Here is a 57,671-nt window from a genome sequence, read left to right as displayed (position 1 = left end):
AGCGGTAGAAACCTACAAGTACACGATATATTCAAAGACAAGTGATCAGGAATATATCAATGTCATGACGGATACCCAGAGAGGTGGTGCGGTATACGGTGTACAGATCTTTGATAAGAGTCTGGGATCGATGGACACGCTTCTTTATCCGAAGAACTGCAAATATTCCGATGACATTAACAAGTATCAGGCGCGTCTTACGGCACTGTATCTGAATGCATACCGTGCATACCACGGTGCAGGGCTGATGCAGATCACAGACAATGGTGTGGCACAGGCTCACAGCGAATATATGGCAAGCAAGAACAGTGATGTGATGGACGAAGGTTCCGTAAGTTGGAAGACGCGGTTTGATCAGAATTACAACGATGGAGAGAAGCTCTTCCTGAAGACCGAGTATGTTTCATACGGCAGTCCGGATGCGTTTTCTGCAGTAACCTATGCGATTGCCGAGCGGGATTCCACCACCAATTTCTATAAGTATATATTGATGGAAGAATATGAGGATGAAGCGGTTGATTTCTGCATCGAGTGTGGATTCGCCAATACGGCAAGCGGAAGTAAGCTGACATTTTCGGCATTTGATTTTTATGCATATTAGGCTTCAAGACAGTATCGCGAAAAGTAGAAGTCGTGCTGCTTTGAACGGGGTAAGAAAGGAACAGATTATGAGAAAAATAAAATGGAAACAGGGCGTTGCAGTGTTGGCAGCAATCTCGCTGCTCATTACAGGAACGATGGTTCCGGGAGGTGCCAGCGCCAAAGGCAAAATTAAACTTAATAAGAAAAAGGTGACTATTAAGGTCGGGCAGAAGGTAAAGCTGAAGCTCAAAAACACAAAAAAGAAGAAAGTAACCTGGAAGTCCTCTAAGAAGAAAGTGGCTTCCGTGACGAAAAAGGGTGTCGTAAAAGGTAAGAAAAAGGGAACGGCAAAGATCACGGCAAAGTGCGGTAAGAAGAGATATGTCTGCAAGGTGACGGTCAAAGCGCGTGGTGAGTATCAGGAAAGTATTTATGAAACTGCCAGACCGGGCAGCACACAGGCACCGGGAGCGTCCGCAAAGCCAAGCAGCAAGCCGTCCGTTTCCCCGAGTGCAAAGCCGGGACAGAACGCAACCACCACATCGAACCATGTAAAGCCGACAACGGCAGCCGAGAATACGCTTGCTATTGGCAAATTCAACATTACACTCGGAATGACGAGTGCAGAGGTTGAAAAGGTAATGGGCGCAGCACCGGATAAGACAGGAAAGTCCCCGCAGGGAAACAGCACCTATATTTATAACCCGTCCGGCGATTATACCAACTATGTGGAAATACAGTTCCGGTCCGATAAGGTTGTGGGAATGACTACGATCTCCGCATATTTCTGCTATGCAGATCTTGTTTCTTCGCAGGACAGTGCTGATGTTCTGAAGGGACGCGGCTTCAGCGATATGTCCCGTTTCGATTACGAAGCCGGCTATCAGTATGATAAAGGCAGTGCTTACGTCAATGCATTTGTCGACCATCAGGGAAAGGGCGGTGTTTACGGCGTTCAGATCTTCGACAAGACGCTCAACTCCAAGCTCGATAACCTGATCATACCGAAGAACTGCAGCTATGATGACGCGGTCATGACAGCCATGCAGTTTGAAATGCGTGATTTTGTCAACGCCTTCCGTGTTTTCAAAGGCAAGGAGGCAATGACGGACAGTACCTCCGGCAGTGCACAGCGCCATGCGCTGGAAATGGCATCCACAGGTAAAACCCAGCAGAGCAGCTCTGACGGAACAACCTGGAAGGATCGTTTCAAACAGGATTACGGTGATTATTATATGGCAACGGAATTTGTGGCAGACAGCTGTGTCGATGCATTCAGCTTTGCGGTATATGCTGCGGATACCACAAAGAATATCTCATCCGGTTCCACCTCTACAATCTATCAGTATATGATCAAGGATCAGGATGCCAACGGAGAGGCAGTCTCCTTTAATATTGACTGCGGCTTTGCTTACAACACCGGCAATAAGCTGATCACATTCGGTGTGATCAATCTGTATTGCATGTAATCGCTATGGCGTGGTTCAAGAAAGCTTAAGAGAAAGGAAAGTAAGATCACCATGGGAAAAGCACATGCGGAAGGGCTGAAACGCCAGACAGACAATAAATTTCTCAATATGTACGAGATCGATGCGGTCCGCAGGGACGGGGTTCATTTTCCGTATTATATTGCCACCAGGCGGGAGTCCGGAGATCTGATGTATGAGACCGGAACGCTTCGGGCGGACGGTGTCGTTATTTATCCGGTATACCGTCCGGATCCGGGCAAGCTGGTGGTGATCCGTCAGTTCCGCTACCCGGTCAACGGCTATATATATGAAGTTCCGGCGGGGCTTGTGGATGCGGGAGAGGATCCTGCGGAGGCGGCTGTCCGTGAGATGAAGGAAGAGACCGGACTGGACTTTACGCTTTACCGGGAGGGAAGCGATGTTCTGATGCGTCCGTTTGTACAGAGCCAGGGAATGTCTGACGAGTGTGATGTGACGGTGTTTGGATATGCGGATGGTGTTCTGAACCCGGGAGCGCAGGAGGCGACTGAGGATATTGAGGTCTTTCTGGCAGACAAAGATGAGATAAGGCGGATTCTCAGGGAGGAGTTGGTGTCTCTGCGTGCCGCGTACCTGTTTATGATGTTTTTAAACAGCAGCCCGGAGGATCCGTTCGCGTTTTTACATATATAATATAGAAACGTATCGTGGATTTGCTGTACGAAAATGTTTACTAAAACCGGGATTTTATGATATTTTACTGATTTCATGCCGAAAATAAACAACAGCGGCAAAGTGACGTCGGGATTTTGTAGGAAAAGACGAGAAAAAAATATTTTTTTCGTCTTTTCCTATTCTTTTTTTACAAAAAATGTCCATATAATGTGGTGTTGGACATACTTCCATCACAAAATGTAGTCAAATATGACAAACAAAATAAAAAAATCAAAAAAATACTTGTATAATTTGCCAACATGTGTTATATTGGTCTTACGGAAAAAAGTTGAAGGAACGTTCCTAAACAACGTAATCATTTTCGTAAAGATGGTTACATTTCAAAATGGTGATACCATGATATTTCTGCTGTGGGTGCAGCATAAATATAAAGCAAACAATTTAATTTAGAGGAGGCTTTTTATGAGAAAGAAAGTATTGAGTGTACTTCTGTGTACAGCAATGGCTGCAACAATGTTAACAGGTTGTGGCGGATCATCAGATGACACAACAAAGGACAAAGCAACAAGTGGTGCAACAAGCGGAGCAACATCTGAGAAGGCTTCTAAGGCTGAAGTTTCTGACGGTGGTAAGGTTCTTAACATCCGTGTTTGGAACGAGGAGTTCAGAGATCGTGTCATTGCTCACTATCCGGGATACAAGAAGACTGGTAAGTGGACAGGTCAGATCGGCGATGTTAAGGTTAAATGGACTCAGGTAGCTAACGATGACAACGCTTATCAGCAGGCACTGGATCAGGCACTTCTGAACCAGGCAGATGCTAAGGCAGATGACAAGGTTGATATGTTCCTCGTTGAGGCTGATTACGCACTGAAGTATGTTAACTCTGATTACACTGTAGACGTTGTTAATGATCTTGGTGTTTCTGAGGATTCACTTTCAAATCAGTACAAGTACACACAGGATATCGTAAGAGATTCTAAGGGAGCTCTTAAGGGATCTTCATGGCAGGCTTGCCCGGCTGGTATGATCTACCGTCGTGACATCGCTAAGAAGGTATTCGGTACAGACGATCCTGATAAGATTCAGGAGATCTTCTCTGACTGGGATGCATTCAAGGATGCAGCAGCTAAGCTGAAAGACAAAGGATATCTTGCAACAGCATCTGTAAACGATGCATACCGTGTATTCTCTAACAACGTAACATCTAAGTGGGTAGAGGATGGCAAGATCAACATCGATGAGAACATCAAGACATGGGTTGACATGTCTAAGGAAATGGTTGATAACAAAGAGACATCTACATATGAGCTGTGGTCTTCTGACTGGAGCAAGGGCTTCATGAAGAACGGTAACGTATTCGCTTACTTCGGACCAGCTTGGTTCTTCAACTTCTCTATGAACGCTGCTAAGGACGGTTCCGTTGGTAAGGACGGCGGCTGGGCTCTCTGCAAGGGACCTCAGAGCTTCTATTGGGGTGGTACATGGATCTGTGGTGCTAATGGCACAGATAATTCATCACTTGTTAAGGACATCATTGAGAAGATGACAACAGATGAGTCTATCATGACTGATATCGTTAAGAAGGATAATGATTTCGCTAACAACAAGGCTGCAATGGATAAGCTTTCTAAGGATAAGAGCTTCAAGAATTCTATCCTTGGCGGACAGAATCCACTTCCAATCTTCTGTGATGGTATTGAGAGCATCGACCTCAGCAACCTGTCATCTTATGATCAGGGATGTAACGAGGAGTTCCAGAACGCTATGAAGGATTACTTCGATGGCAATGCTGACTACGATTCAGCTCTGGAGCAGTTCTATCAGGCAGTTGAGACTAAGTACCCTGAGTTGACACACTAATCACACAGGCGTACATAGTGTAACATGAATCTGGATGTGCCTGCTTACGGATGTAGGCAGGCACATTTTATACCTAAAAAAGGGGAGAAAAAGAAATGAGCACATCTCCAAAGAGACGAGGAAAAGTTGAAAAACACAATAAATGGGGATATATTTTCTTAATTCCATTCGTTGTTGTTTATGTTATTTTCCAGTTGATTCCTTTGATCAGTACCATCTATAACAGTTTTTATGAGAACTACCGTTCCGGACTGATTCAGGTCGGACCGAACTTCGTGGGATTGGATAACTACAAGGAATTATTTGCTGGAGGATACTTCTGGTTGTATTTAAGAAATACCCTGATCATGTGGGTACTCGGATTTGTTCCACAGATCATCGTATCATTGATTCTGGGTGCATGGTTCTCCGATATGCGATTGAACCTGAAATGCTCCCGCTTCTTTAAGACAGTTATCTATCTGCCAAACCTGATCATGGCATCCGCATTCTCAATGCTGTTCTTCGCATTGTTTGCAGATACCGGTCCGGTAAATGCAATGCTTACACATGTCGGTGTGATCAGCGAAGCATACAGCTTCTTATCACACAAATGGAGCGCAAGAGGACTTGTTGCATTAATGAACTTCCTGATGTGGTTTGGTAATACAACAATCCTGTTGATGGCAGGTATGATGGGTATCGATCCATCACTGTTTGAGGCTGCCGAGGTGGATGGAGCAACATCTACCCAGGTATTCTGGCAGATTACCATGCCACTGTTAAGACCGATTATGGTTTACGTTTTAGTTACTTCCTTGATTGGTGGTTTGCAGATGTTCGATGTTCCGCAGATCTTGACAAACGGAACCGGTCAGCCAACACAGACCACAATGACACTGATCATGTACTTGAATAAACACCTGTTCAGTAAGAACTACGGTATGGGTGGTGCGTTGTCCGTTGTAATGTTTATTATCACGGGTATCCTGAGCTTGATCGTGTTTAAGGCATTTGCACAGAAAAAGGAGGCGTAACGATGGCGAATTCAAGAACACCAAGTGATGAGATTACAAAAGAGGGATTTGGCATTCATGCGCGTCGTGCGATCGCATACATCTTTCTGATTCTTATTACGATCCTTTGTTTATTTTGGTTCTATGTACTTTTTGTAAATGCGACCAGAACACATAGTGAGATTCAGTTAGGATTCCATGCTTTGCCGGGAACAAACTTCCTGAAGAACTTTGATAACACGATTATTCATGGTTCCCAGCCGGTTTGGAACGGTTTGATCAACAGTGTGGTTATCGCTGCATTCAGTGCCTTATTGACTACATATTTTTCGACAATGACAGCGTATGCACTTCATGTGTATACCTTTAAGTTAAAGAAGTTTATGCATACCTTCATCCTGATGATCATGATGATCCCTACTCAGGTTACCGCTCTTGGTTTCCTGCAGTTAGTGACAAAGATGGGGTTGATGAACAGCTTTATTCCATTGATCGTACCGGCTGTGGCTTCACCGGTAACTTATTTCTACATGAAGCAGTATATGGAATCTTCACTGCCGATTGAGATCATTGAGGCATCCCGTATTGATGGTGCCGGAGAGTTCCGTACCTTCAATCAGATGATCCTTCCTATTATGAAGCCGGCAATTGCAGTACAGGCAATCTTCGCATTTGTAACAAGCTGGAATAACTACTTCATTCCGTCATTGATCTTGACGGATGACAAGAAAAAGACACTTCCGGTTTTGATCGCGAACTTGCGTAGTGCAGACTTTTTGAAGTTTGATATGGGTCAGGTTTACATGATGATCGCGTTTTCTATATTCCCGGTTATCATCGTATATCTGATACTTTCAAAACATATTGTACAGGGTGTTGCATTGGGAAGCGTAAAGGGCTGATGCCCTCTTTGCCTCGGGTAGCGATACCCGGCAGGACCTAATAGTACAATGATCCTCTCTTTCTCATTGTATATGGGGCTGTCTGACAGGGAAACCTGCCGGGCAGCCCTTTTGGGTTGCTCAAAAATAAGTTGTGTGGTATTCTAAACAAGAGTATGTGGCTGGCACAAAAGGGGAAGCCGGTCATTGGAGAAGACATGATAACAGTAATTGGAGGTAATTATGAGACATATTTGGAGAAAGGGACTGGCACTGGCTCTGATTTTATGCGTATCGGTTAGTGGTGTTGGATGCTCCGGGAATAAAAAGGATCAAAAGGACAAGCCGGCAGCGACGGAGGATGCAACTTCGGAGAAGGCAACGCCGGTGCCAAAGGTGGAAGCGGGAGGCAAGGGAAAGGACAAGTCGGATGTTCCTCTTGTGGTTGCCTGCAATAAGCTTGATAAGAAATTTAATCCATTTACCGCGGAGACAGATGACGACAGGACAGCCGTTGATATGACACAGCTTCGTCTGCTGACATTTGACCGGGAGGGTGCTGTTGTAAAGCATGCGATCAAGGGAGAGAAACGTCGCTTCAATGGCGAGACCTTCAGTTATGAGGGACCTGCTAATCTTAAGGTGAAGCGGGATCGAGAGAAGGATACAACCTCTTATATTATAAAGCTGCGAAAGGATCTGACCTTCAGCGATGAAACACCGGTTACAATTGATGATGTCATCTTTTCTATGTACGCTTTTGCGGACAGCAGCTATCAGGGAGAGGAGACCTTTGGAAGCCTGCCGATCCTCGGTTTACAGAAGTATCGCAAGTCGGCTTCTGCACTTGATATTTCCGGTATTGAGAAGATGACCGATTACAAAGTAAAGGTGACGGTCAGGGGCTACGACAGAGACGCATATCAGGCGTTGAATATCCCGATATGCTCCCTGAATTTCTATGGAGACAGACACATTTTTAATGTTCTGGCAGGCAGTTTTGGGTTTAAGAAGGGTGATCTGTCCGGTCTGACCAAGAAGAAAAATGCACCGTTTGGAGCCGGTGCTTATCGGTTTATCAAGTACGAGAAGGGAATCGTGTATTACGAAGCCAACGAGAAATATTACCGTGGATGTCCGCAGACTGCATTTATCCAGCTTAAGGAGATTGGGAACATGTCCGATGTGCGTAAGCTGGAAGCATTGGAGAACGGGGATTTTGACGTCGTGACCATGCAGGCAACGAATCAGGCGATGGATCTGATCACTGACGCAAACTCCAGCGGGAAGCTGACAGGGCGTATTTATGGAGGCAAGTTGTTGGACGGCGATTATTATCATTATATTGGCATGAATGCGGATCAGGTTTGTGTGGATGACAAGCCGGACAGCACCCGTTCCAAGAATATGAGAAAAGCCTTTTCTATTTTGTTTAGCTGTAACAGAAGCAATATGATCGAGCTGAGTCAGAAGGGAGCAGCACAGATTGATTATCCTGCCTCTCAGATCTCCTGGTCCGTGCCGCAGCCGGAGGATGAGGAATATAAACAGGCATACAGTGAGGATGTGGATGGCAATGGCATCTACAACAGTAATATGAGCGTGGAAGAGCGGGAAGCTGCAGCTTGCAAAGCGGCACTCGGCTATCTCAGGAAAGCCGGGTTTAAGACGAAAAGCGGAAAGATTACTGCATTTCCGGAGAACACAGGAAAGAAATATACGATCTATATTCCGGATGACACGCAGGAACAGGGCATGCTCACGATTGCAAGAAATGCACAGAAGCTGTTCAAACAGATCGGCATTAAGCTGGTATTAAAGGAACACTGCAGTCTTGCAAGGCTGACAAAGCATCTGAAGCAGGGGAAAGCGCAGATATGGTGCGGAAAGGAGGAGACATCTGTTTCCGGAGACATGTACCGCATGTATCACAGTCGTCAAAAGAAGAATAAAACGGCAGGAAGCCGCAATTATTTCCATATTAAGGACAGTGATCTGGATGAGTATATTGAGGAAGGGATGGATACTGTTCCGCTGAAGAAAAGCATTGATCTATATGCGCAGAGCTATAATAAGATTTTGGATTGGGCAGTGGTTGTTCCGGTATATCAGGAGCGCAATCTGACGGTGTTTAGCACAGCCAGAGTGAATCTGGAAACGGTCGATCAGAACATCACACCATATTATGACTGGACGCAGGATATTCAGATTGTGGAGATGAAATAATCATTTTAATACAAAAGCAAAATTAAAATCGCCAGTTTCGGTATTTACCGGAGCCGGCGATTTTGCAGTTCTAAGAAAATATAATTTTGCGGCTTATGAAAGCAGATAGCCGTAAACCGTAATTTTGCAGTCTACGAAAGCAGATAGCCGTAAGCCACAATTTTGCGGCTTATGAAAGCAGATAGCCGTAAACCATAATGAAGTGGCACAGACTTCCGCCCATCACGAACAGATGGAAGATCTCATGTCCGCCGAAGCCCGGATGAAGCTTATTGAATACCGGGAGCTTCAGGGCGTAGATCACGCCGCCGATCGTGTAGATGACACCACCGGCAAAAAGCCAGGTAAATGCCTGCGGACTCATGAAATGATAAATGCTGCGGATCGCGAAGATGCAGAGCCAGCCCATGGCAATGTAGATGGTGGAATTGAGCCATTTCGGGGAATCTACCCAGCAGATCGTCAGAAACAGTCCGGCAAATGCAAGACACCAGACGACAGCACACAGAGGAGTGCCGGTTCGTGCAGGAAGCACAAGCATGCAGACCGGAGTATAGCTTCCGGCAATCAGAAAATAGATCATGATGTGATCCAGCTTCTTGAGCAGAAGAGTTGCCTTGTCATTTGTGATGATCGCATGGTAAAAGGTGCTGGCACCGTACAAAAGGATCATGCTCAAAATAAAAAGCGAGCTGGCAATCATTGCTTTGGCGTTACCGGTGAAAACCGCCTTTTCTAATAAGAAAGGAGCCGCAGAGATTGCAGCGATCATTCCGATAAAATGCGTGATCGCACTTGCCGGATCCTTCAAACGGAAAGCGGTGTGCGTAACTGCCGTGGAATGTGAAATTACCGGTTTCCCGGAGTATGTTTGTGAATTTGTCATGGTTGTCATAGAAATCTCTCCTTTCCAGGCTGGTTTATACCGGTACAACAAGTCGGCTTCTGACGATTGTATTTGCCTGACGAGCATTGTACAGGAGTATCATACAGCGGATATTTCATAATATGTGGTAACGAAAATAAATACATGTAGTATTGATAACTATGTTGTGTAGTATAATATACATCTTTTTACGATTTTATGCAAGTATCTATTTAAAATAAATTGGAAATAAAAAGAAATAGGAAAGGCAATTAACCGTCTGTCAAACAGGCTGCGACACAGGTCATAGAACATCCGGGCTTCTATCGGTCTGAGCGGAGCATTGGGCGGGATTCTGAATTATATTCTGGTAGAATCCGGGCAGCACCATGCGTGATCAGTGGACTTGTTACGGTTGTGTATACTTTGGCGTTATGCTAAGAAAAAGAATACAAGTAATTGCAACGAAGCCAAGGAAATGGTATGATGAGTAAAATGCAGACTGGAAAGGCAGGAGATGGAGATGGAACTTCAGGTAGGCGACGTGATTAAAATGAAGAAGCAGCATCCCTGCGGAGAGAACCGCTGGAAGCTGGTGCGTGTCGGAATGGATATTAAGATGGAATGTCTCGGGTGCGGTCATCGTGTGATGCTGCCGAGAAAGCAGGTAGAAAAGGGTTTTCGCGGCTTTCTCGAAAGAAATAAAGAAAAAAATTAAAAAATTTGAAAAAAAGTGTTGACAATTCTGTTAAACTATAATATACTCTTACTTGCGTCACGGAAATGACTTAAAACTTTTCGGGGTGTGGCACAGTTTGGCTAGTGTACCTGATTTGGGATCAGGGGGTCGCAGGTTCGAATCCTGTCACCCCGATTGTGACGCAATTATAAATTTTATATAGGGAAGTTGATTTTGAGCTTTCCAATTTATGCGGGTGTAGTTCAATGGTAGAACACCAGCCTTCCAAGCTGGATACGTGGGTTCGATTCCCATCACCCGCTCTTTGTGCTAGTAGCTCAGTTGGATAGAGCAACGGCCTTCTAAGCCGTTTGTCGGGGGTTCGAATCCCTTCTGGCACGTTTATCAAAGCATTGCTTTGATTATATAAAGTCAGCAGTTTTTCGTATCAGCGGAGAACTCGCCACATTATATTTATGGTGGGTATAGCGCAGCTGGTTAGCGCGCCAGATTGTGGCTCTGGAGGCCCTGGGTTCGAATCCCAGTATCCACCTTAGAATCCTTGTTATAGTACTATAGCAGGGATTTTTGTTACTGTATAGGAAACTTTTGACTTACGATACAGCGACAATGGTGCTTTTCTTACTTATTATGACGGGAAGCACAATATAGTAGTGGGCTATCGCCAAGCGGTAAGGCACAGGACTTTGACTCCTGCATTCACCAGTTCGAATCTGGTTAGCCCAGTAGAGACAATCCCCTGTAGACAGCGGTCTGCAGGGGATTTTTATATGCAGCAGAAAGAAATTAAAAAAATGTATCGTTTCAAATGAATCAACAGAATTTCCACGACAATATATAAGTGAAGATCAAAACACGGACAAATCGGACGGGAGGTGAAAGCGGATGTCATCACAGGAAATGGAACAGATCATACAGGAATATGGGGATGACATTTACCGCTTTTGCTTTCATCTGACCGGGAGTCGTGAAGAGGCGGATGATCTTTATCAGGATACTTTTGTGAAAGCGATTCAGATCGGCCACAGACTGGATCGCGGTGGCAATATCAGGAGCTTCCTGATGGGTATTTCTGTGAATCTATGGAAGAACCGGAGGAAAAAGGACAAGCGGCGAAGAGAATTGGTACCGGAGGTTAGTTATGAGAGCGCAGAATGGGTGATCACAGCGCAGAACGATCCGCTTGGCAATATTTTGGAGCAGGAAGTGGGGCGTGATGTGATGACAGCCGTTAAGCAGTTACCGGACAAACAGAGAGTGGTCGTTCTTCTTCATTATACGCAGGACTATTCCACCGGGGAGATTGCAGGAATACTACACATACCAAGGGGAACAGTGCTGAGCCGCCTGGCCAAAGCAAGACAAAATATCAGATCATATTTGGAGGGAAGAGGTTATGAAATATGAAATGGATCAGTTGTTAAAAGATGTTTATCAACAGGAGGTTAAACCGGATAAAATTCTTAATCAGAAAACCCTTCGAAGAATGCAGATGAAGGAGACGAATGATATGAGAAAATTCTGGAATTATAAAAGGATTGCCGTGGCGGCAGTATTGTCATGTTTGGTAGTAACACAGGGCGTGGGAGCAGCGTATGCAGCAATCAATCACACCAGTATCTTATCTCTTTTTTCGGGGGAAACAAAGGAGATTAAAGATCAGGCGAAAAATCTCAGGGAGATCAATGTAAAGCAGGAGGCAGGCAGTAATGTAAAGCAGTCGGCATATGCGGACTTTTCTGTGAGAGAGGCTCTTTGTGACAAGAATCAGGTTTATGTAGAGGCGGTTGCAAAGCCTGCCAGCGATAAGTATTTGCTGGTACCTTCTGAGTGCTGGTCAGAAAGAGATAAATTCTGGGCAACGGAGCTTAAAATTGCCGGAGAGGATACCGGCAAGGAAACGATCGCGCAGTATGCAAAGCGCAAGAATAAGACCTGTGTTGAGGTCAGTGCCTGGGTTGGTGCAGATGTAGCCACACAATCTATGGATTATCAGACAGAGGCGGATGGTACGCTTGTTTATACGATCACCTTTGAAAACAACGCCAAGACACAGAAGTTAGATTACACTTGTGATACGATTGTTTATGTACCGGGACAGGAGGATCAGGAACTTAAAAGTTCCATTGCATTTACCTTAAATGACCAGTCCGGAAAATCAGAAATAGTTCGCTACGAGCCGGAGAAGATACAGACTATAAAGGGAACAAAGCTGGTTCTTGACGAGGTTGAGTTTGAGAAGAGTGCACTCAATATGAATTGTACGATCAAGTATCATACAACCGATCCGAATGCACAGAACTGGAATAAATGGATCAAAACAGATGACTCTGACGTTAATTTTTATCTTCTCGATGAGAAGGGCAATGAAATGGACAGTGAGGGTGGTTATGGAGACGATTCCATGGGCAAAGGCGGTGCGCTGACAGAACATGATCAGTACAGAACAGCCGAGCTTTCCGATACACTGACCTTCCTGGTTCGTAACTGCATGACGAAGAAAGTGTTAGGAACCGTAACCGTGAAAATGGTAAGTAAATAAAAGTAATCAATTATCTGAGAAGGATACGTTATTATCAGGGGGAATAAATCACGATATCCTTATAGAATAAAAGGGAAATGGAAGAATCGAAAAGAGACTTTCATTTCTCTTTTTGACATTATAGGAAAATGCTTGTGCTGGCGCAAAAATCCCGCTATAATGGGGATACTAATGATTTGTATGGAAACGTACATTGCTATCTGCTTTTACCCTTTGCATCATTGAATGAGGAGATTTAAATGGCGACATATGTAATTTCAGATATTCATGGACAATATGATATGTTTATGGAACTGCTTGAAAAGATTCCGCTAAAGGATTCGGATACCCTTTATATTTTAGGAGATGTGGTCGACAGAGGCCCGCATCCGATCAAAACGCTTCAGAAGCTAAAGGAAATGCCAAATGTAATTTGTATGGTCGGCAACCATGAGCTGATGGCATTGCGATGCCTGAAATTGCTTATGACAGCAGATGCACAATCTGTTTTTGGACTCGATGAAGAAGATAGGAAGGATCTTTGGATGTGGCAATACAACGGAGGGCTGTCAACGTTTGAAGAGTTTAGAGAACTGGATGCAGAAGAACAGCAGGAAATCATTGAGTTCATGAGTGATTTTTTGGTGTACGAAGAAGTGTCCGCAGGCGGCAGGGATTATCTGCTTGTTCATGCGGGTCTTGGAAATTATTCTCCGGAGAAGGAGATAGAAGATTATTCTCTGGAAGAGCTGATGTGGATGAGAGCGGATTATAATGTCAGATATTTTGATGATGTTATTGTGGTGACGGGGCACACACCGACACAGCAGATCAAGGATAATCCGAATCCGGGGGTTATCTATAAGAAGAACAATCATATCGTCATTGACTGCGGTGCACATTATCCGGGTGGCAGACTTGCCGCGATATGCCTGGATACAGGGGAAGAGTATTATTCTTCCCCGCAGTCTTAACAATATTAAGCAGATTCGATTTCATAGGTAAATCCGGCGTCTGTAATGGTCCGGAGGGTACCCTGAATGCTCTGTCCGCCCTCTGTCAGATAGCCGGAAGCAAAAATGGAATCGACAACACTTAAAAGCTTCTTCTCCTGTCCTTTAAAGTATACCTCGCGTCCGGCAGCACAGCGGATATCGGATTGCGGCACCAGAAGTCGGGCAAGACAGAGAACCTTCAGGCAATATTCCGTGGTCAGACCGGAGGTGTCAGCGTCGCCGAGGGGAGTTCCCTTGATCGGCAGCAGGAAGTTGATCGGAAGTGCCTCCGGCTGGATCTCCCGCAATTCCAAAAGCATATCAACAATATCTTCTTTACTTTCTCCCATACCGACAATGCCGCCGCTACAGATCTCAAAGCCAAGCCGCTGCAGCATACGAATGTTGTCGACACGCTGCTCGAAGGTATGTGTGGAGCAAATATTATGATAAAAAGAGCGGCTGCTGTTCAGATTGTGGTTGATGCGGTCCAGACCGGCATCCTTCAGCATTTTCGCCTGCTTTTCAGTCAGAAATCCGATGGAGCAGCAGAGGTGTGTTCCGTGTTCCTTCATCTTGCGGATGCGGCGTGCGAGCTCTTCAATCTCCTGATCGGTAAATTTCATACCGCTTAATCCGATGCAATGTCTTGACAGGTGATGCTCATTGACGAAGTCATTGTTGTGATATAACTTATCTTCATCGACCCATTTGTATTTCTCAATATCTGCGGTGGAACGGCAGGACTGGGCGCAGTAAGCGCAATCCTGAGAGCAGTTTCCGCTTCGTGCATTGGTCAGAATGTGGATGCTGACACGGTTGCCTTTGTATTTATAACGTAACGCAGCGGCACGGTCAACCAGATCCTGAAGCTGATCATCGGGTGTGTTTAAAATTGCAATGGCATCCTCTCTGGAAAGAACGGGATCCGTTTCTTTATCATATGTTGTAGTCATAAGTAATTGATATTCCTTTCTCATGTTATTCTGATTTCTACTGTAGCACAGGAAAAAATGAATTGTCAACCTGTAGAACGGAAAGGTTGACGAATAAAGATGGAGTGTTTCAGAAAGGGCTGTAAAATGGAGGATTGTAAATGGTGATAGGGCAAAAACAAAGAAATTGTTTTGAATTATACCCGATAAGGTATAATATCTATTGAACATGGTACGATTATACCTTTTCGGGTATAATTAAGCCGTTGCATCTTGATTTTATACCCGATAAGGTATAAAATATAAGAATATTAATCATGGAAATGGGGGATAGTATGTAAAATATTGCAGCTTTGTTGTTGTATCCAAGGTTTGCAGTCTGAGAAAGGAACATTTATAAGTATGAATAAGATAGCAGAGTTTGTGAAAAGAAAACGAAAAGAGGCGGGATTAACGCAGGAGGAATTTTCGGTTCGTTCAGGATTAGGACTTCGTTTTGTACGGGATTTGGAACAGGGGAAAGAAACCGTACGTATGGATAAGGTAAATACAGCATTGGCTATGTTTGATATGGAAGCGGTGCCGGGAAGAAGGGAGAATGACGAATGAATACAATGCGAACAGCCTATGTTTATGTGAGGAATATTTTTGCCGGAACGCTTTGTGAAACGGATGAAGGGTACTCTTTTTCTTATGATGAAAAATATATGCAGACAGATGGAGCATCTGTGGTTTCTTTGACATTACCATTGACCCAGCAGACTTATTATTCCAAAACCCTTTTTTCGTTTTTTGACGGATTGATTCCTGAGGGATGGTTGTTAGATGTGGTTAGACGAAATTGGAAAATCGATCGAAATGATCGGTTTGGTTTACTGCTTGTTGCGTGCAAGGATGCGATAGGTAATGTCAGCATACAGGAGGAGAAGATATGAATTGTTTATGTTGTGGAAAATCTCTTCAGGATAAAGGATATCAAGGCTGGCATAAAAGATGCATTGAGCACTTTTTTGCAACAACAGAGCTTCCTAAATTGGAAATTGATGAAAACTCATTAAATCAATTGGCTTTGGAAAGTACGACGAAGGGATATACAGTGCCAGGGGTTCAGAAAAAGCTTTCGTTACATCTTTTTTCGGAATCGGGACATTCCAGACTTACTTTGGTGAATTATCCTACCGGCTATATATTGAAGCCGCAAGTTACAGAATTTGAAGCATTGCCGGAAGCGGAACAGCTTGTAATGAGCATGGCGGATGCTGTCGGAATATTTACGGTACCTCATGCTTTGATGGAACAGAATGGACAATTTGCGTATATTACAAAGCGTGTAGATCGAAAGTTTGAAAAGGACACAATTAAAATGTATGCAATGGAAGATTTTTGTCAGTTAGATCTTCGATTAACACAGGATAAATACCGTGGTTCCTACGAAAGGTGTGCTAAAATAATTAAGAAATATTCCAGCCGGAAGGGGTTGGACATGACGGAATTTTATTTGAGGATATTGTTTTCGTTTGTGGTTGGAAATTCAGATATGCATTTGAAAAATTTTTCTCTGATTGAAACAGATGAAGGAAATGGAGAATATGTATTGTCTCCTGCGTATGATCTTTTGCCGGTTAATATAATTATGCCAGAGGACAAAGAACAGCTGGCGCTTCCTATGAATGGCAAAAAAATGAATGTACGCCGAAAGGATTTTCTGATATTTGCACAAACATGTGGACTGTCGAAGATAGCGGCTGAAAAAATGATAAAAAGGCTGGTGTCTCAGAAAGTAAAATTAATTAAGTTGTGTCGGCAATCCAGGCTGCCAGAGCATTTACAGGAGAATTTGATTCAACTGATAGAAAAAAGAACAGAGATTTTGGAAGCATAGTGATGGCTAATATTTTGAAAAAAGTGTGGAGTTTGATCTTGTAAAGAGGGAAATGGCATCTGAACGAAACTGGCTGTTAACAATTGCTATTTTCGTGGGCACATTATTGTAGCCCCCCAATTAAAAAACGGTTGACTTTTTCAAAAATGAGAAATATAATAATTTATTGAACGAGTAGCAAACGAGCGTAAATCCGGTTTTGCTGCTCGTTTTTTTAATAATACCATTAACAGGCGTGCCGCTTATCTGCGTAAGTCCAGCTTATCGATAAGTACACGTTTTTTTTGTGGAACAAACAGGAGGATTGGATCAAAATGAAAGAAAGCAACAAAATGAAGGAAATGCCGGTGAATAAACTGATGGTGCAGATGGGCATACCGATGATCTTGTCGATGGCACTGCAGGCAGTGTACAATATTGTGGACAGTGCTTTTGTCGGAAATATGAAGGTGGGGAGCGAAGCTGCATTGAATGCACTTACTCTGGTGTTCCCGGTGCAGATGCTTATGGTAGCAGTTGGCATTGGAACCGGCGTGGGAACCAATGCACTTCTCGCAAGAACACTTGGACAGGGAGACAGCAAAAAGGCTGCAAAAGTTGCCGGAAACAGTTTGTCTCTGGGAGTGATCATTTATGCGGTATGCTTATTATTTGGAACTTTTGGTGTGAAAACATATATCTCATCACAGACAGTGGATCCGGAAGTGATTTCTATGGGAACAAGTTATCTTAGAATCTGCTGTGTGATTTCTTTTGGTATCATTTTCTTTTCGTTGTTTGAAAAACTGTTACAGGCAACCGGACGTTCTCTGTATTCAACCATTGGTCAGGTTGTAGGAGCGGTCGTAAATATTATTCTTGATCCAATTATGATCTATGGAATTGGACCTGTCCCGGAAATGGGAGTGAAGGGTGCTGCATATGCGACGGTAATCGGTCAGGTTGCGTCCGCGGTATTACTCTTTATTTTTCATATGAAATTAAACAAAGAATTTGAACATGATCTGAAATATATGAAACCAAATGTCGGAATCATAAAGCAAATTTATGCAATCGGTCTCCCGGCGATCATTGCGCAGGCGTTAATGTCTATCATGGTGTATGTGATGAATCTGATATTGAAATTCAATCCTTCGGCGCAGACGGCATACGGATTGTTTTATAAGGTGCAGCAGTTTGTGTTATTCCTTGCCTTTGGACTCAGGGATGCCATTACCCCGATTATTGCTTTTGCATACGGAATGAGAAATAAAAAGAGAATAAAAGCCGGAATCAGGTATGGTCTCATCTACACGATCGCCTTGATGTTGTTTGGAATTTTGGTCACTGAAATATTCCCGGATGCATTTGCAGCACTGTTTAACGCAGGGCAGTCAAGAGAACACTTTATCAGTGCAATGAGAATTATTTCGATCAGCTTTATTTTTGCAGGGATCAATGTCGCATATCAGGGAATTTATCAGGCATTGGACGGCGGTATTGAATCACTTGTTATCTCTCTGCTCAGACAGCTTGTGATCATTTTACCGCTGGCGGGAATATTCTCAATTTGTGTCAGAAATGGTCAGGCAGGTATTTCATTGATCTGGTGGGCATTTCCCATCACAGAGTTTGCCGCATGCCTGGTGGGATATGTATTTTTAAAGAGGATCCAAAAGAATACTGTGGAATGTCTTAAAGAAAAAAATTAAACGGTTTTTCAATATCGGGCATTGTTTTTGTCCTTACCGACAACAAAGAAGACAATAAATATGCCGATCCGTCTGATCGTGGATTGGTTCCTGACGTTGTAGAATGGAAAGTTTTATGGTGGCTGATCCGAGGCTTAGCTTTGGGTTAGCCATTTTTTTGCGCTGATTTCCGGGAATCGACGAATGATTAAAAAAATAAGACATTATTGGACAACCGTAGTATATAATGAGACCATCAAATACACAAAGGGAGGTAATTATAGTGAAAAAGAAAGTGTTTACGGCACTTCAGGTGCTGGGAAATGCGGCGGGAATCGTCAGCGGTGCGGTTGCAATGCAATATTCATCTGAAATTAAAGGGATGGGTACGGGAAGTGGAGCTTCTTATGAAACATATGGGGGTGATGCTTATACCGGCATTCAAAATGCATCTGCGCAGGTATCACATAATGTATGTGACTTGAGTGAAATTGTGAGGGATAGCTTCAGTTTGTTGCTTTTTGTGATCGGTCTGGCGCTGATCTGTTATTTTGTGACAAATCTGATCAAGTTGCTTGCGGATTATTTTACAGAGGATATTGTCCGGGCGGCTGGAGTGGCGACGGAGACATCTTCTGATCAGGAGGTAAGCTCTTCGGAATATGCAACAAAGCTTCCGAATCCGACAGTGGCTCCCCGCAGAGAGGAGGTTGGAAATGAAAAAGACATTTAAGAAAATGATATTTGGAATGCTTCTTGTGTTGTGCATTGGCTGTTTCGCCGGATGCGGAAGCAGCACACAAGAGGATGAAAAAACGCAGGAACTGGAAGAGGAGCAGGAAATGTATCAAAATGCTGTTGATGGATATCAGGCGACAATTGATAATTTGGAACGTCAGCAGAAAGAACTGGAGGATTTTCAGCGCAAGCAGGAGGAATATCAAAAGGCGATGGATAACGCAAGATAAGAAAGGGGATAAGGTCCGGCACTTCTCTTTCTTCGGATAAAGCCTCTATTATTGTTGATGCCCAGAATGAATATGACTACGATACGGTAAGTGATGTTTTAGTGATTATTAAAACACTTGGACTTCCGGATTCCCTATATGATGAAATGTGTGAAACCAATGCTTTAATGGGAAGACAGACGGAATCTTACGAGTATTATGATGTCAGCTGGTCATATCATCCGGATAACGGTCTCGACGTAATTTTTAAATATAAGAATTAAATCAGATTATTGAAAATAATAAAATCGTCGGTGTATCCTGGTTTGTGGATACACTGACGATTTTTTTCGTGTGTGGGAAAAAATCGAAATGCATCATTGCGGAGAACGGAAATCTGAGAGAAATTCTCGGCAGCCGGATTTTGCGCAAGAGAATACGTTACATTGCGCCCGGTTGATATGGTATGATGCAATAGTAAAAGAGTAAAGGCAGATGGTAATGAAGCAGTCTGCGGAAAATATCGGAATCAAAACATCGTTTGCACCCGGTTGCAGGGTATGAAAGGAAGGAAATATACGATGAAAACAGGATTTAATTGGAAAAGAAAATTGCTCAGCTTATTGTTGCTTTTCTGTCTCCTGACAGGACTGGCAGGGAGCGGCACGATGGCTCATGCTTATAATGTGCCGGACAATATGAAGTGGTGGGCGGATGACAAGTTTGGAATGTTTATCCATTTCGGATCGTACTCCTATTTCGGACACGGCGAATGGGCGATGCAGACGGAAGGAATTTCCAAGGAAACATATCAGAAGACGATTTCTGCAAAGTTTGATCCGGAGAAGTTTGATGCGCAGGAGATCGTATCCTATGCCAAAAAGGCGGGGATGAAGTATCTGGTATTTACGGCGAAGCATCATGAAGGTCTTGCGATGTGGGATACAAAGGTTGCAAGCTTTACCGATACGACCGGACAGAAAATATACAGCCTGCAGCAGTATACGCCGTTTGGAAAAACAAACAGGGATATCATTATGGAACTGAAAAATGCGTGTCAGCAGGCGGGGATCCATTTTGGCCTGTATTATTCGATCATTGACTGGAATCATTCTTCCCAGACGGTGGAGGGAGATTTTACGAAGATGGCATCCTGGGAGGCGCGTACCGCATATATTGCTGATATGAAAGCACAGCTAAAGGAGCTGGTTGATACCTATGATCCGGAAATCATGTGGTTTGATGGAGACTGGACCTATAAGAAGGACAATCCGACCCTGAAGAAATGGTGGACAAAGCAGGACGGACAGGATCTGTATCAGTATATGAAGTCCCTTAAATCGGACATTATCGTGAATGAACGCGTGTGCAGAAGCTTTGGACTTGGAGATTTTGAATGTCCGGAGCAGAGCATTCCGGAAAAGGCACTGTCCAGACCGTGGGAAACCTGCCAGACGATGAACAACGCCTGGGGATACAAAAAGGACTGTGAAAAATCCTATTACAATGTGCGCCATATGATTCAGGATCTGGTCGAGGTGGCATCCAAGGACGGCAATTATCTGCTCAATATAGGTCCTAAGGGAGATGGAACCATGACCGCCGGCAGCAGGAAGATCCTGAAGGGCATTGGTAACTGGATGAATCGATATGGTGACAGTATTTACGGAACCTCCGGAACGCCATTTGCAAAGAAGCCGTCCTGGGGAAGATACACCCGAAAGGATAATGTGATCTATGCACATGTGATGAAATGGCCGAAGGATCAGAAGCTTGTGACAAAGAAATATGCAGGAAAAAAGGTCAAAAAAGTATATTTATTACAGAATGGAAAGAAATTAAAATATAATGCGACCGGTAAGAAAGTGATCATTAAGATGCCGGAAAAGAAACCGGATAAAGCAGATACGGTGATCGCAGTGCAGTATCAGTAAAGCAGCGTTTTGAAAAAAAAGTTAAAAAAACACCTGAACCGATAAGTTGCCGGTTCGGGTGTTTTTAATTGGGATTTATTTCACAAGCTCGTTTCTATACCCGGGAATGATTGACAGCCCCCGGTATAATATTATCCTTTCCATTTCTGTCTGTATTCGGACGGTGTCATATTCTCCGCCGATTTGAACAGCTTGATAAAGTAATTGGTATCCGGGATCCCGCACATTTCGCTGATCTCATGAATGGACTTGTCTGTGAAGCGGAGCAGCTCCTTGCCCCGGTTGATCCGGAACAGGTTAATGCAGGAGTTGATGCCCTCGCCGTACTTTTTCTTGAACTCGCGGCTCAAATAATACTTCGATATGTAGAACATCTCCGATAGATCTTCCAGCGTGATGTTCTCAGTGAAGTGGGTCTGCAGATAATGCAGGATCTCGTCCAGCTTCTCATCCATGGAGGTGCGGGAAGCACGCTTGCGCCGTGAAGTCTTCGGAATCGTGATCATCTCGGTGAGGAGCGATGCGATCAGTCCGGAGTTGGAAGCCTCGTAGTAAGAGGTCTTAAGCTGCGTGTTTAATATGATCTTGCGAAGAAAATCTCCGACCCTGTCAATGCTGACCGGATAGAATAAATTCGGAAAATTCTTTGTGAAATATTGATAATATTGCTTTGAGGTAGCTCCGTTAAAATGCACCCATATAAGCTGCCATGGGAAGTCTCTGGAGCTTTCGTGCGAGTAGGGTTCCATGCAGTCAATGAAGAAACAGGCACCGGCAGAGGCATGGGTACGCTTCCCGCGAAACGTAAAATAACCCTCTCCGGACAGGACACATACAATAAGATAGGAGTGCATGTTCTGACGTTCAGAGACTTGTTCTGCGGACATTTTGAGCATGCCGGCCTCCTGCACATAAAAAAATGTACTCTTGGCGGTTGGGCTTGGTGTCTCGATGCAGCGAGTCCAGGTAAACGAGTCATCATCCGGGTTTTGAGGTGCTTTGATCTGTATTGTTTCCATTCCGATTCATTCCTTTTCATTTCATAATGCTGGTAATTGATGATAAATTGTATTTTACATAAAAAGTATGCAATTGCACTCTGCAAGAATGTACTATAAACTAAACTATAATATATATTTTTTTTGGTACATTTCTATTCTATAATATTTGCAAAAAAAATAATAGAGTTTTTTTGGAGGTAGTTCCTTTAAAAATTCTAGTTTTTCAAGAAGCTCACATTTCTGAGAAAAATGACAAAATTGTAAGACAGACATTCACCGGATTGTAAGAATGTCATGTTATGATGGGAGAGTAAGAAATATTGTGCGCACGAAAAATCAGAATGCAAGGCTTTTACATTGTATTCGAGGAGGGGGATTGTATGGCATTTTTGGAGGTTAAGGATCTGACAAGGATCTACGGGAAAAAGGATAATACACTGACCGCACTGGATCATGTGAGCTTTTCGGTCGAGAAGGGGGAATTTGTTGCGATCACAGGAGCCAGCGGCTCCGGCAAATCCACGCTGCTTCATCTGCTTGGCACGATGGATGAGCCGCAGGAGGGAAGCGTTTTTCTGGAGGAGGAGAGCGTTCTGGGACAGCGGGAAGCAAAGCGCTCCGTGTTCCGGCGCAGGAAGATCGGCTTTGTATTTCAGGAGTACAATCTGGTGCCGGTGCTCAATGTGGAGGAGAATATACAGATGCCGGTGAGACTGGATGGTAAGCGGATGGATCCGCAGTATCTGGAACAGCTCTTGAAAATTCTCGGTCTTACAGACAGACGGTATCATCTGCCGGAGGAGCTTTCCGGAGGACAGAAGCAGAGAGTGGCGATCGGAAGAGCGCTTGCCAACCGTCCGAGTCTGCTGCTAGCGGATGAGCCGACCGGTAATCTGGATCACCAGAACGGGCTGGAAGTGATGTCATTATTAAAAAGGTCCGTGGAGGAGTTTTGCCTGACATTGATCGTTGTCACACATGATCCGGCAATCGCTTCGATGGCAGACCGTGTCATCACATTATCCGATGGTGTGCTGATCTCTGATGCGAAGGTGAAGCATGCACTGTCCTCTGACGTTTCTGCAATGGATGGGAGGGATGCGCATGAATAGGCTGGGGTATTATGTCACGCTTTCCTTACGTTACCGCAATAAGCACCGGCTGCAGACACTGTATTCGATCATGGCGATCACGATTTCTGTTATTCTGTGCTTTTGCAGTATTACAGTGGGTATGACGATCATGAATTACGGTTATGAAACTGCCATGAAGCACAATAAGGACTGTGAGCTCTGGATCACGGAGATGCCGCTGAACAGAGACAGTATTGACGGTGACGAAGAATGGACGCCGGAGCAGTACACGTCAATGCAGAAAAAGCTTGAGGCACTGCCGGAGGTCCGCAAGACATACCTGGACAAGATATATGTGGACAGTGACAGTGCAGACGGTGATGAGTGGGGATATCAGGGGAAGAATAAAACAGTTTCGATGGAGCTTTACTTTGCGGCAGCAGACCGGAGTGATCTGAAGAGCTGCAAGGAAAAGGTGGAAGAAGCGACCGGGTATCGGGTTTATATTGATGCAGAGATCGCGGCACACCTGGGGCAGGGTGATGATATTGATTCCATGAATCAGGCAGCGGGGAATGCCCTGATCGCCCTGATCGGAGCCTTGTTTGCTTCCTTTGCCATGCTTGTGATCCGCAATACCATGATGCTTCCGGTGCTGGAGCGGATGAAGGAATACGGCGTGCTTCGCTGTGTCGGCATGTCGAGGGGACAGCTGTACTGTATGCTCGGAACGGAAGGGATTTTGCTGACACTGGTCAGTACCATTTTAGGGACAGGTGTTGGCTTTGGACTTTTGAAAGCATGTCAGGGCTGGATCAATGACTGCCTGATGCTGGACGTTCCGGTGGAATTTCATTTCTATGCTTCTGCGGTTGTATACAGTTGTCTGCTGTGTATCGGTGTGACGTTATTTGCACTGTTAGAGCCGGCGAGACAGGCAGCAGGAAGTTCCATTCAGGAAATCCTGCGAGGGGGAGAATACGGTATTCGTAAAGGGAGTGGAAAGAAAATAAAGCCGAAGAAACACAGAACAAGCCACGGGCTTGGTCGTCTTCTTGGCATAGAATGGGAGTATGCCGTGCGTAATATGTCCCGGAATCCGGGCAGTCAGATTTATCTTTGCATTGGCGTGGCGGTCAGTTTGTTTTTGTTCTCGGTGGTTTTTTCCGGAATAGAGAGCACCTATGCGACGGTGGAGAACAGCACACAGGGAACACATCAGGAATACTCGGAGGTTGTTCAGATCTATGGGGACTGTTCAGAAAAGAAAATAGAGGAGATCAACAAGACGATTGCAGGGTGCAGCGGTGTCCAAAAATCGGGACTCTTCCTGGCAGGTTCCATGTTTACGATGAACAATGATGTGTCGGCGCATATACCCGAACGTGAAGAAGGATCCTTTATCTTCTTTTCGGATGTCGGATATGACGAAAAGCATCTGAAGGGGATGAAAAGCCGGCTTGTGGATGGAACACTGGATTACCGCAAAATGGTTCAGCAAAACGGTGTGATCCTGTGTGATTATCAGTATAACAAGAAGGATGACGAAGGAAATACCACGACAGAGGACACCCGAGTCACGGACTATAAAGTGGGAGACACGATCGAAATGATCAGCCCGGAGGCGGAGCATAAGGTGACAAAGGATTTCGACAAAATGCTTACGAAGCTGGAGAAAACAGAGGGAAAAGAGCCGGACAGCGGCGATACGAAGAAGGCGAAGGCGTATTGGAAAAAGGCAGCTGCTTACCTTGCTACAATGGGATATCCGGTTGAAAAATACGAAAATACACCTGTGTTTGGAGGCGGATACAGCGTCTTTAATATGAAATATGCCATGCAGCAATGTGCGATCGATGCGGGCAAGGTCATTCGTTTTCCGATTCTGGCGATCGTGAAGGAGGATCCTTATAATTCGGCTCTGATCGATGGCTGCTCCAGCATCGGTGCCGGACTGATCATGGCGGATCAGACGATGATGAAATGGGGCATGCCATATGGAATGAGCATGCTGGACGAGCTTCCGTACGGCAAGTGCAGCAAGGGGATCGGATTTGTCCGGGACATCCGCAAATCGAAAAAGGATGTTGCAGATTATGTGAAGAAATGGAACGAGGAATCGGAGAATAATTCCTATGAGCTTGGACAGATGGTGGGGGATACCGGCTATGCGGATATGGAGTTTGGGGACGACAACGTTGTTTTAAACCGTTCTCTGGAGCTTGTCCGGAAAACGGGACTCGCTGTCGGTGGATTTATTCTTGCCGTCTGCCTGCTGCAGATATTCAACATCACTGCCGCAAATATTACGATGCGCCGGAAAGAGTTCTGGCTTCTGCGGGCAGCGGGAATGTCCCTGAAACAGATGCAGAAAATGGTCTATCTGGAGAAAGGGATCAGTTGTCTGCTAGGAATTATCATTGGTGCGCTGGCAGGTTACGGTGCGAGCTGGCTTATGGTCGAAAGAATTATGAATCAGGACGGAGGAGCCTTTGATGGTACCGGAGGAATCCTGTTTATCTGGCCATGGTGGCAGATCCTGCTTGCCGCGGTTCTGGTATATGGCTTGTGTCTGTTTGCGGGCAGAGGACATCTTAGACGTGAGGTAAAGCAGTGACCGTCAGTGGCGTGCTTTGGGCTTGCAATGCATTTTTGCGCATAACGGAATGCAGATAAAAGGGAAATAAAAAAGATGCTTGACTAATATCGACTATCGATATATAATCTATATATCGATAGTCGATATTACTATTTGGAAAGGTTTATAATTTGTAACGATCGTGACAGAAAACATTTCAGAAAGGAGAGAATCTGTATGGAGAAAAGTTTGTTATCAGGGAGCAACGCGATGCTTTTGTTACGGCTTTTGGAGGAGAAAGATATGTATGGATATGAGATGATCGATCAATTGCGTCAGAAGTCAGACAATGTGTTTGAACTTAAGGTGGGTACGTTGTATCCGCTGCTGCATTCGCTGGAGAAAAGCGGATGTCTCACCTCTTATGAGGGGGAAGCTGCCGGGAAGAAGAGGATTTATTACCGGATCACCCCCGAGGGGCGAAAGCAGTTGAAAAAGAAAACGGAGGAGTGGTCAGAGTATGCATCTGCAGTCATGCATGTGATGGAGCTTACGCTTGAATGAGGGAAGAACATGGCAAGGGGGGATACAGATGGGGATGAAAAAGGAAGAATATTTAAAAGAACTGACAAAACAGCTTCATTATGCGCCGGTGCGCAAAGTGGTCAGTCAGGAATATATTGATCATATTGAAGATGAGACGGAGTATCAGATCTCAAAGGGGATGGATCCGGACGAGGCAGAGAGTTATGCGGTGGAACAGATGGGCGATCCGGTTGAAGTGGGGAAACAGCTGGATGAGATCCATCGTCCGAAGAATATCCGGATCCCGTTGTCCGGAATCATTTTCATTGTGGCAGTCTGTGCGGTGTTCAGTTATTTCATGCAGAAGGACTATTATGAAGTGCTCAGTGAGCTGATCGGTGAGCCGAAATCTGCAGTGACGATATTATTTTGGGGGAATCTGATCGTCAGTGTAGGAATTTTGGTGGTAGTGTCCCATTTTCCGTACATGAAGCTGCAGAAAGCGGCGGGATGGATCGCAGTTGTATTTTTAGCACTGCCGATCGTACAAAGAGTGTCCGGGGGGATTGTGCCGGAGTCGGTTCAGACAGCGGTTATGCGGGTGCTGCCACAGATCAATCGCTGGAACACAGGGTATTATTACTGGTTATATGTCCCAATTTACGGACTTCTCTTAAGCTGGCTGAAGGGGAAAAAGCATCAGCTTGCATTGTCTTTGGGGGGCTTGATCCTGCCACTTCTTCTGGTATTTGACTGGGAATACACCCAGACGGGGGTCTATGCCTGGAGCAACTTTGGCTTCTGGCTGTTAGCTGTTATCCTTTTTAGTATGTTTGTGATGGCGGTCTGGGCGAACGTTATTCCGCTTCCGAAGAAGAAAACGACTCTGGCAGCGGCAGGGTGTTTTGTGGCAGCCAAACTGGCATACCATGCTTTTTATCTTTATGTGGTCTGCCAGGGCAAATGGAGTACCTATTATACGAGTGCCGGATGGAACAGAATGTTTCTCTTATTTTCGGAAAAACGGAGAAAAGCGTATGTTGCATTGTGGAAAGAGGTTGGAGGAAGCGCTTCTCTGGGGGAAGATATCATGTATCCGATACGGGCGATCCGTGGTGCGAAATGGATCGGCATGAGCGAGGGAATGCGTCAGGGGCTTCAGGGCACCATGCAGGGAGGAAAGATGACCGAAAGCAGTCCGCTGTTTACTTATCTGGCAGCGGGTGATCTGGGAAGTCTGATCGGCTATGTGGGAATCCTTCCGGCGCTGCTTATGCTGGCTGCTTTGATCGCGTTCACGATCTGGCTGATGAAAAAGGCGTGGAGACAGACGAACCCGGCAGGAAAGCTGATGGGAGCAGGAATTGGTCTTTTATATGTCTGCCAGATGCTTTATGCGCTGGCGGAGCTGTTTACACTGACACCGGGCAACCATCAGGTGCTCTTGATCCCATTGCTGGAAACTCTGGGCTATATGGATTACGGACGTGTGGTGGAAGCATTGTTTATGTACAGTCTGATGGTGAGCATATACCGGCATCAGAGTGTGTCCGGGTGGGGATGAGAAGCCTGCCGGACCGGGGATGATAATCTGTGGTTGCAAACAGACATGGAAAGACGTATAATAAAAATGTGAGGATCAGGAGCAGCTCGCAACTGATCCTTGCACTTTCATATATCCGTGTGCGTTTTTGGCGCATGGCGGAGTTATTATATATCATACGGGAGCTTGTAGGACAGGCTGAGAGGAAGGTGTGACCTTCGACCGGGAACCTGATTTGGATAATGCCAACGTAGGAATGCTTGATACATTTATAGCAAAGTATGCACAGAAAGCTGCCAAATCGGTGGCTTTCTTTTTGTTTTCGTGGAAGTTATCGTGGCAGAAAAGGCGGCTGCTTTGTACTTATTTTTGGAGGTGAATACATGGTAAAGATCAACGGGGAAGACCGGGATGTGGCAGGTATGACGGTAACAGAATATCTGGCATCGACTGATTATAATCCCAAAAGAGTTGCAGTAGAGCGCAACGGCGAGATCGTATTTAAGGCACAGTATGAGGAAACGACATTTGAGGATGGCGACACGGTAGAGGTTGTCAGCTTCGTGGGAGGGGGCTGATCAATGCTTACACAGGAAGAATGGATGGGGGCGCTGAATGCGCGTCATGGAAAAGAGCGGCAGGAGAAATTTAGTCGTGCCGTGGTTGCGGTATGCGGTCTGGGTGGACTTGGCTCGAATGTTGCCATTGCACTTGCCCGCGCTGGCATCGGAAAGCTGATCCTGATCGATTTTGACCGGGTAGATGTAACGAATCTGAACCGGCAGCAGTATAAAGCATCCCAGCTTGGTATGAATAAGACGGAGGCTCTTGCGCAAAATCTGCGGGAGATCAATCCGTTTATCCGGCTGGAGACGCATGCCGTCCGCATTTCGGAGGAGAACGCACAGGAGCTTTTGCAGGAAGCGGATGTTGTCTGCGAAGCATTTGATGTTCCGGAAGCGAAGGCGATGCTCGTCAATTTTGTGTTGGAGAACATGCCGGAGAAATATCTTGTCGCAGGATCCGGAATGGCAGGTTTTGGAAGTCCCAATACGATTCAGACACGCCGGATCACCGACCGGTTTTATCTGTGCGGGGATACGGTCAGTGATGTGAATGACGGTATCGGTCTTGTCTGCGCCAGGGTCATGGTCTGTGCGGCACATGAAGCGCACACGATCCTGCGGCTTTTAGCAAATGAAATTGAATAAAAGAAACAATAATGAGAGCCTGCGGTTCAAAGCCGGCAGGCGGAGAGAAATGGAGATAATTATGAATAACGATAAACTGATCATTGGAGGTCATGAATTTGAATCGCGTTTTATTCTCGGTTCCGGAAAGTATTCCATGAAGCTGATCGAAGCTGCAGTGAAGGATGCCGGAGCACAGATCATTACGTTGGCGGTTCGCCGTGCGAATACGAAGGAGCAGGAAAATATACTCGATTATATTCCGGAAAATGTAACGCTTCTTCCGAACACAAGTGGTGCCAGAAATGCGGAGGAGGCAGTCAGGATCGCACGTCTTGCAAGAGAACTTGGCTGTGGGGATTTTGTTAAGATTGAGATCATGCGTGATTCTAAATATCTTCTTCCTGACAATGAGGAGACGATCAAGGCAACAGAGATTCTGGCAAAGGAAGGTTTTGTTGTTATGCCGTATATGTATCCGGATCTGAATGTGGCCCGGGATCTTGTCAATGCCGGAGCTGCATCAATCATGCCGCTGGCGTCGCCGATCGGTTCCAATAAAGGATTGGCAACCAAAGAATTTATTCAGATCCTGATCGATGAGATCGATCTTCCGATCATTGTGGATGCCGGTATCGGGCGACCATCCCAGGCATGCGAGGCAATGGAGATGGGAGCGGCTGCGATCATGGCGAACACAGCACTTGCCACCGCCGGTGATCTTCCGATGATGGCATCTGCATTTAAGAGCGCGATCGAAGCCGGCCGCAGGGCGTATCTGGCCGGTGTTGGACGTGTGCTGACCCGAGGTGCATCTGCATCCGATCCGTTGACCGGATTTTTACGGGATTAGGAGGTTGATCATGGAAAATCAATTTTTTATTGACGCAGAAAGTCTTTCAGAGTCAGCGCTTGCCAAAAAACATCAATTGGAAAATGATCCTTCTTCCAGAAAGGATCATATGGAATACCTTCCGGGAATGGAGGTTATCGAGTCGGACGTGCGTGACAAGGTAATGTCGCAGGTAAATGCATTTGATTACAGTGGTTACACGGCGAAGGATGTGAAAACAGCGCTTGAGCATGAGACATGTTCGATCGAGGATTTCAAGGCTCTTTTATCGCCGGCAGCAGAGCCGTTTCTGGAGCAGATGGCACAGCGTGCGCGCCGGGAGACAAGCAAACATTTTGGCAATACAGTTTATCTTTTTACGCCACTTTATATTGCCAATTACTGCGAAAACTACTGTGTATACTGCGGATTTAACTGCTACAATGATATTCACCGCATGAAGCTTTCAATGGAGCAGATCGAAAAGGAAATGAAGGTGATCGCTGACTCCGGAATGGAAGAAATTCTGATTCTGACCGGCGAGAGCCGTGGACAGAGTGATGTCAAATATATTGGCGAGGCATGCCGGCTGGCACGGAAATATTTCCGCATGGTCGGACTGGAGATATATCCGGTCAACACAGACGAATACCGTTATCTTCATGAATGCGGTGCCGATTATGTGACGGTATTTCAGGAAACCTACGATGCGGATAAGTACGAAACACTGCATTTGTTAGGGCACAAACGCGTCTGGCCGTATCGTTTTGATGCACAGGAGCGAGCGCTTCGCGGAGGCATGCGAGGCGTAGCTTTTTCGGCACTTCTCGGACTGTCGGATTTCCGTAAGGATGCGTTGGCGAGTGCATTGCATGTGTATTTCCTGCAGCGAAAATATCCTCATGCGGAAATGTCATTATCTTGTCCAAGACTTCGTCCGATCATCAATAATGATAAGATCAATCCGCTGGATGTTCATGAAAAGCAGCTTTGTCAGATCATTTGTGCATACCGTATTTTTCTGCCGTTTGTGGGAATCACTGTTTCATCCAGAGAGAGCGCCGCATTCCGCAATGGCATTGTCAAGATTGCCGCAACAAAGGTTTCTGCCGGCGTTTCCACCGGAATTGGCGATCACGAAAGCAAATACAATGGAACGGAGGCGGAGGGAACACAGGGCGATGAGCAGTTTGAGATCGACGATAACCGGAGTCTTGACAAGATGTATCGGGACATCACGGGAAGTGGTCTGCAGCCGGTGCTAAACGATTATCTTTATGTGTGATATGAGAGAGGAAATGAGATGAGTAAATTTAATTCGAGTTTATATTTTATAACAGACAGCACTCCATATTCGGAGGAAGAATTTCTGCGTCGTGTGGAGGAGGCGCTTGCCGGAGGGGCAACGCTTCTGCAGCTGCGCGAAAAGGAAAGAACGACCAGGGAATATCTGCAGCTTGCTGCAAGGGTTCATGAGATTGCTTTGAAATATCAGGTGCCGTTGATCATAGATGACCGTGTTGATGTTGCGCTGGCAGTTGGGGCGGAAGGTGTTCATGTGGGACAGAGCGATCTGCCGGTAGCGGATGCGAGAAGGCTGATGGGACCGGATAAGATTGTCGGAGCGACCACAAAGGCGGTTCCGCAGGCATTGGAGGCGTATGAGCAGGGTGCGGATTATCTCGGCGTTGGAGCGATCTATCCGACCACAACAAAGGTTAAGACAATACTGACTTCTACGGATACACTCCGGGAAATCTGTGAGGCAGTGCCGATCGCAGTCAATGCGATTGGTGGGTTGAATAAGGATAACATCGATGTTCTGGAGGGGATTCCGATTGCCGGGATCTGTGTGGTTTCTGCGATCATGAAGGCTGATGATCCACGTCAGGCAGCGCAGCAACTGAAAGCCCGGGCTATGGAATTGAAACTGTGCGCTAAGCAGTAGACAAGTCTGTAAATAGGTAAGATCGCGAAAATGCATGGTCGGTGGAGTAAACTGTCGTGCAGCGTATCCGGAGATTATATTACTCAGGGGTTTTGAATGTATTTCTATAAGTGTAGGAGCGCCCGCTCTTGCCGGTGCGTTCCACAACCTGCAGAAAGTAAAGGATCCCGAGCAGCGTCTGTGCATAGCCGACCGGAATGTGAGTGGCTTTTGCAAAATCTTTCGAGGTGTAATTTTCGGGAAGTCCCTCAGGGACAAAGAGACGATAATCGGCAGGACCGCCGATATATAATTCGTCCACAAGCTCTACCGGAATGCGGTCAAAACGGGAGGATCCCTTCTTGCGGTCACGGCTCCAGCCGTTGAGCAGGCGGTATTCATCGGCGTCGATCAGCACCAGACACAGGTGCAGATTTGGATTGTCCAGATACATTTTAATTTTATACAGTTCGGGAACAGCATCGTAAAATGTTCCTGTTTTGGGGGACTTTCTCTTCGGGGAGAGTTCCCCTGTTTCTTCATTGATCCAGTAGAGCCATTTGGTATGTATGATCGGATAAACGATCGTGACCGGATAATACTTTAAGAAGGTGTCCAGCTTACGGCGCAGCTTGTTAAAACCACGCGTCTGGATCTCAATGATCTCGCCGTCACGCAGGATGTCGGCAATGAAATTTTCGACAGGGATTTCCTGATGCTCCGGGTCAGGCTCGTAGAATCTCTTCAGAACGGCATGGACCGTTTTTTCGGACAGTGTGCCGATGCCCATGGACGCGCGTTCCCGGTTGATGATCTCGCGGCATGCCTGATGAAAAAGAATGATGTCGTTATCGCAGATGGACATGGGCGCAGCCTCCTTTTCCGAAGTTCTTTTCTCTATTATATGTATTTCAAATCGGATCCGCAAGTATTCTGTAAAAGCACTGTGTTAATTTCCGGAAAAATGAACATACTATTTTGGAAAGAAACGAAACTGTGTGCAAAATATTTGTTTGTAACGGAAATAACAGTGAATCGAATAGACGGTATTTTTCAATAATAACGAGTAGTTTAGAAATGAGGGTTCGTATGACAGACATATTTCAGGGAACGTTTGAACAGCGGGATGAGGCGGCAAAGCAGCTTCTTCGGATCGAGGACAGCTTTGACCTGATCCGGCGCCGTTTCATGATCGGCGGAAAACAGGCGGCATTTTATACGGTCGACGGATTTTTAAAGGGTGAGGTTTCCGAGAAGGTGATGGAGTTTTTCTACAAGATCACCGAGGAACAGATGCCGGAGGATTTTGCGGGATTTCTGCAGCAGCAGATTCCGTATCTGGATCTGATGAAGGTCGCAGATCAGGAAATGTTTGTGAAGTTGGTACTTTCCGGAATGAGCTGTCTGATGGTGGAGGGCTACGACATTATTCTGGCGCTTGATTTCAGGGAATATCCGAGCCGCAGTGTGGACGAGCCGGACAAGGATAAGGTGCTGCGTGGATCAAGAGACGGCTTTATTGAATCGCTGATCCCGAACATGGCATTGATAAGACGGCGGATCCGCGATACGGATCTGTCCTTTGAACTGGTTGATGTCGGGCGAAGCTCTAAAACGGACGTTGCGATCTGTTATATGCAAAACAGAGTGAATCCCGGCGTACTCAGGGAGGTGCAAAAGCGGCTTAAGGGAATTGATGTGGATTCGCTGACGATGAATCAGGAAAGTCTTGGCGAATGTATTTTCAAAAAGGGCTGGATCAATCCGTTTCCGAAGTTTAAGTTTACCGAGAGACCGGATACGACAGCGGCCTGTCTGCTCGAGGGCAGCATTGTCATACTCTGTGATAATTCATCGGCGGCGATGATCCTTCCGACATCTCTGTTTGAGATTATTGAGGATGCCAATGATTATTATTTTCCGCCGTTAACCGGTACCTATCTGCGTTTCAGCCGGTTTATCATCAATGTTGTGTCTATTTTCCTGACACCGTTTTTTATCCTGCTGATGCAGCATCCGGACTGGGTACCGCACTCGTTCGAGTTTATCAAGATACAGGATCCGATGTATATTCCGCCGGTGGCGCAGCTTCTGATCCTGGAGGTGGCGATCGATGGACTGAGGATGGCGGCGGTCAATACGCCGAATATGTTAAACACGCCGCTCAGTATCATTGCAGGTATCGTTTTTGGTGATTATACGGTTAAGTCCGGCTGGTTTAATTCCGAGATCATGCTTTATATGGCGTTTGTGGCGATTGCCAATTACAGCCAGAGCAACATGGAGCTTGGCTATGCAATCAAATTTATGCGTATCCAGCTTCTGATCCTGACCGGAATCTTCGGTGGCTGGGGCTTTCTCGCAGGGACAGTCATCCTGATCGTGATACCGCTCTGTACGCGAACGATCAACGGACGAAACTATTTATATCCGCTGATCCCGTTTGACGGAGTACAGCTAATGAAGCGGTTTTTTCGTGTCAGTCTGAGTGAAAACGAAAAGTTAAATCGACAAGGTTCTAAAAAGAACTAATTATAGACTATTTGCACAAAAGAAAATATGATTTCTTATTAAAAATAGTAGATATTTTGAGAGATAATGTGTTAAAATGTGCGCGGTGGAAAATGAAGCAGTTTGTTTTCTGCCGTGTTTCTTTACGCAAAATTATATGATGAAAACGGAGGCGTAGATTATGAAAAAACTGAAATCTGCGGTATGGGGTGTTGCACTGGTATTATGTGCTATGCTGGCAAACTCTTCGGTAGCATTTGCTGCGGAGTCGGGAGCCGAGAACGTTGGAAAAACTTTGTCACTTACATATTGCATCCCATTTGTTGGAATGCTTTTGTGTATTGCAATTTGTCCTCTTATTGTAGGCGAATGGTGGGAGAAATGGAAACCGGCAGTGGTTATCTTATGGTCACTTGTATTTATTGTTCCTTTTGCAATCTTTATCGGTGCGGGAACAGCATGGGAGCAGGTGTTAGAATCCATTATCGGTGATTATCTTGGATTTATCGTTTTGTTATTTGGTCTGTTCTGTGTGGCAGGTAATATTGTACTCGAGGGAGATCTGGTCGGCACACCGAAGCTAAATGTACTGTTACTGCTGATCGGCACTGCACTTGCAGGCTGGATCGGTACAACGGGAGCCAGTATGGTTATGATCCGTCCGCTGATCCGCGCCAACAAGTGGCGTCAGCGCAAGGCACAGATCGTGATATTCTTTATTTTCCTGGTATCCAATATCGGTGGATGTCTGACTCCTGTCGGTGATCCGCCACTGTTGATGGGATTTAATAATGGCGTTGGATTCTTCTGGAGTCTGAATCTGCTGCCGGTTATGCTTTTGAATGTCGCAATTTTATTGATACTGTTTTTCATCATCGATAATAATGCCTATAAGAAGGATCTGGCTGACGGTCTGAAGCCGGAGACATCAAAAGAAAAGAAAAAGCTTCATCTTGCAGGTGCACACAACATTTTCTTTATGATCGTGATCGTGGCAGCCGTTATTCTGAGTGGTGTACTTCCACAGAAGGTACCTTTCTTTGCGAAGGGCATTCATTTCTATGGTGAGGTTGAGCTTGGCTATGCATCCATTCTTGAGATGGCAATGATATTGATCGCCGCTTTCCTTTCCCTCCGCACAACGAAGAAGGAAGTCCGCGAAGAGAATCATTTCACATGGGATGCGATCCAGGAGGTTGCCGTACTTTTCATCGGTATCTTCATTACGATGATCCCGGCACTTCTGATCCTGAAGGCGAGAGGCGCAGATCTTGGTATCAAGGAGCCTTGGCAGTTCTTCTGGATGACCGGTTTCCTGTCCAGCTTTTTGGACAATACACCGACCTATCTGGTATTCTTTACAACGGCAGTACATTCTGCACTGACCGGTGGAAGCATGGTAAAGGTATTAGACGGAACGATCCCGAAGATCTTCCTGATGGCGATCTCCTGTGGTGCTGTATTCATGGGAGCGAACACATACATTGGTAATGCACCAAACTTCATGGTTCGTTCCATCGCCGAGGAAAACGGAATCAAGATGCCTTCCTTCTTTGGATATATGGCATGGTCTGTAAGCTGTCTGATTCCGGTATTTATTATTGATACATTGGTATTTTTCCTGTTTTTCTAAATAAGAACGGAGTTTGACAATGACGTCCCCGATAATCTGTGGTATGATATATTGCAGACATCGGGGATATTTCTGTTAATCACTCAGGCTTCGCGCATGGAACATATAACTGCGCCCATAATATTTCTTATGTCTCAGAGAGATGAATATAGATTTTTGCCTCAGGATACTTGATGAAACCGTGAAACTGGTGACACCCAAATTGACGCAGATCAGTAGGATTTCCGGAAAGTCTTTGCTTTGCAATGTTTCGATGAATACGTGTCTGGACGACTGAGCCTCCGGGTGGAATCAGTTATTTCGACCGGCACGCTCTCGCTACAATGCGCTACGCAGCACTACATAGCATCCTACAAAACAGGATGCAAGTAGTGGTGAGCGCAAGTGCCTTACGAAACACCTGAATTCCACCCGGAGGCGAATACGGGAAGACACGTTTATCGAACATCGAAACAGCAAAGCATTTAGACTTTCCGAAATCCGTAAGTGACAAGACAATTTGGGTGTCACCAGTTCACGGTTATTCAAAAAACTAAGGCAAAAATCATATATACACTACGGACATAAGAAATATTATGGGCGCAATCGAATAATCGGTGCGCGAAGCCTGAGTGATTAACATTTGTATTTATGTTCCCCGATGGACAATCAGGAAAAGGTATGGTGAAAGTGATGATTTTTGATACACATGCACATTATATGGATGAAGCCTTTGCGCAGGACCGGGACGAGTTGCTTGCGTCCATGAAGGATGCCGGTGTCGGCACGATCGTGGAGGTTGGTGCGAGCATTTCGTCCACGAAGGATGCCGTGGCACTCAGCAGACAATATGATTTCGTGTACGGTGCTGTGGGCGTGCATCCGGAGGATGTGGAGCATATGACGCCGGAGACGGTGGAGTGGTTAAAGGAGCTGACAAAAGAGCCGAAGATCGTGGCGATCGGTGAGATCGGACTCGACTATTATTACGAGGATCCGCCAAGGCAGGTACAGAAGGAGTGGTTCATCAGACAGCTTGAGGCAGCAAAGGAAATGAAGATGCCGGTGATCATTCACAGCCGTGATGCGGCGCAGGACACGCTGGAGATCATGGAGGAGCACTGCGACTGGTCACAGGGCGGTGTGATCCACTGCTTTTCGTATTCGGTCGAAATGGCACGCATTTATCTGAAGAAGGGCTTCTACTTGGGAATCGGCGGCGTTGTTACATTTAAAAACGGCAGAAAGCTGGTGGAGGTTGTGAAGGAAGCACCTCTGGAGCAGCTTGTGCTTGAGACGGATTCACCGTATCTGACGCCGGTGCCGAACCGCGGCAAACGAAATGATTCGAGACAGCTGACACATGTGGTGGATGCCATTGCGCAGATCAAAGGGATCAGCAGAGAGGAAGTCATCCGTGTGACGGAACAGAACGCGCGCAGAATGTACAGAATAAGGGGGTAGTTATGGCAACATTAGGTAATCCGCAGAATACCATCGAAGTTTTACAAAAATATGATTTCCATTTTCAAAAGAAATTTGGACAGAACTTTCTGATCGATACCCATGTGCTGGAGCGCATCGTGGAATCCTCCAATATTACAAAGGATGATTTTGTACTGGAGATCGGACCGGGTATCGGCACGATGACGCAGTATCTGTGCGAGCATGCAGGCAGAGTGATGGCGGTGGAGATTGACAAGAATCTTCTGCCGATCCTCGCAGATACCCTGAAGGAATATGATAATGTGACGGTGGTCAATGAGGATATTTTAAAGCTTGATATCGGAAAGATTGCCGAGGAATATAATGACGGCAAACCGATTAAGGTGGTGGCAAATCTGCCATACTATATAACAACACCGATCATTATGGCGTTATTTGAGAGCCATGTTCCGCTTGCGAGTGTGACGGTCATGGTGCAGAAAGAGGTTGCCGAACGGATGCAGGCAGGTCCGGGGACAAAGGATTACGGTGCCCTGTCGCTTGCCGTGCAGTATTACTCAAGGGCAGAGATTACGGCAAATGTGCCGCCGAACTGTTTTATGCCGCGTCCGAAGGTGGGATCTGCGGTGATCCGGCTGACCTGTCATGAGCAGCCGCCGGTGAATGTTGTGGACGAGAAGTTCTTCTTCCGTGTGATCCGTGCTTCGTTTAATCAGAGGCGCAAGACACTGCAGAACGGACTTGGAAACGATGCCGGTCTGCCGGTCACAAAGCAGCAGACAGCGGAAGCACTGGAAAAGATGGGACTTTCCGGGACGATCCGCGGAGAGGCGCTGTCACTGGAGCAGTTTGCGGAGCTTAGCAACATACTAAAAGGATAGAAGTGATATAATCATTCTGATATCCGGATGCTTTGCATCTGTTGCGCATTGCGCTTTAAGAATTTGTTAATCGTATAGAAAGGTGGAGAAACGATGAAGGTAACTGAAAAAATCGCTGTATTACGAAATCTGATGCAGCAGGATGGAATTGATTATTATTATATCCCGACCAATGATTTTCATGGCTCGGAGTATGTGGCAGATTATTTTAAGTGCAGAGAATATATGTCCGGCTTTACCGGATCTGCGGGAAGTTTGCTTGTGAGCGCAACAGAGGCGGGGCTCTGGACGGACGGCAGATATTTTCTGCAGGCGGAAGCACAGCTTGCCGGAAGCGGGATCACGCTGTACCGCATGGGTGAGCCGGGTGTGCCGAAGATCTTTGAATACATTGCGCAGCATATTCAGCCGGGGCAGTGTCTTGGTTTTGACGGACGTATGGTGGATGCGTTTTATGCGCTGCAACTCAAAAAGATTGTGGAGAGCAAGGGAGCACGCCTTGTGACGGAGTTTGATCTGGTGGGTGCTGTCTGGTATAACCGTCCGTGGCTGGAGGCAAAGCCGGCGTACAGCCTGAGTACGCAGTATACAGGTGTAGAACGTGGAGAGAAGCTGGATGCCATTTGTAAATGGCTGGATACGCGCAAGGCAGATATGCTTGTGATCACATCATTAGACGATATCGCATGGGCACTCAATATCCGCGGTGAGGACATCCACTGTTGCCCGGTTGTGCTTAGTTATCTGGTGATCAAGCCGTTAGAGAGGATCCTTTTTGCAAACAAGAGTGCTTTCAGTACAAGGCTTCGTCAGGAGCTTGCAAGGGACAGTGTGTTGCTGCGGGAGTATGATGAGATCTATGATTATCTTGCCGCTGTACCGGCGGGAAGCCGTGTGGTGATGGACATGCATGTGGCGAATTACCAGCTTGTCAATTCCGTGCCACAAAATTCCAAGATCGTCAATGCTGTATGCCCGACAAAGATGATGAAGGCAGTGAAGAATCCGGCGGAGATCGCCGGGGAGAAGATCGCACATATCAAGGACGGTGTTGCACTTGTGCGGTTTATGTACTGGTTGAAACAGAACATCCAGAAGATTCCGCTCACGGAGCGCCTTGCCGCGGCACAGCTTGAGGCATTCCGTGGCAGTGTCGGCGATTATATGGGACCAAGCTTTGACCCGATCGCGGCGTATGGTCCGCATGGAGCGATCGTGCATTACAGCGCAACGGAGGAGACGGATGCCAGAATTCTGACAGAGGGATTTTTGCTGTTAGACACCGGTGGACATTATCTGCAGGGAACTACAGATGTGACACGGACGATCCTTCTTGGACAGGAGGCAACGCCGGAGGAGAAGAAATATTATACGGCAGTGCTCTGCGGTAATCTTCGTCTTGCCGCGGCCAAGTTCAAAAAGGGTTGCAGCGGTGTAGCACTCGATATTCTTGCAAGACAGCCGTTGTGGGATATGGGCTGCGATTTCAATCATGGAACCGGACATGGAGTGGGCTGTCTGTTAAATGTTCATGAGGGACCGAATGCGATCCGTTACCGGATCGTGGCTCAGCCGGACGGCAATGTTGAGCTGCAGCCGGGCATGATCACCTCGGATGAACCGGGAGTTTATCTGGAGGGGAAGTTTGGTATCCGTCTGGAGAATCTGCTCCTCTGCGTGGAGAAGGAGCAGAATGAATTTGGACAGTTCCTCGGCTTTGAGGCGTTGACGCTGGCACCGTTTGAGCGTGATGCGATCGATCCGTCGCAGATGACACAGCAGGACAAGCAGCTTTTGAACGAATATCATGAGAAGGTCTACGATACGATCTCACCGTATCTTGACCGCAACGAGGCAGAATGGCTGATGGATGCCTGTGCACCGATCGATTAAAATGCAGAATGCGATGTCGGTTTTCTTTAACAGTTTGTTTTGGACGGTGTGCGTGCCGGAACCTGACGCTTTAATGCGAAAAATTCAGAACGGTACACGATCATATAATAAAAGATATATAACAGGATCGCACAGCCCACATCAATGATCGAATGCTGCTTTAAGAACATGGTGGACAGGCAGATCAGGATGCACAGCACAAGCGAACCGGTGCGGATGCCCTTGTGTTCCCGCAGTGCGTGGCTCTGTGACAGTGCCATGTGGATCGCAATGGAGTTGTACACGTGAATGCTCGGGCAGACGTTCGTCGGAGTGTCGCCCTGATACAAGCCGGCAACGATCCCTGTCAGAAAATTGTCTCGCGGAAAGATTTCCGGGCGAAGCGGCTGTGCATTCGGAAAGATCGTGTAAATGATCAGACATGTTGTCATGCCAAGCATCAGCACCGCGCTGCACCGATAAAAGTCGGACATGTGCCCTGACTGTAAAAACAGAAAGAGCAACGAAACAGCCACATATAAAAACCACAGAAAATACGGGATGGCAAACAGCTCGCAGAACGGGATCATATCATCCAGCTTACAATGAATTATTGTAAAATGTGAAAGGTCACGTCGTTCGAGCCAGGAGAACCAAAGCATATAAATCGGAAAATACAATACAAGGATCATGTATTTGTACTTTCGTAAAAATGTGGTGATGATTTTGTTCATAACAATCCTTTCTATGGAAGCTAATGCTTAGGTGAATGCTTCCAGTCCACTTCCCTGCGGATATAGGCGAAAGTTGTCTCCTCGCCCTCCTCTGCCAGCATATGCAGCAGTTTCTCCAGCAATGCTCTCGCATCCGGATGCAGCGGGTAGTGGTCTTTGTTTTTTTCATAATAAGCAAGGGGGAAAGAGTCATCGTAATTGTCACGGTTATAATTCTGACTGGCGGCGATGCGGTCGCAGAACATCTCTATAATATAGCGGGTTGGCATCGGCATGCCCTGAAGTCCTTCGTGCGGGTCGATCGCCATATCGATCCAGTATTCAAAATGATGACGGTTCCGTCCCTTGTGATGAAGCCAGGCGGAGGAATAGCCCTTTGCTATTTTCTCGCCGTAATTGGGACTTCGTTTTCCACCCTGATAATACTTTACTCCCTGAATAAACTCGGTTGGGGAATATTTGGACCAGTCATGCATGATACCCTGTTTGTAAAGCCCGGCTTTAAAGCAGTAGTGGCGGACAAGCTTCTTGTGATGAAGGATCGTCCGCAGATGACCAATAAAATTATTCCAGTAGTTCATTTCATTTCCTTTCCATAGATTGTACCACAAAACCTCATGAAAGAAACTAAAAAGTTTCTTATATTTCTATTAAGCAGCAAAATGCCTGTTTCCGGATGAAAAAATGCCTATTTCAGCGATTTCTTCCACTGCTTTGGTGTCATTCCCTTCCACTTTTTGAAGGTGCGGATCAGGTGACTGCAGTCGGCAAAGCCGGTCTCCTGGCTGATATACGTCAGATCCTGGTTTGTGAAAAGCAACAGATCCGCCGCTTTGTTAATGCGGGTAAATTCAATATATTCCTTGCAGGACTGATTGTAGGTTTCCCGGAAAAGCTTCGCAAAATACGAGTAACTCATACCGCACATCTGCGCAAGCTCATGTACACGAAGCGGCTCTCCGCAGTGCTGCTCAATATATTTGGAAATGGAATAGATTGAGGCATCGTAGTCATCCGGCGCAGTAATGATCGTGTCGGTATCGACGCCCTTCTGCTTGAGACAGCGCATCAGGTAGGTCAGGATCGAAGCGATATCTGAACAGATCAATACGTCATAGCCGTAGTCGTGCCGGCGCTTCTCCTCGAGACTGTGCGTGAGAAGCTGTAAGATCGGCAGCTCCTGCAGTTCGTGGCGGCGGAAGTGGATATAATCGGGATTCTGCTGGTAGGCGATCCGGAACAGCTTGGAGAAACGGGTGCGGTACTCGTTTGTAATATTTAAGAAGTTCAGATCGATCATGATCACAAAATAGTGAACCTCTCCCGTATAATCCGGTGCGCGGTGCATCGAATGGACTGCCTGCGGATAAAACAGGATCAGATCCCCGGGATGCAGGATATAAAAATCATTATCACACTGTGCCTTAAGCTCGCCGTGGAGGACATAAAGCATTTCCAGGTAATAATGCCAGTGGGGTCCGACACCGGTACTCGTATCACTTTCCTGCAGAATAAATACTTCCAGGGGAGTGTTCAGCCGGTCAATGTATTGAAAAAATACATTTTTTTTATTTATTGGTTCCATGAATTTGACTCCTTATAATATGTAAGTGCAATGTTTATCGGTGTCTGTTCATAAAAATGTTACAAATGATCATGAATAATATGATAGATTTTTTCAGTTTTTTTCAAGATTCATTATAGCATACCTTGAGCCTCCATGCTACACTAATTTTCACTGCAAAAAAAAGATAATGAAAAGAAAAAGGAGGTAGCTTAAAATGACTCCAATACAATGGTTTTACAGCTTTTTGCGGCAATATAAGTGGAAGATGTTCTGGGGGCTTGTGCTTGTGACGATCCTCGCCATAGCATCTCTGGTCAACCCGTATATTTCCGGTATGATCGTCGATGATGTCATAAATGGAGGAAAGACCGGGATGCTGCCGTATCTGATCGCCTTTTTGCTCGGAACGATCATTGTGAAGGGACTTTGCCGTTTCTTTTCGCAGGTTCTTTTTGAGGTGAGCTCTCAGGGCGTCCTGTACAGCATGCGCGACAAGGTGTATCGCAAGCTGTTGCAGGAGGATTTTGCTTTCTATAATAAGAACCGCACCGGAGATCTGATGAGCCGTCAGACCGGCGATATGGATGCAATCCGTCATTTTGTGGCGTATGTCATCTATATTGTATATGAGAATATCCTTTATTTTGTATTTGCGCTTCTGATGATCTTCAAGACCGACTGGAAGCTGGCGCTGTGTATGCTTCCGGCAATTCCGCTGACGGCACTGACAACGATGAGCCAGTCGAAAAATGTGCATCCGGCGTTCGGGCGCTGCCGTCAGGCATTCTCCAGCCTCAATACCTATGTACAGGAAAATATCAGTGGCAATCGTGTCGTGAAGGCGTTTGCCAAGGAAGACTACGAGATGGAGAAGTTTGCGGTTGAGAACGACGGATACCGTGATGCCGAGCTTGGTGCGGCAAAGATCTGGCGCCGTTATGTACCGTTATTTGAGTTCTGGTCCAATCTGCTGACGATCGTGCTGATGCTTGTCGGTGGCTGGATGGTGATCCGGGGCGAGATCACGATGGGTAATTTCGTTACGATCAACGGATATCTGTGGATGCTGACACAGCCTCTTCGTATGGCAGGCTGGTGGATCAACGACGTACAGAGATTTACTACATCAGTAGAGAAGATTTACCATACATACATGGCAGAGCCGGATGTTAAGAAACCGGCGCATCCGATGCATCACAGAAAGCTGGACGGAACCGTGGAGTTTAAGGATGTTTCTTATCGTGCGGACGATGAAGATATTCTTCAGGATGTCAGCTTTACGGTTGATAAGGGACAGACGGTCGGTATCATTGGTACGACCGGTGCCGGAAAGTCAACAGTGATCAATCTTCTGTGCCGTTTCTTTGATGCAACTGACGGCGAGGTACTTGTCGATGGCATTAATGTAAAGGATTACGACATGTATGAGCTGCGTGATAATATCGGTATTGCGATGCAGGATGTGTTTCTTTTTTCGGACACCATCGAGGGCAATATCGCATATGGTCAGCCGGACTGCAGCTTTGAACGCGTCAAGGAAGTGGCAAAGATGGCAGATGCTAATCTGTTTATTAAGGAGCTTCCGGACGGCTATGATACCATCGTCGGTGAGCGCGGCGTTGGTCTGTCTGGTGGACAGAAGCAGCGTATTTCTCTGGCGAGAGCACTTCTGAAGGATCCGGCGATCCTTGTGCTTGACGATACCACCTCGGCGGTGGATATGGAGACGGAGAGTTATATTCAGAAGCAGCTTGATAATATCAATCACAGCTGTACGACGTTTATCATTGCTTATCGCATCTCCTCCATCCGCAATGCCGACAAGATCCTTGTCCTGGATAACGGACGGATCATCGAGCAGGGAACGCATGAGGAGCTTCTGGCAAAGAACGGATATTATGCGACCGTTTACCATCACCAGTATCCAGAGATGGCGGTATAATTCAGAAAGGAGTGTGAAAATAGATGGCTAGAAATCGTTATGATGTGGATGAAGCCTTAGAAGACCACTTTGACATAAAACAGTTGAAACGACTGGGCGGATATGTGAAGCCGTACTTTGGCAAAATGTTTATTATCATGCTGCTGATGCTGAGTTCTTCGGCACTGACAATGCTGATCCCTAAGTTTGTACAGCTTGAGATGGACCGTTATATTCCACAGAAGGATATGAACGGGATCATCCGGCTTGTGATCTACACACTTCTGATCGTGATCTATTCGATCGTCTGTATGTGGCTCAAGATCGATCAGATGACGAAGGTCGGACAGGACATCATTCATGAGATCCGTGAGGATCTGTTTGCACATCTGCAGGAGCTGCCGTTTTCCTACTATGATGAGAGACCGCACGGCAAGATTCAGGTGCGTGTGGTAAATTATGTAAATAACCTAAGTGATCTTTTGTCAAACGGTATCTTAAATACGATCACCGATCTGTGCAACCTGATCTTCATTCTGATCTTTATGTTCTGGACCAGTCCGAAGCTGACCTGGATCTGCCTGTGCGGTCTGCCGGTGCTGATCATTTATGTGGTCGTGCTGAAGAGAAAGCAGCGGGCGAGCTGGCAGCTTCAGAGCAATAAGCAGTCCAACCTCAATGCATATATTGCGGAGAGTATTAACGGCATTCGTGTGACGCAGGCGTTCGTCCGTGAAAAGGAGAACATTGAGATCTTCAACTCGTTAAGCATGAGTTATCAGAAGGCGTGGCTCAAAGCTGTTTATTATAACTTTATGATGAGCCCGATGGTAGATCTGATCTCCGTGATCACGACCTCCTTTGTGTATGTGGTCGGTGTTTCCTGCATTATGGGCGGCGGAACCTCAGGCGTTACGGTTGGTGTGCTTGTTATGTTTACCGCCTATATTTCCAGATTCTGGCAGCCGATCAACACGATTGCCGGATTTTATAACAGCGTGCTGACGGCAATCTCCTATCTGGAGCGTATCTTCGAGACAATCGACGAACCGGTGGAGGTCACAGACGAGCCGGATGCCATCGAGATGCCGGAGATTAAGGGAGTTGTTGACTTTGAGCATGTAACCTTCAGCTATGAGGATGGTATTCCGATCCTGAAGGATGTCAGCTTTCATGTAGATCAGGGACAGACGATCGCGATCGTGGGACCGACCGGTGCCGGTAAGACAACAATCGTCAATCTGTTGAGCCGATTCTACAATACCGACAGCGGATGTGTCCGAATTGACGGACAGGACATTTCGAAGGTGAAGCTTCATTCGCTGCGCAGCCAGATGGGTGTGATGATGCAGGATAGCTTTATTTTCTCAGGAACGATCATGGACAATATCCGCTACGGCAACAAAACGGCAACGGACGAAGAGGTGATCCGTGCGGCGAAAACCGTCTGTGCGCATGACTTTATCATGCAGATGGAGGACGGCTACAATACACAGGTCAACGAGAGAGGAAGCCGTCTGTCGGTTGGACAGAGACAGCTGATCTCCTTTGCGAGAGCACTCTTAAACGATCCGTCCGTGCTGATCCTTGACGAGGCAACCTCAAGCATTGACACAGAGACCGAGATCGCATTGCAGAAGGGTCTGGATGAACTTTTGAAGGGAAGAACGTCCTTCATCATTGCGCACCGTCTTTCTACGATTCAGGGGGCAGACCGCATTATGTATGTGGACGATGGAAAGATTATTGAGTCCGGTAGTCATGAGGAGCTTTTGAAGCAGAAGGGTCTGTACTATAATCTGTACATGTCACAGTATCAGGGATAGACAAACCGGAAGGAATAAATTAAAATAGACAGGCATAGAATGATGCAGGGGGAAATCCTCCTGCATCTTTGTCGATGAAAAGAATTGGAGGGTGGCAATGAAGGAGAAAAGGAGAAGGAACAGAAAGCTTAAATTTCTGTTTATCGCCTGTGCGCTGTGGGCGATCGTTTTTTGCTGGTACGAGGTGGGTTCGCGGACAAACCTTACTTCTCTGATGCAGCGGCCGAAGGTAAAGACAACCGAGAGTAAGGAGACAACGCAGAAACGGTTTGATGAATTTATGCTGCAGGTGTTTAAGGCGATGGTTACAGAGGATACGCTGACCTTAAATTACACCTTAAAGGAGCCGGAAAAATATGGCGTGAGCATGGAAAAGCCAACCCTTGGAGCATATACATTGTCCGATTTACGGGACGGCATTATGACGGATGAAAACTGGCTGTCCTCTCTGGAAAGGTTTCCGTATGAGGCACTGACGGAGGAACAGAAGTTAGAATATGATACGCTGCGCAGTCTGCTTAAGACAGAGTTGAAAAGCTCGGAGGTATTGGAATATTCCGAATGTCTGGGACCGACAACCGGGATTCAGGCACAGCTTCCTCTGATCCTCGCAGAGTACCATTTTTGGGACAGACAGGATATCGAAGATTATCTTGCACTTCTCTGTCAGATTCCGGATTATTTTGCACAGATCATTGATTTTGAAAAGATGAAATCGGAGAAGAAGCTGTTTATGAGCGATGTGACCTGTCAGGCGATCATAAAGCAGTGTAAGGATTTTATTGCGGAACCAAAGGAGAATTATCTGCTGGACTCCTTTTCGAAGGGGATCGCATCTGTCAAAGGTGTTTCAGAGGAGGAACGAGCAGAATATATCAGACAGAATGAAGCGGCAGTGTCGGAGTGCGTGATCCCGGCGTACCAGAGCCTGATCAGTGCCCTGGAGCAGCTCAAGGGAACCGGCAATAATGCGGGGGGACTGTGCAAGCTTACCGGGGGAAAGCAGTATTATGAGTATCAGATGGAGTCCATGACAGGCTCCTACCGAAGCATTTCGGAGATTGATCGTCTTGTGGATAAGGCACTTCGATCCGCAGAGAAGAAAATGTCGCGCATCATGACGAAGACGCCGGATGCCTATTACGATGCGGAGGATTTTACATATCCCTGTACCGATCCGGCGGAAACCGTGGATTATCTGCGGGAACAGATCAGCAACGATTTTGAACCGCTGCCGGATGATGTGACCTGTCAGGTGAAATATGTCGATGAATCGCTGGAGGACAGCTTAAGTCCGGCACTTTATATGACCTCGCCTATTGACGATTACAAGCAAAATGTAGTATATCTTAATCAGAGTGATGATTATGATCTCACCGAATGCTTTTCGACGATCGCACACGAAGCGTATCCGGGACATCTGTATCAGAATGCATATTTTCTGTCGCAGGATCCGGCACTGTTTCGGAGAGTGGTCAGCGTCGGTGGTTATGCGGAGGGCTGGGGAACCTATGCGGAGAAGTACAGCTATCAGCTTGCCGGAATGAGCGACGAGACGGCGCAGCTAAACGGGGAGAATCTGATCGCCACGCTCTGTCTGTACGCAAAAGCGGACATCAATGTGAATTATTATGACTGGAGCAGAAAGAAGCTGACCGCATTTCTGAAGGATTACGGCTTTGACGCTTCACAGGCATCCGTTGTCTATGATTCTGTTGTGGCGGAGCCGGTGAGCTATATGCAGTATACATTGGGATATCTGGAGATCAATGAGCTGCGTACGAAAGCGGAGAATGCTCTGGGGGAGAAGTTTTCTCTGAAGGAGTTTCATAAATATTATCTGGGAACGGGGGCAGTGCCGTTTGCGGTGCTGGAGGACCGCCTGGATCAATGGATTGAGGAGCAGAAGAAATGACTCGGACACAAAAGACAGCATTAAGGGGAATGTTGATCGCGGTGGCATTTGTGCTGTCCTGGCTGGAGGCGCAGCTTCCACCGCTTGCAATGGTTCCGGGCGTAAAGCTGGGACTTACAAATCTGGTAGTGCTGGTGGCAATCTACCGGTTAAGCACAATGGATGCGCTTGTGATCAACGGCATCCGCATCCTTCTGGTGGCGTTTACCTTTGGGAATATGTTTTCGCTGCTGTACAGCTTTGCCGGAGGAATGCTGAGCACTATTGTGATGCTTTGGCTGAAACGAAGCGGGCGGTTTCGTCTTCCGGTTGTCAGCGTGGCGGGAGGTATTGTCCATAATATCGGACAGATCCTCGTTGCGATGGTCGTGCTGGAATCAACGGGCGTGGCGTATTATCTTGGCGTGCTGTGGTTTAGCGGAATGATCGCCGGAGCGGTAGTCGGAATGATCGGTGCGGGCGTGGTAAAGCGGCTGCCGGAAGAAGAGCAGAGGGGCTAAGATCTTAAGGTGGAACGAAAGTGCATTGAGGTTGATACAGGATATTGTGAGAAAGTAATTTCGCAGATGATAATTATGAGATAGTGTGAGAAAGTAATGAGATAAGAAGAAATTAAGAGATATTCTAAGAGAAAGGCAGAATGGAATGAAAAAAATACTGATCGTGGAGGATGATGTAAATATCAACAATCTACTGAAGGAAGCACTGTCCCAAAAAGGGTACACATGTGGACAGGCATTTTCCGGTACGGAAGCGGCGCTGTGGCTGGAGAAGGAGTCATGGATGCTTGTGCTGCTTGATCTGATGCTTCCGGGGATGACCGGGGAGGAGGTTTTGCAGCTGATCCGCAGACAGGGGGACACGCCGGTGATCGTTCTGACGGCAAAGGATGCCATGGAGGAAAAGCTTGATTTGCTGACAAGCGGAGCCGATGATTATATTACGAAGCCATTTGACATTAATGAGGTGATCGCGCGCGTGCAGATACAGCTTCGCCATGCCGGGCAGGAGGCGGAGCCGGACCGGATCGAGTGTGGCGGGATCACGTTGGATGATAAGACACACCAGATCTGGGTGGACGGACAGGAAATTTTGCATCTCACCAGACAGGAGTATGCGATCTTAGAGCTTCTGATTCGCCATCCGAAGCAGGTTTTCCGTAAGGAGGCGATCTTTACCTATGCCTGGGAGGAGGAATACATGGGCGAGACCAAAACACTGGATGTGCATATCAGCAACATCCGCAAGAAGCTCAAGGCAGTGACGGACAAGGAATATATTCAGACAGTCTGGGGGATCGGATACCGGCTGAATCAATAATTTTAATGATGTTGGAGGTAAAGCTTTTTTGCTCCGACGGATTGCTATATTGCATCATTTACTTTTTCTTTACCTTTTCTTAGCGTTATTTTAGAGAATGCTCTTTATACTGGTACTCATCATAAGGAAAGGATGTAACATAATATGAGTGAGATCTTATTGGAAACCCATGGTTTAACAAAGCAGTTTGGGCGTTATAAGGCAGTGAACCGGCTGGACATGCATATACGAAGGGGAGCGGTGTATGGATTTATCGGCAGGAACGGAGCCGGCAAAACGACCTTTTTGAAAATGATCTGTGGTCTGTCCAACCCAACGGCAGGAGAATATTCTATTTTTGGATACAGCGGAAAGGAGCTTGCACAGGTTCGCTCGCGTGTCGGCTGTCTGATCGAGGCACCGGGTATTTATCCAAACATGACGGCGAAAGATAATCTGATGATCAAGGCGCAGCTGTTTGGCATTCATGACCGCAAATATGCGGATGAGCTTTTAGACATGGTTGGTCTTGGTGATGTCGGCAGGAAAAAGGCGGGTCATTTTTCGCTGGGAATGAAGCAGAGGCTTGGCATTGCACTGGCACTTGTTGGAAATCCGGATCTTTTGGTGCTGGATGAGCCGATCAACGGACTGGATCCGCAGGGAATTGCGGAGGTGCGCGATATGCTGCGGGCGCTGGCGCAGGAGAGAGATATTACGATTCTGATCTCCAGTCATATTTTAGAGGAGCTTTCCAAGCTCTGTACCGATTTCGGGATCATTCACAAGGGAAGTCTGATCAAGGAGCTTTCGCAGGAGCAGCTTATGCAGCAGTGTGAGAAGCGGCTGGAGCTCGTTGTGGATGAGCCGCAGAAGGCTATGACGGTACTGGACAGCATGAATATCCATGATTACGAGGCAGTGGATCCGACACATTTGCATGTGTATGAGCGGCTGGAGGACAGCATGCTTATCAACCGGGAGCTTGTAAACGCAGGCGTGCTGCCACGCGAGATGAAGGTGAATCAGGAAGAGTTAGAGAGCTATTTCTTAAATCTGACTTCGGACTGATCCGTGAAATTTGTGCTGCAGCCCGGTGTCAGTGGGCTGGGAAAGGAATGGAAAGCTTATGTGTAATACAATACGAATGGAATTATATAAAATGTTTCGGATGCAGGCATTCTGGGTGATCACCCTGATCACAATTTTGATGGTTGCAGTGTCGGCATCCTTTCTGGTGTCGGATATTGAGGAAAATACAACATCAGAGGTAACTCTTGTTGATGGTCCATCCTCATCGCAGGCTGATGAGGAAAGTGATGATGCACCAACGCTTCAGTTTGGTATTAATGAAAGCAGCGAGGGCATGGATGCGAATGATCTTCAGGTCATGCAGGTTTTTATGGCACATTTGTCCTCCGGGATGTTTACGTTGTTTAATGTTATTTTCCTGATTATTTTCGTGACGGCGGATCAGAAAAATGGATATATTAAAAATATCGGCGGTCAGGTGAAAAGAAGATATCGTCTTATTGTGGCGAAATGGGTGGCTGCGGCGGTCTATGTGCTGGTATTTGATGCGATCATGTTTGCGACGCAGGCAGTGGCACTTGTGGCGACGCAGGGATATCTCCATTGGGGATCCGCACAGACGTATCTGCCGTGCATTGGTATTCAGATGCTTCTGCAGTATGCTTTTATGGTTGTGTGCATGACGCTTACGATGGTGATCCGCAGCCGCGCACTCGGTATGACGGCAGGTGTCTGCTTAAGCATGGGAATGGCGTCTTTTCTGTGCATGCTGATCGATGTGGCAAGCAGGCGTTTTCTGCATATCGAGAATCTGCAGCTGGAGAATTATCTGATCACAACAAAAATGAATCTGATTGTACCGGGTGTTGCCGGCATACAGATCCGGAATGCGGTGATCCTGGCGGTATGCTATCTGGCTGTGATGACAGTGCTTAGCATTATAAATGTCGAGAAAAGAGATCTTGCATAGTAAATGATCGGTCGTATGATAATACTGCAGAAACAGTGTTTATACGGCACAAAGCAGTTATAACCATATGGAGAATATGAAATTTTGACCGCAGTGCCTACGGGGGAAAGACTCTGCGGTGCCTGAGAGGAAGGTGAGAACAGGATGGTGACAGGTCTGGCATGTGGATTTGGAATTTTGGCGGTTATTCTGGGGCTGCTGCTTTTTAAGTTGATCCGGCAGATTCGCGAGCTGGAGAGGCAGATCCGTTTTCTGGAAGAGAAGCAAAGCAACGGGGATCTCGTCTGCGATGTCCGCTTTGGAGGGATCGGGAAGCTGACGGACACTTTAAATCAGGTGTTTGCGCAGCAGAAAACAAAGCGGCAGCAGTGGATCCGCAACGAAAACCGCATCGCCCAGACCTATACGAATCTGTCCCATGATATCCGCACGCCTCTTACCTCTCTGGATGGCTATTTCCAGCTTCTGACACAGACACAGGAGCCGGAAATGCAGGCTCGATATCTGCGCATCATTCAGGAAAGGATCCATGCGCTCCGTGATATTTTGGAGGAGCTTTTCACATTTACACGTCTCGAAAGCCGGACGTATGATCTGAAGCTGGAGAAATGTGATTTTAATGCCATTATGGCAGAAACGATGTTTTCCTATTATGACGAATGGGAACGAAATGGCATCTGTCCGGCGGTCGATCTGCCGGAGGGACAGATGGTGGTGAAGGGAAACGAGCAGGCGATCCGCCGCATTTTGCAAAATATCATCAAAAATGTTCTGGATCATGGCGGCAGCCGCGTGTCGGTCACGCTGTCTGCGCAGGAGGGAAATGCGTCTGCGGTGATCGCCAATGAGGTGGAGCGGCCGGAGGAGATCGACGTGGACCGGATCTTTGAACGCTTTTATAAGGCGGATCCTGCCCGGAGCAGAAATTCAACCGGGCTTGGGATGGCGATTGCAAAGGAACTGACCGGGTACATGAACGGAACGATCACCGCCTCCTTAGAGGGAAATATTTTTCAGATCCGGCTGACGATTCCGATGATCTGATCACTCAGGCTTCGCATATGGAATATATTACTGCGCCCATACTATTTCTTATGTCCGCAGTGTAAATATGATTTTTGTCGTAGTTTTTTGAATAACCGCGAAGCTCTGACACCCAAATTGTCTTGTCACTTACGGATTTCGAAAAGTCTAATTGCTTTGCTGTTTCGATGTTCGATAAACGTGTCTTCCCGTATTCGTCTCCGGGTGAAATTCAGGTGTTTCGTAAGGCACTTGCGCTCGCCACTACTTGCATCCTGTTCTGTAGGATGCTATGTAGTGCTGCGTAGCGCATTGTAGCGGGAGCGTGCCGGTCGAAATAACTGATTCCACCCCGGAGTCATATCTTTGCGGGAGGATTGCCGATCCGGTGGTATAACTTTCATTTATCTTTCATATGATAGAAGAGACAACTACGAATGGGGGATAGATCGATGGAAGATAAGCTGGAAGAAGTGTTAAAACAGTATCCTTGTGAGGTTCGCACGAGACGGCGCACAAGAGGGGCTTTTTTGCTGGAGACCGATCAGGGACTGCGGCTTTTGAAGGAATACTCCGTCAGTCAGGCGAGGATTGAATTTGAGGAGGGGATCAAGCAGCTTCTGGGGCAGCAGGGCGGTCTGCTGGTGGATCATACATATAAAAATAACCGGGAAGAATATTTTACAAAGGATAATTACCGGAACAACTGGGTCATGCGCCGGTGGTATGCCGGAAATGAGTGCGATATCAGGGATCAGCGCTGTGTGCTGCGTTGTGCGTCTTATCTTGGCAGACTGCATGCATTGATGCAGCTTGGAAACGAGGAAGGCGAAAGCTATATCCGGAAGGAGAGTGTGCAGCAGGAGATGGAACGGCATAATAAGGAGTTAAAGCGTGTCCGCAGCTATATCCGCAGCAAGAAGCAGAAAAATGAGATGGAGATCTGCCTGCTTGGTTCGTATGATCTGTTCTACGATCAGGCATGTCTCGCACAGACGCTCCTGCAGGAAAGCGGTTACGAAGCACTATGGCAGGAAACGTTAGAGCAGGGAAAAGTGCGGCATGGCAGCTACAGCTACCACAATGTGCTTTTCGTCGGGAAAGATCTGGCAGTCACCAACTTCGACCGTGCGGAGATCGGGATACAGGTGCGTGATCTGTATGATTTTCTGCGAAAAGTCATGGAGAAAAACGGCTGGCAGGCGGAGTTTGGCAAAAGCCTGATCGATGCATATGACCGTGAGCGTAAGCTGGAGGAGACGGAGCGGCGCGTATTGTACGCAATGCTGCTGTATCCGGAGAAATATTGGAAACTTGTCAATTTCTACTACAACAGTAGAAAATCATGGATGTCGTCAAAGAATCTGGAAAAGCTGCTCCGGATCCGCGCGCAGGAGGAGAAGCGTGCGTACTTTTTAAGAGAGCTTCGCCCGCTGCTCTGTGGGGCGTGCTGATACAGGGGATCAGGGAATGCTGTCAGATTGACCGGTTGCCCTCTTCCTATTTTGGGCGTGCTGTGTTAAAATATTGGCTGGGACAATGAGACGTTATGCGACCCGGCGCAGTGTTATAAGAAGCAGCCGGGAGAAAAGGTTGTTTATATATGAAGAAATGCAAAATCATGCAACGCGTTCGGATCGGTCTGGGCGCGTTTTTTATGTGCGCGGTAATGCTCTCCGGATGTGCGTCCGAAACGAAGCAGGAGACGGACAGCATGGCGGGCGGTGGAGCTGCGGCGGCACCTGCGGTTGTTGAGGGGGTTGTGACAGCAAATGATACGGCGATGCGCCGGCTTACCCTGCGTGAGCTTGGAGGTGATCTCGAGACGGTGATCAGCTATGATGCCACGGCGAAGATGACCGACAAGTACGGAGAGGAGCGCGACGGCACCGATATTGAGGTGGGCGAGATCCTCGAGGCAGATTATGAGCAGGACAGCGGAAAGCTGCTTTCTACCAGTATTCCGGAGGATGTCTGGGAATATCAGGAGGTTGGCGATTATCAGTTTGACAGTGCGGAGAGCAGTCTTTCATTTGCAGACCGCAAATACCAGTATTCACAATATACGCTGTTTTCGTCGGACGGTAAGGCGATCGACATGATGGAGATCAATCCGCAGGATGTGCTGACGGTGCGCGGAAGCGGTTATCATGTGTACTCGGTCGTAAAGACACAGGGGCACGGTTACATACGGCTGGCACATTATAAGGACTTTATCGGCGGTATGATCGAAGTCGGAAGTGACATGATCCTGCCTTTGACGAAGAACATGCTGATCACGATCCGCGAGGGAACCTACAAGGTGATCTTAAGTAAGAATCATTCAACCGCAGTCAAGAATGTGACGGTTCACAGCGGCAGGGAGGTTACGTTGGACTTTTCGGAGTACAAGCCGGCGGACAGTCATGTTGGCGTGATCACGTTTGATATTGCACCGGCAGGGGCGGATCTGACGATCAACGGTACGGCGGTAGGCTACAGAAAGCCGATCGCACTGGCATACGGCGTATATCAGATACAGGTGTCCATGACAGGGTATACCACATACACCGGCACGCTGGATGTGGAGGAGCCGAAGGGGACGACCGTCCGTATCAATCTTGTGGAGGAGGAAGCGGAGGCATCCGACACCACGGCGGCACCGTCAGCCACCGGAAAGAGCACGAAGACAAGCTCGGAGAGCACGGACGATACACAGACAAAGCAGATTGACAGCGATCACACGATCACGGTATCGGCACCGCAGGGAGCGGAGGTTTATCTGGACAATGTTTATAAAGGACTTGCACCGTGTACCTTTACAAAGGTGATCGGATCACAGACCGTTACGCTGTGTCGGGATGGATATGCAACAAAGAGCTATTCCGTCGACATTCTTGATGATGATCAGGATGTGAAGCTGAGCTTTGCGGATCTGACCGCAAAGGAGGCGGCAGCAACGGCATCGCCGGCGGCTCAGTGATTTTGTTCAAAAAACTTTTACAAAATAGATTATAATTTGTTGTTGACAATATGCGTTTCAACATACAAAATAATAGGTGGATTTGCAAAATCAAGGCATATGCCATCACTGATAGGAGGAAAAGACATGGACTACAAAGACATCTACAAGGAGTGGCTGAGCAATCCTTATTTCGATGAGGATACGAAGAAAGAGCTTCAGGACATTGCAGATAACGAGAATGAGAAAAAAGAGCGTTTTTATATGGACCTCGAATTTGGAACCGCTGGTTTGCGAGGGATCATTGGGGCAGGGACGAACCGCATGAACATTTACACGGTACGAAAGGCAACTCAGGGTCTGGCGAATTATATCAACAAAGCGGGAAAGGCTTCTCAGGGTGTAGCCATTGCATTTGATTCCCGTCATATGTCACCGGAGTTTGCAGATGAAGCAGCACTCTGTCTTGCAGCCAATGGTATTAAGGCATACGTGTTTGAATCACTGCGTCCGACACCGGAGCTTTCCTTTGCTGTACGCGAGCTTGGCTGCGTAGCAGGAATTAACGTAACTGCAAGCCACAACCCACCGGAGTACAACGGATACAAGGTATACTGGGAGGACGGCGCACAGATCACGCCGCCACATGATACCGGTATCATGGACGAGGTTAAGGCTGTTACGGACTGGAACACGGTTAAGACCATGGACAAGGCTGAGGCAGTCGAGAAGGGTCTTTATGAGAACATTGGCGCAGCCATTGATGATAAATATATCGAAGAGTTAAAGAAGCAGGTTATTCATTGGGACAGCATCAAGGAAGTTGGCAAGGATCTTAAGATCGTTTACACGCCGCTTCACGGAACAGGTAATATCCCGGCGAGAAGAGTCCTCAAGGAGATCGGCTTTGAGAATGTATATGTAGTACCCGAGCAGGAGCTTCCGGATGGAGATTTCCCTACCGTCAGCTATCCGAACCCAGAGGCAGCAGAGGCATTTGAACTGGCTCTCAAGCTTGCCAAGGAGAAGGATGCAGACCTTGTTCTTGCAACAGATCCGGATGCAGATCGTCTCGGCGTATATGTTAAGGATACCAAGAGCGGCGAGTATATCACCCTGACCGGTAACATGTCCGGCTGTCTGCTGGCAGATTATGAGATCTCCCAGAGAAAGGCAACAAAGGGACTGCCTGAGGATGGCAAGCTGATCAAGACCATCGTTACCTCTAATCTGGCAGATGCGATCGCCAAGGATTACGGCGTTGATCTCATTGAGGTTCTGACCGGATTTAAATACATCGGACAGCAGATTCTCAACTTCGAGACAACCGGCAAGGGAACTTACCTGTTTGGTTTCGAGGAGAGCTACGGTTGCCTGATCGGAACACATGCCCGCGACAAGGATGCGATCGTGGCTACGATGGCACTCTGCGAGGCGGCAGCATATTACAAGACAAAGAACATGACTCTCTGGGATGCAATGCTTGCTCTGTATGAGAGAGTTGGTTATTATAAAGACGGCGTACAGTCCGTAACCATGAAGGGTATCGAGGGACTTGCTAAGATTCAGGAGATCATGACAACACTCCGCGAGAATCCGCCGAAGGAGTTCTGCGGTCACAAGGTAACATCCTTCCGTGACTATCAGAAGGATATCATCACAGATATCGCTACCGGCGAGACAAAGCCGACCGGACTGCCAAAGTCCAACGTGCTTTACTTCGACATGACAGACGATGTATGGATGTGCGTACGCCCATCCGGTACAGAGCCGAAGGTGAAGTTCTACTACGGCGTAGTAGGCACCTCTCTTGAGGACGCCGATGCGAAGTCTGAGGCTATGGCAAAGGAAGTATCAGAGATGGTTGCTGCAATGTAATTGCAAAGATGGTTGCTACAATGATGCCGGGACGTAGTTTGTCCCGGATGATGGAATAGTGTAGGATTTAGGAGCCCTGCGTGAAGGAGTCACGCAGGGCTCTTTTTTTATAAATAGTAATAATTCTCAGCTTGCTATTTACCGTAGCAATAATGAAAGGTGATGAAAATTTGCGTATAAGTAAAGAAGTAACTGAATATAATACAAATATAAAAAAAAAAGAAAAAAGCCATTGCATAAAATTTAAAAAGGTGGTATTGTATGTGTAGGATGATAAAGGAAGGTTGTGTTGATATGAAAATACAGGCTGTTTTAATTGATGGATTTAAGAATTTATCAAATGTTAAAATATCGTTTGATAATATTACTGCACTTGTTGCGTTAAATAATTTTGGAAAATCAAATGTGCTTTCAGGCATTAATTTTGGAATAGAATTTATCAAGGCTTCTATAGA

At 46.6% G+C, this 57,671-nt stretch carries 50 protein-coding genes, 5 tRNA genes and 1 riboswitch (1 of these 56 running past the window's edge); of the genes, 48 read left to right on the top strand and 7 right to left on the bottom strand.

The window, feature by feature from the left end; genetic code table 11:
• The 7 genes from ACZLMD_RS00775 to ACZLMD_RS00745 all read left to right on the top strand — a co-directional run.
• On the top strand, positions 1–601 hold the end of the coding sequence (locus ACZLMD_RS00775) for an Ig-like domain-containing protein (RefSeq protein ID WP_489494946.1). It extends 1,097 nt beyond the left edge of the window; 601 of the gene's 1,698 nt are visible here — the last part of the coding sequence; its start codon lies off the left edge, out of view; the stop codon is at positions 599–601.
• Positions 602–668: 67 nt separating this feature from the next.
• Positions 669–2,051, top strand: a complete 1,383-nt coding sequence (locus tag ACZLMD_RS00770; RefSeq protein ID WP_022305087.1) for a CAP domain-containing protein — start codon at positions 669–671, stop codon at positions 2,049–2,051.
• A 51-nt stretch (positions 2,052–2,102) separates the two neighbouring features.
• Positions 2,103–2,723, top strand: coding sequence for an NUDIX hydrolase (locus ACZLMD_RS00765; protein ID WP_489494945.1), 621 nt, complete (start codon positions 2,103–2,105; stop codon positions 2,721–2,723).
• A gap of 444 nt (positions 2,724–3,167) precedes the next feature.
• Complete coding sequence (locus ACZLMD_RS00760; RefSeq protein ID WP_022305085.1) at positions 3,168–4,568, top strand: ABC transporter substrate-binding protein; 1,401 nt, start codon at positions 3,168–3,170, stop codon at positions 4,566–4,568.
• 95 nt (positions 4,569–4,663) lie between these two features.
• On the top strand, positions 4,664–5,584 hold the full coding sequence (locus tag ACZLMD_RS00755; RefSeq protein WP_022305084.1) for a carbohydrate ABC transporter permease: 921 nt from the start codon (positions 4,664–4,666) through the stop codon (positions 5,582–5,584).
• Positions 5,585–5,586: 2 nt separating this feature from the next.
• The gene (locus tag ACZLMD_RS00750; RefSeq protein WP_022305083.1) at positions 5,587–6,465 is read left to right on the top strand and encodes a carbohydrate ABC transporter permease; all 879 of its coding nucleotides are present in this window, start codon (positions 5,587–5,589) and stop codon (positions 6,463–6,465) included.
• Positions 6,466–6,687: 222 nt separating this feature from the next.
• Positions 6,688–8,670, top strand: a complete 1,983-nt coding sequence (locus tag ACZLMD_RS00745) for an ABC transporter substrate-binding protein (RefSeq protein WP_482522047.1) — start codon at positions 6,688–6,690, stop codon at positions 8,668–8,670.
• A 169-nt stretch (positions 8,671–8,839) separates the two neighbouring features.
• On the opposite strand, the gene trhA is transcribed toward ACZLMD_RS00745, so the two are convergent.
• Positions 8,840–9,565 carry a PAQR family membrane homeostasis protein TrhA gene (gene trhA / locus ACZLMD_RS00740; RefSeq protein WP_489494944.1) on the bottom strand — a complete coding sequence of 242 codons (726 nt, stop codon included), beginning with the start codon at positions 9,563–9,565 and terminating at the stop codon, positions 8,840–8,842.
• Positions 9,566–10,052: 487 nt separating this feature from the next.
• Between trhA and ACZLMD_RS00735 the strand changes: the two genes are divergently transcribed.
• The 9 genes from ACZLMD_RS00735 to ACZLMD_RS00695 all read left to right on the top strand — a co-directional run bounded on the left by ACZLMD_RS00735 (position 10,053) and on the right by ACZLMD_RS00695 (position 13,730).
• A complete protein-coding gene (locus ACZLMD_RS00735) occupies positions 10,053–10,253 on the top strand; it encodes a DUF951 domain-containing protein (RefSeq protein WP_482522048.1) in 201 nt (66 codons plus the stop codon).
• A gap of 81 nt (positions 10,254–10,334) precedes the next feature.
• Positions 10,335–10,409 (top strand) — tRNA-Pro (locus ACZLMD_RS00730).
• Between the two features lie 57 nt (positions 10,410–10,466).
• Positions 10,467–10,537: transfer RNA gene (locus tag ACZLMD_RS00725), tRNA-Gly, on the top strand.
• A gap of 4 nt (positions 10,538–10,541) precedes the next feature.
• Positions 10,542–10,615, top strand: a tRNA-Arg gene (locus ACZLMD_RS00720).
• Positions 10,616–10,693: 78 nt separating this feature from the next.
• A tRNA-His gene (locus ACZLMD_RS00715) sits at positions 10,694–10,767 on the top strand.
• Positions 10,768–10,889: 122 nt separating this feature from the next.
• Positions 10,890–10,961 (top strand) — tRNA-Gln (locus ACZLMD_RS00710).
• 159 nt (positions 10,962–11,120) lie between these two features.
• Positions 11,121–11,642: an RNA polymerase sigma factor gene (locus ACZLMD_RS00705; RefSeq protein ID WP_489494943.1), complete on the top strand. Its 522-nt coding sequence runs from the start codon at positions 11,121–11,123 to the stop codon at positions 11,640–11,642.
• Positions 11,632–12,777, top strand: coding sequence for a DUF4179 domain-containing protein (locus ACZLMD_RS00700; RefSeq protein WP_022307150.1), 1,146 nt, complete (start codon positions 11,632–11,634; stop codon positions 12,775–12,777). Before ACZLMD_RS00705 ends, ACZLMD_RS00700 begins: the two co-directional genes overlap by 11 nt.
• A gap of 239 nt (positions 12,778–13,016) precedes the next feature.
• Positions 13,017–13,730 carry a metallophosphoesterase family protein gene (locus ACZLMD_RS00695; RefSeq protein ID WP_118559011.1) on the top strand — a complete coding sequence of 238 codons (714 nt, stop codon included), beginning with the start codon at positions 13,017–13,019 and terminating at the stop codon, positions 13,728–13,730.
• 5 nt (positions 13,731–13,735) lie between these two features.
• On the opposite strand, the gene bioB is transcribed toward ACZLMD_RS00695, so the two are convergent.
• Positions 13,736–14,707 (bottom strand): biotin synthase BioB, encoded by a 972-nt coding sequence (gene bioB, locus ACZLMD_RS00690; protein WP_482523758.1) that lies wholly within the window; start codon positions 14,705–14,707, stop codon positions 13,736–13,738.
• Positions 14,708–15,088: 381 nt separating this feature from the next.
• On the opposite strand from bioB, the gene ACZLMD_RS00685 reads away from it, so the two are divergent.
• The 7 genes from ACZLMD_RS00685 (at position 15,089) to ACZLMD_RS00655 (ending at position 21,119) form a co-directional block, all read left to right on the top strand.
• The gene (locus ACZLMD_RS00685; protein WP_022307147.1) at positions 15,089–15,295 is read left to right on the top strand and encodes a helix-turn-helix domain-containing protein; all 207 of its coding nucleotides are present in this window, start codon (positions 15,089–15,091) and stop codon (positions 15,293–15,295) included.
• A complete protein-coding gene (locus tag ACZLMD_RS00680; RefSeq protein ID WP_118559009.1) occupies positions 15,292–15,621 on the top strand; it encodes a HipA N-terminal domain-containing protein in 330 nt (109 codons plus the stop codon). Before ACZLMD_RS00685 ends, ACZLMD_RS00680 begins: the two co-directional genes overlap by 4 nt.
• Positions 15,618–16,568 (top strand): type II toxin-antitoxin system HipA family toxin, encoded by a 951-nt coding sequence (locus ACZLMD_RS00675; RefSeq protein WP_489494941.1) that lies wholly within the window; start codon positions 15,618–15,620, stop codon positions 16,566–16,568. The genes ACZLMD_RS00680 and ACZLMD_RS00675 overlap by 4 nt, the downstream gene beginning before the upstream one ends.
• Before the next feature lie 314 nt (positions 16,569–16,882).
• Complete coding sequence (locus ACZLMD_RS00670; RefSeq protein ID WP_489494938.1) at positions 16,883–18,259, top strand: MATE family efflux transporter; 1,377 nt, start codon at positions 16,883–16,885, stop codon at positions 18,257–18,259.
• Between the two features lie 262 nt (positions 18,260–18,521).
• Positions 18,522–18,971 carry a hypothetical protein gene (locus tag ACZLMD_RS00665; RefSeq protein WP_118559006.1) on the top strand — a complete coding sequence of 150 codons (450 nt, stop codon included), beginning with the start codon at positions 18,522–18,524 and terminating at the stop codon, positions 18,969–18,971.
• Entirely contained in the window at positions 18,955–19,206 is a 252-nt protein-coding gene (locus ACZLMD_RS00660) for a hypothetical protein (protein ID WP_022307141.1), read from the top strand. The genes ACZLMD_RS00665 and ACZLMD_RS00660 overlap by 17 nt, the downstream gene beginning before the upstream one ends.
• 560 nt (positions 19,207–19,766) lie before the next feature.
• Positions 19,767–21,119: an alpha-L-fucosidase gene (locus ACZLMD_RS00655; RefSeq protein WP_489494936.1), complete on the top strand. Its 1,353-nt coding sequence runs from the start codon at positions 19,767–19,769 to the stop codon at positions 21,117–21,119.
• Between the two features lie 131 nt (positions 21,120–21,250).
• On the opposite strand, the gene ACZLMD_RS00650 is transcribed toward ACZLMD_RS00655, so the two are convergent.
• Positions 21,251–22,138, bottom strand: coding sequence for a helix-turn-helix transcriptional regulator (locus ACZLMD_RS00650; protein ID WP_022307139.1), 888 nt, complete (start codon positions 22,136–22,138; stop codon positions 21,251–21,253).
• Between the two features lie 362 nt (positions 22,139–22,500).
• On the opposite strand from ACZLMD_RS00650, the gene ACZLMD_RS00645 reads away from it, so the two are divergent.
• The 9 genes from ACZLMD_RS00645 to thiE all read left to right on the top strand — a co-directional run bounded on the left by ACZLMD_RS00645 (position 22,501) and on the right by thiE (position 31,809).
• Complete coding sequence (locus tag ACZLMD_RS00645; RefSeq protein ID WP_489494935.1) at positions 22,501–23,232, top strand: ABC transporter ATP-binding protein; 732 nt, start codon at positions 22,501–22,503, stop codon at positions 23,230–23,232.
• Entirely contained in the window at positions 23,225–25,810 is a 2,586-nt protein-coding gene (locus ACZLMD_RS00640; protein WP_489494934.1) for an ABC transporter permease, read from the top strand. Before ACZLMD_RS00645 ends, ACZLMD_RS00640 begins: the two co-directional genes overlap by 8 nt.
• 192 nt (positions 25,811–26,002) lie before the next feature.
• Positions 26,003–26,335: a PadR family transcriptional regulator gene (locus ACZLMD_RS00635; protein ID WP_118559036.1), complete on the top strand. Its 333-nt coding sequence runs from the start codon at positions 26,003–26,005 to the stop codon at positions 26,333–26,335.
• Between the two features lie 28 nt (positions 26,336–26,363).
• A complete protein-coding gene (locus ACZLMD_RS00630; protein WP_489494932.1) occupies positions 26,364–27,860 on the top strand; it encodes a permease prefix domain 1-containing protein in 1,497 nt (498 codons plus the stop codon).
• A gap of 147 nt (positions 27,861–28,007) precedes the next feature.
• A riboswitch (TPP riboswitch) is annotated at positions 28,008–28,112 on the top strand.
• Positions 28,113–28,222: 110 nt separating this feature from the next.
• Complete coding sequence (gene thiS / locus ACZLMD_RS00625) at positions 28,223–28,417, top strand: sulfur carrier protein ThiS (protein WP_022307135.1); 195 nt, start codon at positions 28,223–28,225, stop codon at positions 28,415–28,417.
• A 3-nt stretch (positions 28,418–28,420) separates the two neighbouring features.
• Positions 28,421–29,050, top strand: a complete 630-nt coding sequence (thiF, locus tag ACZLMD_RS00620) for a thiamine biosynthesis protein ThiF (RefSeq protein ID WP_489494931.1) — start codon at positions 28,421–28,423, stop codon at positions 29,048–29,050.
• A 61-nt stretch (positions 29,051–29,111) separates the two neighbouring features.
• Entirely contained in the window at positions 29,112–29,882 is a 771-nt protein-coding gene (locus ACZLMD_RS00615) for a thiazole synthase (RefSeq protein ID WP_118559035.1), read from the top strand.
• A 10-nt stretch (positions 29,883–29,892) separates the two neighbouring features.
• On the top strand, positions 29,893–31,146 hold the full coding sequence (thiH, locus tag ACZLMD_RS00610) for a 2-iminoacetate synthase ThiH (RefSeq protein WP_482521587.1): 1,254 nt from the start codon (positions 29,893–29,895) through the stop codon (positions 31,144–31,146).
• Between the two features lie 18 nt (positions 31,147–31,164).
• Positions 31,165–31,809, top strand: coding sequence for a thiamine phosphate synthase (thiE, locus tag ACZLMD_RS00605; protein WP_489494930.1), 645 nt, complete (start codon positions 31,165–31,167; stop codon positions 31,807–31,809).
• 79 nt (positions 31,810–31,888) lie between these two features.
• Here thiE and ACZLMD_RS00600 read toward each other — a convergent pair whose 3' ends face one another.
• Entirely contained in the window at positions 31,889–32,653 is a 765-nt protein-coding gene (locus ACZLMD_RS00600) for a DUF8091 domain-containing protein (RefSeq protein WP_022307131.1), read from the bottom strand.
• Positions 32,654–32,877: 224 nt separating this feature from the next.
• Here ACZLMD_RS00600 and ACZLMD_RS00595 point away from each other — a divergent pair, with 224 nt between their 5' ends.
• From ACZLMD_RS00595 to ACZLMD_RS00575, 5 genes are all read left to right on the top strand, one after another.
• Positions 32,878–34,320, top strand: coding sequence for a spore germination protein (locus ACZLMD_RS00595; RefSeq protein WP_489494929.1), 1,443 nt, complete (start codon positions 32,878–32,880; stop codon positions 34,318–34,320).
• A 160-nt stretch (positions 34,321–34,480) separates the two neighbouring features.
• Positions 34,481–35,932, top strand: coding sequence for a sodium:proton antiporter (locus ACZLMD_RS00590; RefSeq protein WP_489494928.1), 1,452 nt, complete (start codon positions 34,481–34,483; stop codon positions 35,930–35,932).
• A 672-nt stretch (positions 35,933–36,604) separates the two neighbouring features.
• Positions 36,605–37,375 (top strand): TatD family hydrolase, encoded by a 771-nt coding sequence (locus tag ACZLMD_RS00585; protein ID WP_489494927.1) that lies wholly within the window; start codon positions 36,605–36,607, stop codon positions 37,373–37,375.
• A gap of 2 nt (positions 37,376–37,377) precedes the next feature.
• A complete protein-coding gene (gene rsmA / locus ACZLMD_RS00580; protein WP_022304869.1) occupies positions 37,378–38,238 on the top strand; it encodes a 16S rRNA (adenine(1518)-N(6)/adenine(1519)-N(6))-dimethyltransferase RsmA in 861 nt (286 codons plus the stop codon).
• Positions 38,239–38,331: 93 nt separating this feature from the next.
• A complete protein-coding gene (locus ACZLMD_RS00575) occupies positions 38,332–40,131 on the top strand; it encodes an aminopeptidase P family protein (protein WP_482522243.1) in 1,800 nt (599 codons plus the stop codon).
• 26 nt (positions 40,132–40,157) lie between these two features.
• Here the strand turns inward: ACZLMD_RS00575 and ACZLMD_RS00570 are convergent, their stop codons facing one another.
• From ACZLMD_RS00570 to ACZLMD_RS00560, 3 genes are all read right to left on the bottom strand, one after another.
• A complete protein-coding gene (locus ACZLMD_RS00570) occupies positions 40,158–40,844 on the bottom strand; it encodes a phosphatase PAP2 family protein (protein WP_484107229.1) in 687 nt (228 codons plus the stop codon).
• A 20-nt stretch (positions 40,845–40,864) separates the two neighbouring features.
• On the bottom strand, positions 40,865–41,425 hold the full coding sequence (locus ACZLMD_RS00565; protein WP_022304866.1) for a DUF5662 family protein: 561 nt from the start codon (positions 41,423–41,425) through the stop codon (positions 40,865–40,867).
• Positions 41,426–41,532: 107 nt separating this feature from the next.
• Positions 41,533–42,429, bottom strand: a complete 897-nt coding sequence (locus ACZLMD_RS00560) for a helix-turn-helix domain-containing protein (RefSeq protein WP_482522245.1) — start codon at positions 42,427–42,429, stop codon at positions 41,533–41,535.
• Between the two features lie 196 nt (positions 42,430–42,625).
• Here ACZLMD_RS00560 and ACZLMD_RS00555 point away from each other — a divergent pair, with 196 nt between their 5' ends.
• The 11 genes from ACZLMD_RS00555 to ACZLMD_RS00505 all read left to right on the top strand — a co-directional run bounded on the left by ACZLMD_RS00555 (position 42,626) and on the right by ACZLMD_RS00505 (position 57,216).
• The gene (locus ACZLMD_RS00555; protein ID WP_482523103.1) at positions 42,626–44,353 is read left to right on the top strand and encodes an ABC transporter ATP-binding protein; all 1,728 of its coding nucleotides are present in this window, start codon (positions 42,626–42,628) and stop codon (positions 44,351–44,353) included.
• Positions 44,354–44,376: 23 nt separating this feature from the next.
• Complete coding sequence (locus ACZLMD_RS00550; protein ID WP_489494926.1) at positions 44,377–46,158, top strand: ABC transporter ATP-binding protein; 1,782 nt, start codon at positions 44,377–44,379, stop codon at positions 46,156–46,158.
• Positions 46,159–46,255: 97 nt separating this feature from the next.
• Positions 46,256–48,073 (top strand): DUF885 domain-containing protein, encoded by a 1,818-nt coding sequence (locus ACZLMD_RS00545; RefSeq protein ID WP_486817876.1) that lies wholly within the window; start codon positions 46,256–46,258, stop codon positions 48,071–48,073.
• The gene (locus ACZLMD_RS00540) at positions 48,070–48,573 is read left to right on the top strand and encodes a Gx transporter family protein (RefSeq protein ID WP_489494925.1); all 504 of its coding nucleotides are present in this window, start codon (positions 48,070–48,072) and stop codon (positions 48,571–48,573) included. Before ACZLMD_RS00545 ends, ACZLMD_RS00540 begins: the two co-directional genes overlap by 4 nt.
• 145 nt (positions 48,574–48,718) lie before the next feature.
• Positions 48,719–49,393: a response regulator transcription factor gene (locus ACZLMD_RS00535; RefSeq protein WP_022304860.1), complete on the top strand. Its 675-nt coding sequence runs from the start codon at positions 48,719–48,721 to the stop codon at positions 49,391–49,393.
• Between the two features lie 144 nt (positions 49,394–49,537).
• On the top strand, positions 49,538–50,443 hold the full coding sequence (locus tag ACZLMD_RS00530; protein ID WP_118558997.1) for an ABC transporter ATP-binding protein: 906 nt from the start codon (positions 49,538–49,540) through the stop codon (positions 50,441–50,443).
• Positions 50,444–50,501: 58 nt separating this feature from the next.
• The gene (locus ACZLMD_RS00525; RefSeq protein ID WP_484107233.1) at positions 50,502–51,374 is read left to right on the top strand and encodes a DUF2705 family protein; all 873 of its coding nucleotides are present in this window, start codon (positions 50,502–50,504) and stop codon (positions 51,372–51,374) included.
• Between the two features lie 144 nt (positions 51,375–51,518).
• Positions 51,519–52,418 (top strand): sensor histidine kinase, encoded by a 900-nt coding sequence (locus ACZLMD_RS00520; RefSeq protein ID WP_489494924.1) that lies wholly within the window; start codon positions 51,519–51,521, stop codon positions 52,416–52,418.
• Between the two features lie 416 nt (positions 52,419–52,834).
• The gene (locus tag ACZLMD_RS00515; RefSeq protein WP_489494923.1) at positions 52,835–53,851 is read left to right on the top strand and encodes a CotS family spore coat protein; all 1,017 of its coding nucleotides are present in this window, start codon (positions 52,835–52,837) and stop codon (positions 53,849–53,851) included.
• Between the two features lie 149 nt (positions 53,852–54,000).
• The gene (locus ACZLMD_RS00510) at positions 54,001–55,359 is read left to right on the top strand and encodes a PEGA domain-containing protein (RefSeq protein ID WP_489494922.1); all 1,359 of its coding nucleotides are present in this window, start codon (positions 54,001–54,003) and stop codon (positions 55,357–55,359) included.
• Between the two features lie 126 nt (positions 55,360–55,485).
• Positions 55,486–57,216, top strand: a complete 1,731-nt coding sequence (locus ACZLMD_RS00505) for a phospho-sugar mutase (protein ID WP_489494921.1) — start codon at positions 55,486–55,488, stop codon at positions 57,214–57,216.
• Positions 57,217–57,671: the final 455 nt, after the last annotated feature.

The sequence above is a fragment of the Jutongia sp. genome (assembly GCF_057878315.1).
This window is presented reverse-complemented; position numbering and strand designations above follow the sequence as displayed.

Excerpts from the sequence above, each read along its gene's own strand:
- ACZLMD_RS00770 (WP_022305087.1), top strand. The coding sequence starts at position 669 with ATGAGAAAAATAAAATGGAAACAGGGCGTTGCAGTGTTGGCAGCAATC.
- ACZLMD_RS00765 (WP_489494945.1), top strand. The coding sequence starts at position 2,103 with ATGGGAAAAGCACATGCGGAAGGGCTGAAACGCCAGACAGACAATAAA.
- ACZLMD_RS00760 (WP_022305085.1), top strand. The coding sequence starts at position 3,168 with ATGAGAAAGAAAGTATTGAGTGTACTTCTGTGTACAGCAATGGCTGCA.
- ACZLMD_RS00755 (WP_022305084.1), top strand. The coding sequence starts at position 4,664 with ATGAGCACATCTCCAAAGAGACGAGGAAAAGTTGAAAAACACAATAAA.
- ACZLMD_RS00750 (WP_022305083.1), top strand. The coding sequence starts at position 5,587 with ATGGCGAATTCAAGAACACCAAGTGATGAGATTACAAAAGAGGGATTT.
- ACZLMD_RS00745 (WP_482522047.1), top strand. The coding sequence starts at position 6,688 with ATGAGACATATTTGGAGAAAGGGACTGGCACTGGCTCTGATTTTATGC.
- trhA (WP_489494944.1), bottom strand. The coding sequence starts at position 9,565 with ATGACAACCATGACAAATTCACAAACATACTCCGGGAAACCGGTAATT.
- ACZLMD_RS00735 (WP_482522048.1), top strand. The coding sequence starts at position 10,053 with ATGGAGATGGAACTTCAGGTAGGCGACGTGATTAAAATGAAGAAGCAG.
- ACZLMD_RS00705 (WP_489494943.1), top strand. The coding sequence starts at position 11,121 with ATGTCATCACAGGAAATGGAACAGATCATACAGGAATATGGGGATGAC.
- ACZLMD_RS00700 (WP_022307150.1), top strand. The coding sequence starts at position 11,632 with ATGAAATATGAAATGGATCAGTTGTTAAAAGATGTTTATCAACAGGAG.
- ACZLMD_RS00695 (WP_118559011.1), top strand. The coding sequence starts at position 13,017 with ATGGCGACATATGTAATTTCAGATATTCATGGACAATATGATATGTTT.
- bioB (WP_482523758.1), bottom strand. The coding sequence starts at position 14,707 with ATGACTACAACATATGATAAAGAAACGGATCCCGTTCTTTCCAGAGAG.
- ACZLMD_RS00685 (WP_022307147.1), top strand. The coding sequence starts at position 15,089 with ATGAATAAGATAGCAGAGTTTGTGAAAAGAAAACGAAAAGAGGCGGGA.
- ACZLMD_RS00680 (WP_118559009.1), top strand. The coding sequence starts at position 15,292 with ATGAATACAATGCGAACAGCCTATGTTTATGTGAGGAATATTTTTGCC.
- ACZLMD_RS00675 (WP_489494941.1), top strand. The coding sequence starts at position 15,618 with ATGAATTGTTTATGTTGTGGAAAATCTCTTCAGGATAAAGGATATCAA.
- ACZLMD_RS00670 (WP_489494938.1), top strand. The coding sequence starts at position 16,883 with ATGAAAGAAAGCAACAAAATGAAGGAAATGCCGGTGAATAAACTGATG.
- ACZLMD_RS00660 (WP_022307141.1), top strand. The coding sequence starts at position 18,955 with ATGAAAAAGACATTTAAGAAAATGATATTTGGAATGCTTCTTGTGTTG.
- ACZLMD_RS00655 (WP_489494936.1), top strand. The coding sequence starts at position 19,767 with ATGAAAACAGGATTTAATTGGAAAAGAAAATTGCTCAGCTTATTGTTG.
- ACZLMD_RS00650 (WP_022307139.1), bottom strand. The coding sequence starts at position 22,138 with ATGGAAACAATACAGATCAAAGCACCTCAAAACCCGGATGATGACTCG.
- ACZLMD_RS00645 (WP_489494935.1), top strand. The coding sequence starts at position 22,501 with ATGGCATTTTTGGAGGTTAAGGATCTGACAAGGATCTACGGGAAAAAG.
- ACZLMD_RS00640 (WP_489494934.1), top strand. The coding sequence starts at position 23,225 with ATGAATAGGCTGGGGTATTATGTCACGCTTTCCTTACGTTACCGCAAT.
- ACZLMD_RS00630 (WP_489494932.1), top strand. The coding sequence starts at position 26,364 with ATGGGGATGAAAAAGGAAGAATATTTAAAAGAACTGACAAAACAGCTT.
- thiS (WP_022307135.1), top strand. The coding sequence starts at position 28,223 with ATGGTAAAGATCAACGGGGAAGACCGGGATGTGGCAGGTATGACGGTA.
- thiF (WP_489494931.1), top strand. The coding sequence starts at position 28,421 with ATGCTTACACAGGAAGAATGGATGGGGGCGCTGAATGCGCGTCATGGA.
- ACZLMD_RS00615 (WP_118559035.1), top strand. The coding sequence starts at position 29,112 with ATGAATAACGATAAACTGATCATTGGAGGTCATGAATTTGAATCGCGT.
- thiH (WP_482521587.1), top strand. The coding sequence starts at position 29,893 with ATGGAAAATCAATTTTTTATTGACGCAGAAAGTCTTTCAGAGTCAGCG.
- thiE (WP_489494930.1), top strand. The coding sequence starts at position 31,165 with ATGAGTAAATTTAATTCGAGTTTATATTTTATAACAGACAGCACTCCA.
- ACZLMD_RS00600 (WP_022307131.1), bottom strand. The coding sequence starts at position 32,653 with ATGTCCATCTGCGATAACGACATCATTCTTTTTCATCAGGCATGCCGC.
- ACZLMD_RS00595 (WP_489494929.1), top strand. The coding sequence starts at position 32,878 with ATGACAGACATATTTCAGGGAACGTTTGAACAGCGGGATGAGGCGGCA.
- ACZLMD_RS00590 (WP_489494928.1), top strand. The coding sequence starts at position 34,481 with ATGAAAAAACTGAAATCTGCGGTATGGGGTGTTGCACTGGTATTATGT.
- ACZLMD_RS00585 (WP_489494927.1), top strand. The coding sequence starts at position 36,605 with ATGATTTTTGATACACATGCACATTATATGGATGAAGCCTTTGCGCAG.
- rsmA (WP_022304869.1), top strand. The coding sequence starts at position 37,378 with ATGGCAACATTAGGTAATCCGCAGAATACCATCGAAGTTTTACAAAAA.
- ACZLMD_RS00575 (WP_482522243.1), top strand. The coding sequence starts at position 38,332 with ATGAAGGTAACTGAAAAAATCGCTGTATTACGAAATCTGATGCAGCAG.
- ACZLMD_RS00570 (WP_484107229.1), bottom strand. The coding sequence starts at position 40,844 with ATGAACAAAATCATCACCACATTTTTACGAAAGTACAAATACATGATC.
- ACZLMD_RS00565 (WP_022304866.1), bottom strand. The coding sequence starts at position 41,425 with ATGAACTACTGGAATAATTTTATTGGTCATCTGCGGACGATCCTTCAT.
- ACZLMD_RS00560 (WP_482522245.1), bottom strand. The coding sequence starts at position 42,429 with ATGGAACCAATAAATAAAAAAAATGTATTTTTTCAATACATTGACCGG.
- ACZLMD_RS00555 (WP_482523103.1), top strand. The coding sequence starts at position 42,626 with ATGACTCCAATACAATGGTTTTACAGCTTTTTGCGGCAATATAAGTGG.
- ACZLMD_RS00550 (WP_489494926.1), top strand. The coding sequence starts at position 44,377 with ATGGCTAGAAATCGTTATGATGTGGATGAAGCCTTAGAAGACCACTTT.
- ACZLMD_RS00545 (WP_486817876.1), top strand. The coding sequence starts at position 46,256 with ATGAAGGAGAAAAGGAGAAGGAACAGAAAGCTTAAATTTCTGTTTATC.
- ACZLMD_RS00540 (WP_489494925.1), top strand. The coding sequence starts at position 48,070 with ATGACTCGGACACAAAAGACAGCATTAAGGGGAATGTTGATCGCGGTG.
- ACZLMD_RS00535 (WP_022304860.1), top strand. The coding sequence starts at position 48,719 with ATGAAAAAAATACTGATCGTGGAGGATGATGTAAATATCAACAATCTA.
- ACZLMD_RS00530 (WP_118558997.1), top strand. The coding sequence starts at position 49,538 with ATGAGTGAGATCTTATTGGAAACCCATGGTTTAACAAAGCAGTTTGGG.
- ACZLMD_RS00525 (WP_484107233.1), top strand. The coding sequence starts at position 50,502 with ATGTGTAATACAATACGAATGGAATTATATAAAATGTTTCGGATGCAG.
- ACZLMD_RS00520 (WP_489494924.1), top strand. The coding sequence starts at position 51,519 with ATGGTGACAGGTCTGGCATGTGGATTTGGAATTTTGGCGGTTATTCTG.
- ACZLMD_RS00515 (WP_489494923.1), top strand. The coding sequence starts at position 52,835 with ATGGGGGATAGATCGATGGAAGATAAGCTGGAAGAAGTGTTAAAACAG.
- ACZLMD_RS00510 (WP_489494922.1), top strand. The coding sequence starts at position 54,001 with ATGAAGAAATGCAAAATCATGCAACGCGTTCGGATCGGTCTGGGCGCG.
- ACZLMD_RS00505 (WP_489494921.1), top strand. The coding sequence starts at position 55,486 with ATGGACTACAAAGACATCTACAAGGAGTGGCTGAGCAATCCTTATTTC.